The organism is Prosthecobacter algae (assembly GCF_039542385.1).
GTDB classification, from domain to species: Bacteria; Verrucomicrobiota; Verrucomicrobiia; order Verrucomicrobiales; family Verrucomicrobiaceae; genus Prosthecobacter; species Prosthecobacter algae.
Genome location: NZ_BAABIA010000006.1, coordinates 115,344 through 171,168, shown reverse-complemented (window position 1 = coordinate 171,168; position 55,825 = coordinate 115,344). Strand labels below are relative to the sequence as shown.

General features: G+C 59.2%; 52 protein-coding genes (1 of these 52 running past the window's edge). 33 read left to right on the top strand and 19 right to left on the bottom strand.

What is annotated here, in order from left to right; genetic code table 11:
- Positions 1 to 294: 294 nt before the first annotated feature.
- From ilvN to ilvB, 3 genes are all read right to left on the bottom strand, one after another.
- Positions 295 to 840, bottom strand: coding sequence for an acetolactate synthase small subunit (gene ilvN, locus ABEB25_RS15380; RefSeq protein WP_345737306.1), 546 nt, complete (start codon positions 838 to 840; stop codon positions 295 to 297).
- Positions 841 to 882: 42 nt separating this feature from the next.
- Positions 883 to 1,668 (bottom strand): DNA-methyltransferase, encoded by a 786-nt coding sequence (locus tag ABEB25_RS15375; protein ID WP_345737305.1) that lies wholly within the window; start codon positions 1,666 to 1,668, stop codon positions 883 to 885.
- Positions 1,669 to 1,732: 64 nt separating this feature from the next.
- Entirely contained in the window at positions 1,733 to 3,460 is a 1,728-nt protein-coding gene (gene ilvB, locus ABEB25_RS15370; RefSeq protein WP_345737304.1) for a biosynthetic-type acetolactate synthase large subunit, read from the bottom strand.
- Positions 3,461 to 3,783: 323 nt separating this feature from the next.
- On the opposite strand from ilvB, the gene ABEB25_RS15365 reads away from it, so the two are divergent.
- The 8 genes from ABEB25_RS15365 (at position 3,784) to ABEB25_RS15330 (ending at position 10,984) form a co-directional block, all read left to right on the top strand.
- Positions 3,784 to 4,239, top strand: a complete 456-nt coding sequence (locus ABEB25_RS15365; protein ID WP_345737303.1) for a hypothetical protein — start codon at positions 3,784 to 3,786, stop codon at positions 4,237 to 4,239.
- Positions 4,240 to 4,370: 131 nt separating this feature from the next.
- A complete protein-coding gene (locus ABEB25_RS15360) occupies positions 4,371 to 4,532 on the top strand; it encodes a hypothetical protein (protein ID WP_345737302.1) in 162 nt (53 codons plus the stop codon).
- 458 nt (positions 4,533 to 4,990) lie between these two features.
- A complete protein-coding gene (locus ABEB25_RS15355) occupies positions 4,991 to 5,221 on the top strand; it encodes a hypothetical protein (protein ID WP_345737301.1) in 231 nt (76 codons plus the stop codon).
- A 14-nt stretch (positions 5,222 to 5,235) separates the two neighbouring features.
- A complete protein-coding gene (locus ABEB25_RS15350) occupies positions 5,236 to 6,144 on the top strand; it encodes a hypothetical protein (protein ID WP_345737300.1) in 909 nt (302 codons plus the stop codon).
- Positions 6,145 to 6,146: 2 nt separating this feature from the next.
- Complete coding sequence (locus ABEB25_RS15345; RefSeq protein WP_345737299.1) at positions 6,147 to 7,151, top strand: hypothetical protein; 1,005 nt, start codon at positions 6,147 to 6,149, stop codon at positions 7,149 to 7,151.
- A gap of 106 nt (positions 7,152 to 7,257) precedes the next feature.
- On the top strand, positions 7,258 to 10,350 hold the full coding sequence (locus tag ABEB25_RS15340) for a c-type cytochrome (protein WP_345737298.1): 3,093 nt from the start codon (positions 7,258 to 7,260) through the stop codon (positions 10,348 to 10,350).
- A gap of 47 nt (positions 10,351 to 10,397) precedes the next feature.
- Positions 10,398 to 10,667 carry an addiction module protein gene (locus tag ABEB25_RS15335; protein WP_345737297.1) on the top strand — a complete coding sequence of 90 codons (270 nt, stop codon included), beginning with the start codon at positions 10,398 to 10,400 and terminating at the stop codon, positions 10,665 to 10,667.
- Positions 10,664 to 10,984 carry a type II toxin-antitoxin system RelE/ParE family toxin gene (locus ABEB25_RS15330; protein WP_345737296.1) on the top strand — a complete coding sequence of 107 codons (321 nt, stop codon included), beginning with the start codon at positions 10,664 to 10,666 and terminating at the stop codon, positions 10,982 to 10,984. Before ABEB25_RS15335 ends, ABEB25_RS15330 begins: the two co-directional genes overlap by 4 nt.
- A 168-nt stretch (positions 10,985 to 11,152) precedes the next feature.
- Here the strand turns inward: ABEB25_RS15330 and ABEB25_RS15325 are convergent, their stop codons facing one another.
- The 4 genes from ABEB25_RS15325 to ABEB25_RS15310 all read right to left on the bottom strand — a co-directional run bounded on the left by ABEB25_RS15325 (position 11,153) and on the right by ABEB25_RS15310 (position 16,056).
- Positions 11,153 to 12,037: a prenyltransferase/squalene oxidase repeat-containing protein gene (locus ABEB25_RS15325; protein ID WP_345737295.1), complete on the bottom strand. Its 885-nt coding sequence runs from the start codon at positions 12,035 to 12,037 to the stop codon at positions 11,153 to 11,155.
- A 10-nt stretch (positions 12,038 to 12,047) separates the two neighbouring features.
- Positions 12,048 to 12,899: an SMP-30/gluconolactonase/LRE family protein gene (locus ABEB25_RS15320; RefSeq protein ID WP_345737294.1), complete on the bottom strand. Its 852-nt coding sequence runs from the start codon at positions 12,897 to 12,899 to the stop codon at positions 12,048 to 12,050.
- A gap of 184 nt (positions 12,900 to 13,083) precedes the next feature.
- Entirely contained in the window at positions 13,084 to 15,483 is a 2,400-nt protein-coding gene (locus tag ABEB25_RS15315) for a PSD1 and planctomycete cytochrome C domain-containing protein (RefSeq protein ID WP_345737293.1), read from the bottom strand.
- Between the two features lie 54 nt (positions 15,484 to 15,537).
- Complete coding sequence (locus ABEB25_RS15310; RefSeq protein WP_345737292.1) at positions 15,538 to 16,056, bottom strand: hypothetical protein; 519 nt, start codon at positions 16,054 to 16,056, stop codon at positions 15,538 to 15,540.
- 255 nt (positions 16,057 to 16,311) lie between these two features.
- Between ABEB25_RS15310 and ABEB25_RS15305 the strand changes: the two genes are divergently transcribed.
- Complete coding sequence (locus tag ABEB25_RS15305) at positions 16,312 to 16,614, top strand: glycine zipper domain-containing protein (RefSeq protein ID WP_345737291.1); 303 nt, start codon at positions 16,312 to 16,314, stop codon at positions 16,612 to 16,614.
- A 10-nt stretch (positions 16,615 to 16,624) separates the two neighbouring features.
- On the opposite strand, the gene ABEB25_RS15300 is transcribed toward ABEB25_RS15305, so the two are convergent.
- From ABEB25_RS15300 to ABEB25_RS15290, 3 genes are all read right to left on the bottom strand, one after another.
- Positions 16,625 to 18,316: a cation:proton antiporter domain-containing protein gene (locus ABEB25_RS15300; RefSeq protein WP_345737290.1), complete on the bottom strand. Its 1,692-nt coding sequence runs from the start codon at positions 18,314 to 18,316 to the stop codon at positions 16,625 to 16,627.
- Between the two features lie 81 nt (positions 18,317 to 18,397).
- Positions 18,398 to 19,195 carry an ABC transporter permease gene (locus ABEB25_RS15295; RefSeq protein WP_345737289.1) on the bottom strand — a complete coding sequence of 266 codons (798 nt, stop codon included), beginning with the start codon at positions 19,193 to 19,195 and terminating at the stop codon, positions 18,398 to 18,400.
- 61 nt (positions 19,196 to 19,256) lie between these two features.
- Positions 19,257 to 20,012 carry an ABC transporter ATP-binding protein gene (locus ABEB25_RS15290; protein ID WP_345737288.1) on the bottom strand — a complete coding sequence of 252 codons (756 nt, stop codon included), beginning with the start codon at positions 20,010 to 20,012 and terminating at the stop codon, positions 19,257 to 19,259.
- A gap of 165 nt (positions 20,013 to 20,177) precedes the next feature.
- Between ABEB25_RS15290 and ABEB25_RS15285 the strand changes: the two genes are divergently transcribed.
- Complete coding sequence (locus ABEB25_RS15285) at positions 20,178 to 22,220, top strand: FAD-dependent oxidoreductase (protein ID WP_345737287.1); 2,043 nt, start codon at positions 20,178 to 20,180, stop codon at positions 22,218 to 22,220.
- A gap of 99 nt (positions 22,221 to 22,319) precedes the next feature.
- Here ABEB25_RS15285 and ABEB25_RS15280 read toward each other — a convergent pair whose 3' ends face one another.
- Positions 22,320 to 22,661: an RNA recognition motif domain-containing protein gene (locus ABEB25_RS15280; RefSeq protein WP_345737286.1), complete on the bottom strand. Its 342-nt coding sequence runs from the start codon at positions 22,659 to 22,661 to the stop codon at positions 22,320 to 22,322.
- Between the two features lie 229 nt (positions 22,662 to 22,890).
- Here ABEB25_RS15280 and ABEB25_RS15275 point away from each other — a divergent pair, with 229 nt between their 5' ends.
- The 5 genes from ABEB25_RS15275 (at position 22,891) to ABEB25_RS15255 (ending at position 26,633) form a co-directional block, all read left to right on the top strand.
- Positions 22,891 to 23,919, top strand: a complete 1,029-nt coding sequence (locus tag ABEB25_RS15275) for a tRNA dihydrouridine synthase (RefSeq protein ID WP_345737285.1) — start codon at positions 22,891 to 22,893, stop codon at positions 23,917 to 23,919.
- An 85-nt stretch (positions 23,920 to 24,004) separates the two neighbouring features.
- On the top strand, positions 24,005 to 24,610 hold the full coding sequence (recR, locus tag ABEB25_RS15270; protein ID WP_345737284.1) for a recombination mediator RecR: 606 nt from the start codon (positions 24,005 to 24,007) through the stop codon (positions 24,608 to 24,610).
- Positions 24,611 to 24,700: 90 nt separating this feature from the next.
- Positions 24,701 to 25,312 carry a hypothetical protein gene (locus ABEB25_RS15265; RefSeq protein ID WP_345737283.1) on the top strand — a complete coding sequence of 204 codons (612 nt, stop codon included), beginning with the start codon at positions 24,701 to 24,703 and terminating at the stop codon, positions 25,310 to 25,312.
- A gap of 21 nt (positions 25,313 to 25,333) precedes the next feature.
- Complete coding sequence (locus ABEB25_RS15260; protein ID WP_345737282.1) at positions 25,334 to 25,831, top strand: hypothetical protein; 498 nt, start codon at positions 25,334 to 25,336, stop codon at positions 25,829 to 25,831.
- Between the two features lie 70 nt (positions 25,832 to 25,901).
- Positions 25,902 to 26,633, top strand: coding sequence for a hypothetical protein (locus tag ABEB25_RS15255; protein WP_345737281.1), 732 nt, complete (start codon positions 25,902 to 25,904; stop codon positions 26,631 to 26,633).
- Positions 26,634 to 26,645: 12 nt separating this feature from the next.
- Here ABEB25_RS15255 and ABEB25_RS15250 read toward each other — a convergent pair whose 3' ends face one another.
- From ABEB25_RS15250 to ABEB25_RS15225, 6 genes are all read right to left on the bottom strand, one after another.
- A complete protein-coding gene (locus ABEB25_RS15250) occupies positions 26,646 to 28,790 on the bottom strand; it encodes a hypothetical protein (protein WP_345737280.1) in 2,145 nt (714 codons plus the stop codon).
- 172 nt (positions 28,791 to 28,962) lie between these two features.
- On the bottom strand, positions 28,963 to 29,535 hold the full coding sequence (locus tag ABEB25_RS15245) for an NUDIX domain-containing protein (RefSeq protein WP_345737279.1): 573 nt from the start codon (positions 29,533 to 29,535) through the stop codon (positions 28,963 to 28,965).
- A gap of 74 nt (positions 29,536 to 29,609) precedes the next feature.
- Positions 29,610 to 30,995 (bottom strand): ATP-dependent Clp protease proteolytic subunit, encoded by a 1,386-nt coding sequence (locus tag ABEB25_RS15240; RefSeq protein ID WP_345737278.1) that lies wholly within the window; start codon positions 30,993 to 30,995, stop codon positions 29,610 to 29,612.
- A 109-nt stretch (positions 30,996 to 31,104) separates the two neighbouring features.
- Positions 31,105 to 31,785 carry an SGNH/GDSL hydrolase family protein gene (locus ABEB25_RS15235; RefSeq protein WP_345737277.1) on the bottom strand — a complete coding sequence of 227 codons (681 nt, stop codon included), beginning with the start codon at positions 31,783 to 31,785 and terminating at the stop codon, positions 31,105 to 31,107.
- Between the two features lie 34 nt (positions 31,786 to 31,819).
- Positions 31,820 to 32,512 carry a hypothetical protein gene (locus ABEB25_RS15230; RefSeq protein ID WP_345737276.1) on the bottom strand — a complete coding sequence of 231 codons (693 nt, stop codon included), beginning with the start codon at positions 32,510 to 32,512 and terminating at the stop codon, positions 31,820 to 31,822.
- A 52-nt stretch (positions 32,513 to 32,564) separates the two neighbouring features.
- Positions 32,565 to 32,783, bottom strand: coding sequence for a hypothetical protein (locus ABEB25_RS15225; RefSeq protein WP_345737275.1), 219 nt, complete (start codon positions 32,781 to 32,783; stop codon positions 32,565 to 32,567).
- 165 nt (positions 32,784 to 32,948) lie between these two features.
- On the opposite strand from ABEB25_RS15225, the gene ABEB25_RS15220 reads away from it, so the two are divergent.
- From ABEB25_RS15220 to ABEB25_RS15190, 7 genes are all read left to right on the top strand, one after another.
- Positions 32,949 to 34,388, top strand: a complete 1,440-nt coding sequence (locus tag ABEB25_RS15220; protein WP_345737274.1) for an arylsulfatase — start codon at positions 32,949 to 32,951, stop codon at positions 34,386 to 34,388.
- 25 nt (positions 34,389 to 34,413) lie between these two features.
- Positions 34,414 to 36,012, top strand: coding sequence for a sulfatase family protein (locus tag ABEB25_RS15215; protein WP_345737273.1), 1,599 nt, complete (start codon positions 34,414 to 34,416; stop codon positions 36,010 to 36,012).
- Positions 36,009 to 37,817 carry a sulfatase-like hydrolase/transferase gene (locus ABEB25_RS15210; protein ID WP_345737272.1) on the top strand — a complete coding sequence of 603 codons (1,809 nt, stop codon included), beginning with the start codon at positions 36,009 to 36,011 and terminating at the stop codon, positions 37,815 to 37,817. Before ABEB25_RS15215 ends, ABEB25_RS15210 begins: the two co-directional genes overlap by 4 nt.
- The gene (locus ABEB25_RS15205; protein ID WP_345737271.1) at positions 37,814 to 39,142 is read left to right on the top strand and encodes a sulfatase family protein; all 1,329 of its coding nucleotides are present in this window, start codon (positions 37,814 to 37,816) and stop codon (positions 39,140 to 39,142) included. Before ABEB25_RS15210 ends, ABEB25_RS15205 begins: the two co-directional genes overlap by 4 nt.
- A 71-nt stretch (positions 39,143 to 39,213) precedes the next feature.
- Positions 39,214 to 40,173 carry an inorganic phosphate transporter gene (locus ABEB25_RS15200; RefSeq protein ID WP_345737270.1) on the top strand — a complete coding sequence of 320 codons (960 nt, stop codon included), beginning with the start codon at positions 39,214 to 39,216 and terminating at the stop codon, positions 40,171 to 40,173.
- Positions 40,174 to 40,195: 22 nt separating this feature from the next.
- Complete coding sequence (locus ABEB25_RS15195; protein ID WP_345737269.1) at positions 40,196 to 40,870, top strand: hypothetical protein; 675 nt, start codon at positions 40,196 to 40,198, stop codon at positions 40,868 to 40,870.
- A 20-nt stretch (positions 40,871 to 40,890) separates the two neighbouring features.
- Positions 40,891 to 41,814, top strand: a complete 924-nt coding sequence (locus ABEB25_RS15190; protein ID WP_345737268.1) for a sulfurtransferase — start codon at positions 40,891 to 40,893, stop codon at positions 41,812 to 41,814.
- A gap of 69 nt (positions 41,815 to 41,883) precedes the next feature.
- Here ABEB25_RS15190 and ABEB25_RS15185 read toward each other — a convergent pair whose 3' ends face one another.
- A complete protein-coding gene (locus tag ABEB25_RS15185; RefSeq protein WP_345737267.1) occupies positions 41,884 to 42,477 on the bottom strand; it encodes a golvesin C-terminal-like domain-containing protein in 594 nt (197 codons plus the stop codon).
- A gap of 130 nt (positions 42,478 to 42,607) precedes the next feature.
- Between ABEB25_RS15185 and ABEB25_RS15180 the strand changes: the two genes are divergently transcribed.
- The 8 genes from ABEB25_RS15180 to ABEB25_RS15145 all read left to right on the top strand — a co-directional run bounded on the left by ABEB25_RS15180 (position 42,608) and on the right by ABEB25_RS15145 (position 52,580).
- The gene (locus ABEB25_RS15180) at positions 42,608 to 44,401 is read left to right on the top strand and encodes an arylsulfatase (RefSeq protein WP_345737266.1); all 1,794 of its coding nucleotides are present in this window, start codon (positions 42,608 to 42,610) and stop codon (positions 44,399 to 44,401) included.
- 18 nt (positions 44,402 to 44,419) lie between these two features.
- Complete coding sequence (locus ABEB25_RS15175) at positions 44,420 to 45,757, top strand: sulfatase family protein (protein WP_345737265.1); 1,338 nt, start codon at positions 44,420 to 44,422, stop codon at positions 45,755 to 45,757.
- Positions 45,758 to 45,803: 46 nt separating this feature from the next.
- A complete protein-coding gene (locus tag ABEB25_RS15170; protein WP_345737264.1) occupies positions 45,804 to 46,823 on the top strand; it encodes a tetratricopeptide repeat protein in 1,020 nt (339 codons plus the stop codon).
- Between the two features lie 94 nt (positions 46,824 to 46,917).
- Positions 46,918 to 48,651: an arylsulfatase gene (locus ABEB25_RS15165; protein ID WP_345737263.1), complete on the top strand. Its 1,734-nt coding sequence runs from the start codon at positions 46,918 to 46,920 to the stop codon at positions 48,649 to 48,651.
- A 2-nt stretch (positions 48,652 to 48,653) separates the two neighbouring features.
- Entirely contained in the window at positions 48,654 to 50,153 is a 1,500-nt protein-coding gene (locus ABEB25_RS15160) for a sulfatase (RefSeq protein WP_345737262.1), read from the top strand.
- A 15-nt stretch (positions 50,154 to 50,168) separates the two neighbouring features.
- Entirely contained in the window at positions 50,169 to 51,569 is a 1,401-nt protein-coding gene (locus ABEB25_RS15155; protein ID WP_345737519.1) for a sulfatase family protein, read from the top strand.
- A gap of 71 nt (positions 51,570 to 51,640) precedes the next feature.
- A complete protein-coding gene (locus ABEB25_RS15150; RefSeq protein WP_345737261.1) occupies positions 51,641 to 52,033 on the top strand; it encodes a hypothetical protein in 393 nt (130 codons plus the stop codon).
- 55 nt (positions 52,034 to 52,088) lie between these two features.
- Positions 52,089 to 52,580 (top strand): LysM peptidoglycan-binding domain-containing protein, encoded by a 492-nt coding sequence (locus ABEB25_RS15145; protein ID WP_345737260.1) that lies wholly within the window; start codon positions 52,089 to 52,091, stop codon positions 52,578 to 52,580.
- A gap of 67 nt (positions 52,581 to 52,647) precedes the next feature.
- Here ABEB25_RS15145 and ABEB25_RS15140 read toward each other — a convergent pair whose 3' ends face one another.
- Entirely contained in the window at positions 52,648 to 53,097 is a 450-nt protein-coding gene (locus ABEB25_RS15140) for a cupin domain-containing protein (RefSeq protein ID WP_345737259.1), read from the bottom strand.
- 160 nt (positions 53,098 to 53,257) lie between these two features.
- Between ABEB25_RS15140 and ABEB25_RS15135 the strand changes: the two genes are divergently transcribed.
- The 3 genes from ABEB25_RS15135 to cimA all read left to right on the top strand — a co-directional run.
- Positions 53,258 to 53,992 carry a Bax inhibitor-1/YccA family protein gene (locus tag ABEB25_RS15135; RefSeq protein WP_345737258.1) on the top strand — a complete coding sequence of 245 codons (735 nt, stop codon included), beginning with the start codon at positions 53,258 to 53,260 and terminating at the stop codon, positions 53,990 to 53,992.
- A gap of 81 nt (positions 53,993 to 54,073) precedes the next feature.
- A complete protein-coding gene (locus ABEB25_RS15130) occupies positions 54,074 to 54,424 on the top strand; it encodes a hypothetical protein (protein ID WP_345737257.1) in 351 nt (116 codons plus the stop codon).
- Positions 54,425 to 54,714: 290 nt separating this feature from the next.
- Positions 54,715 to 55,825, top strand: the 5' portion of a protein-coding gene (gene cimA, locus ABEB25_RS15125; RefSeq protein ID WP_345737256.1) for a citramalate synthase. It continues 452 nt past the right edge of the window; only the first 1,111 of its 1,563 coding nucleotides appear in the window; its start codon is at positions 54,715 to 54,717; the stop codon falls past the right edge of the window.

Sequence of the window (55,825 nt, the reverse complement as noted above, 5' to 3'; positions counted from 1 at the left end):
GGACAACGCGCCCCACCTGGGCTTTGATTCACACGCGCTGCTGCAGAAGTTTTGAGACACGGCGGCGCGTTGGGGACAACGCGCCCCACCTGGGCTTTGATTCACACGCGCTGCTGCAGAAGTTTTGAGACACGGCGGCGCGTTGGGGACAACGCGCCCCACCTGGGCTTTGATTCACACGCGCTGCTGCAGAAGTTTTGAGGTAGCTACCTCTTTGATAGGCATAAAAAAAGGAGCCGGGGAAACCGGCTCCTTCAAAGGACTGCGTTGGGTGAATGCGTCCCGGCTGGGCGACTAGGTCGTCTCCAGGCCGCGTGCCATCACCACCTTGCCGGTGCGCACGGTTTCCACGATGTCGAACTTGCTCAGCAGGCGCACGGCGGCGTCCACCTTGTCGGTGTTGCCGGTGATCATGGCGATGAGGCTGTCTTCCTGGAGGTCCACGGTCTTGCCGCCGTAGTGTTCCACGATTTGCAGGATCTCGGTGCGCTGATCTGGACCCGCGGAGATTTTCACCAGCACGAGTTCCTTGGCCACGGCGTCGCGGTCGGTGTGCTCCACGCAATGGATCACATCAATGAGCTTGTTCACCTGCATGATGATCTGGTGCAAGCCTTCGGGATGGCCGCTGATGCCGATGGTCATGCGGCTGAAGCGGGGATCCCGTGTCTGGGACACGACGAGGGACTCGATGTTGAACCCGCGGCGGCTGAAGACGGCGCAGATGCGGCCGAGGACGCCGGGCTGATTGTTCACGTGCACGCTCAGCGTGTGGATGTTGATGATGTCCGCCTGCGGGGCGGGCTTTTTGTCCGTGGTGGCGGGGATGCGGTCGCTCATGGTACTGATGTGTTTGAAAAAGGTTTGTTGAACTAAAAAAGGTTAGGCGGAGGCGCGGTGGGTCTTCAGGCGTTTGCGGGCCAGCTTGGCGTAGTCGGCGCTGCGCTCAATGCCGATCCACTGGCGACCCTGGCTTTCGGCGGCGATGGCGGTGGTGCCGCTGCCGAGAAAGGGGTCCACCACGAGGTCGCCCTCGTCCGAGGCACAGGCGACGAGCTTGTGAATCAGCGCGAGCGGCTTCTGGCTGGGGTGACCGCATTTCTCCTTGGTCAGCCCTTTCAGGCTGGGCACACGGAGGATGTTGGTGGCGAATTTTCCCTGGTCCAGGTGGCTCTTGCGGGCCTCCTTGTTTTTATAGCGCGGGTCCCGCAGGTAGGCGGTGATGGTGTCGGCATCGTAGGGGATGCGGACCGCGCCTTTGTTAAACTTCACCGCCTTGCTTTTCCGCAGCACGAGGATCATCTCATACTGTGGGGTGAAGCTGTCTCGCCGCTCATTGTAGCCCACTGCACGATCCCAGATGATGAGATCGTGAAACTGGTGCTGCTGGCAGAGCCTAGACATGAGGTGGAGGAAGGTGTGCTCGCGTTTGCCTAACTGGCCGAAGATGAAACCGAGGCCGTCGTCCTTGAGCACGCGCAGGCATTCCGCCACCCAGCTCTCGCACCAGGCGAGGTAGTCTTCAGGCGTTTTCCATTGCGTGTCCCAGGCTTCATCTTCGAGGACGTTAAAATAGGGAGGGTCGGCGATCACCGTCTGGGCGATGGCATCAGGCAGCTTTTTCAGCTCTTTGAGGGCATCACCTTTGATGACGGTGTTGAGTTTCATGCAGGCAGGGAAGGGCGGCAGGGGGCCCTGCCGCAGAGGGCAGGGCACGGCTGGCCGCGCTTCATCACGTGGAACCGGTCGGCTTTTCCATCTTATGCTTCGGTGCCTCGATGATCATGTCTTCCAGGGCAGCGCCTGCAGGGATCATCGGGAACACGTTTTCATACTTGATGCACTCGGCCTCAATGATGCACGGGCCTTCATTGTAATCGAGGGCCTGCTGCAGGATGCGCTCCACATCGGCCGGACGGCGGATGTGGAATCCTTTGATGCCATAGGCTTCACCCAGCTTCACGAAGTCGGGGTTGCCCACCAGGTCCACGCCGCTTTCGCGGTTTTCGAAGAACAGTTCCTGCCACTGGCGCACCATGCCCAGGTAGCTGTTGTTCAGCACGATGATCTTGATCGGCAGCTTGTGAATCGCGGCCGTGGCCAGTTCAAACAGGGTCATCTGGAAACCGCCGTCACCGGAGATGGAAACCACCAGTTTGTCTGGGCAGGCGAGCTGTGCACCGATGGCGGCAGGGAAGCCGAAGCCCATGGTGCCGGCACCGCCGGAGCTGATCCAGTGATAGCTAGCGTCGTTCTTGTAGAACTGGGCCGCCCACATCTGGTGCTGGCCCACGTCGGTGGTGACGATGGCCTTGCCCTGGGTGAGGTTGTACAGTTCGTCGATCACCTGCTGCATTCGCAGGCCACCCTGCTTCTTGTAGCCGAGGGGGAATTTCTTCTTGAAGCCGTCCACGTGCTCCAGCCAATCTTCGGTGGGCAGTTTTTCCACCAGGGGCAGCAGGGCGCTGAGGGCGGCCTTCGCATCGCCTTTGATCGCCACGTCCACCTTGATCATCTTGTTAAACTCGGCGGCATCAATGTCGATGTGGATCAGCGTGGCATTGCGGCCAAACTTGTCCGGCTTGCCGATGATGCGGTCATCAAAGCGGGAACCCACGTTGAGGATGAGGTCGGCCTCGCAGATGGTCTTGTTCGCATAGGCGGTGCCGTGCATGCCCAGCATGCCGAGCGACAGCGGGTGGGTCTCTGGGAACACACCTTTGCCCAGCAGGGTGGTGGTCACCGGGCAGCCCAGCGTTTCTGCGAGTTGCAGCAGTTCCTTGTCGGCACGGGCGATCATGGCCCCCTGGCCAGCGAGGATGATCGGGCGCTTGGACTGGGCGATGAGGCGGGCGGCTTCCTTGATGCCTTTCGGATCAATGTTGAAGGCCTCTTCCGGGTGGTAACCAGGGAGGTCCATCGGCTCATCATAGTTGCCGGTGAAGGCACCCTGGCTCTTGTCCTTCGGGATATCAATCAGCACCGGGCCTGGACGACCGGTGGTGGCGATGTGGTAGGCCTCGCGGGCAATGCGGGGGATGGAGTTGGTCTCCTTCACCAGGTAGTTGTGCTTCACCACGGGGGCCGTGATGTTAAAGATGTCCGCTTCCTGGAAGGCATCCTTGCCCAGCATCCAGCTCACCGTCTGGCCGCAGAGCACGATCATCGGCACGCTGTCCATCTGGGCGGTCATCAGACCAGTGATGGTATTGCCAGCACCAGGGCCGGAGGTCACCAGCACCACGGCAGGCTTGCCTGTGGCGCGGGCGTAACCGTCGGCCATGTGGACGGCACCCTGCTCATGACGCACGAGGACGAATTTCATGTTCGTCTTCATGGTTTCCAATGCGTCGAAAATCGGGATCGCGGCGCCGCCGGAATAACCGAACACGTATTCGATGCCGAGATCGGCCAGGGTTTTGATCAGCGCTTGTGCGCCATCCAATTGGGGTGTGCTCATAGGGTTGTCAGATGAAAATTACTTTTTCGAAGGCTAGTTTGCGCGGGTTTTAGGAAATTACAATCTAAAAATGAGGTGTTTTTGGGGTAAATGGGGTCTTTTGCGCGTGATGACGGGCTGAAAATTGCCGATTTTTCATGAAGTGATGCATGATGGGTGATTCCAGTTTCATTAAAATGACCGTTTTTTGAACAAAGTGAGTCCAAATCGCATCGGCGCTGTTTAAAAGCCTCCTTGGAATTTCTCGGTCGTGAAAAAAAGTCAACTCGCGCCTTCAATCTCATCTTGAGAAGAATGCTGCCTCGACCTACAAAACGGCTTCCATGAGAAACCTCCTAGTCCTGCTCGCCACCAGCCTCCTGCTCTGCCAGTGCAACTCCCTCAAGTACACCGGCAGCGCCCCGAATCCGCCCTTGACCAAGCTGGCGATTGTCAAAAACACCAAACTCCACATGTCCGGCATGCAGCCAGAGGTGGTGAAGCAGGTGCAGGAGATGGGCATCGCCACCACCCTGGTGGATGCACCGCCTGCGACCAATGAACCCTACCTCACCTTCACCGCCAACTGGGCCTGGGATCTGGCCATGTACCTCCGTTACTTCAAGGCCGAGCTCCACCAGGGCGGCCAGGTGACGGGCAGCGTCGAGTACAAGACTAGTGGCTCGGACATGAGCAAATTCGGCCACACGGATGCGAAGATCCGACCCATGCTGAGAAAGCTCATCCTTGGCGAAAACCCACCGCCGAAGCCACGCGCCCCTGCCGCCTCCATGCGCTAATCGCGCAGTTCAAAAGCATCTTTCTCCTGACGGCGGTCCTTTTGTAGGACCGCCGTCTTCTTTGAGGAGAGTGGGCAGGCGCGAAATTTCATCTGGCTCGCAGGCCGCCCGCCGTCTTTATAGAGGCAGCCATGTCCACCACCCCCGCCTCCCAGCCCTGCGACTTCTGCGGCCGCCCCGAAGCCCATCCCGTGGCCGACATGCACATCTGCGACGAATGCTACATCGCCAAAGGCAGTTGCTGTGCCGGTGAGGAGGAATGCGAACCGGACATTCGGCGCGAGGCTGAATGACAGCCCCAGAGGGGAACGTGGACCTCCCAAAGTCGCGAAGCGTCTCGGAGTGCGGTGGCAGAGAAGCCGGAGCCGTCAGGCTTCGGCGACACCGCTTTCGTGCGGAGGCCAAAGGCAGACCTCACCTTCACCATCCGAGCGCAGAGGGGGCCGCGTGACGCGTCTTCAGATTTCAATCACATAGAGACCCGCAAATCCCCTGACTCTGGCATCCGGGCGTGATGAATCGCCTAACAAAAAGCAGGGTGGAATCATCACCCCTGCTGGCTCCGGCGAAAGCGGTGTCGCCGAGGCCAAGGGCTGGCCCCTTGTCTCTCTGCCACCGCACTCCGGGACGCTTCGCGTTTTCCGGCAGCCACTTGCTTATCCACACTCCCTGGCCCGCAAAAGGGGAAATCAATTCTGGCGTCTCTTCTTGCCATTCATCGCCCGCTCGTTTTTCATAGGTATCTCCCTGAATGCCTGAAGCCACACTCTCCCCCGAAGAATTTATTGATCATTGGTCCAAGGCGGAGGCCAATGAACGTGCCAATTCGCAGAGTTTCCTCATCGGTCTCACCCGGCTTCTGGGCCTGCCCCAGCCAGCGCACAATCATCACCAGGGATACAGTTTCGAATACCCCGTCAAAGTCCCCGGTGGGGATAGCACCAATTTCATCGACCTCTATCGTCCCACTGGCAAAATTTAAGTAAGCGTATTAATATGAATTTGATGCAGGAAGCGGAAGGTTTGGTTCGCGAAGAACTTGATGCTTATGGAGTTGATCATTCTAAAGCTCAAGATTTAGAGGCCGTTCTCCATCTTGTGCTTCACATGAAGCTCAAGACTATTACAATATCTCCGCGTCTGGTTCACCGCAGTTCGGAATTTAATGAAAAGCTCAAGCATATGGATGCAGAAAAGCAGAGCGCAGCCGATGCGATCTTCGAAAAGGTTGCGGCTGGTGAAGATATCTCAGGACACCTTGGAAGGAGCAATCATAAACCAGAAAAGTTGGATAGATTGCTGGCAGATTGGGGTATTCAGCATTTGCATATCAGTAATCGTAAAAATAAACCAACGGACAAACTTTTTGCTTCAACTGGACCAGTCATGTTTGTGTTATTTCATCTGAAGGATGCCTACTTTATAGACATTTACTCGCACGATACCCAAAAACATCCTGAAGTTTGGACTCGCCAAGAACTTATCGCTATTTTGAGAAATAATTGGCCTCAGGTACTTGAGCCGTTTAGAATGAAGGGTGTTGTGGGGCTTAGTCGCGATGTCAGTGATCCAATGGAACGTAAAAAGCTCAGGAATGCCAATGTGAATGCTCCAATCCAAATCGAAAAAGACGTATATTCTAACCCGGGTGGAGGTTTAATGGCTGATGGCACTCCCATGCGAGTTCTTAGAGCCGCTGACCGCATAATTGATTCTTTAGAACAACTCGATAGAGATATCATGGCCTTTAATCCCGATACGAGGCGACGTCTTGCACAAGCTGCGGGTATTACCGAAAGTTCTCTCGATTATGAGCTCGTTAAGGCGTCCGGGCAAGTCTGGTCACTTCGCGTAAAGGGTAGTGCAGTTGTAGTAGTCAATATCAATGAGCCCATTTTTATTTAAACATGCTCTGGACCCCACAAACCCACTACCAGCCCTGGCCCTTTGACAAAGAGGCCGAGTTGGAAACTGCCATCAAAGAAGTTCAGGCCACCCTTTTTGGGGACAGCCGGGTGTACCTGGAGGTGAAGAAGCTCATCGGCGAGCGTGGCAAGACGCAGAACATCCCGGATGGGTATCTGCTGGACTTTTCCAGCCCGCGCAGGCCGGTGCTTTATCTGGTGGAGGTGGAACTGGCCAAGCATGATCCCCTGCGGCACATCGCCCAGCAGTTGCTGAATTTTTCCCTCTCATTCAAGAGCACCCCGCAGAAGATGAAGGAGATCCTGCGCGACCACATTCTGAAAAGCCCTGAAACCGTGGCACGCTGTGAGGCCTATGCGCATGCCAACGGCTTCAGCAATCTGGACTACCTCCTGGAGCAGATGATCTATCCGGAAAATGCCTTCAACTGCCTTGTCATCATTGATGAACTGGATGAGGAGCTGGAAAGCATCGTCCGCAGTTCCCTGCGTTTCCCCGTGGAGACTCTGACTCTGGGCCGCTACCGGTCTGCGCAGGAACAGGTGGTCTATCAGTTCGAGCCCTTCTTTTACGACCTCAGCGCGCAGAGCGCCACCGTCGCACCGGATATCGGCAACACTCCGGCGATAGATCCGGCGGAAGTTGATACGGTGGTGGTTTCTGCCCGTGAAGAGGGTTTCAAAGAGACCTTTCTGGGCGAGAACCGCTGGTATGCCATCCGCATCCATTCCAGCATGCTGAACAGGATCAAATATTTGGCCACCTACCAGGTAGCCCCGGAATCCGCCATCACGCATGTGGCTGAGGTGGCCAGCATCGAACCCTGGAAGGACACGGGCAAATACGTGCTCAACTTCATGGAGCGCGCCAAGCCCATCCAAAGAATTCCTTTGATCCCAGGAGGACGCGTCATGGCTCCGCAGGCCCCCCGGTACACTTCCTTAGCCCGGCTGCAGAAGGCAAAGAATTTGGATGAGGTGTTTTAGGCTGGTTGTTTGGCAGTCGTTCAGACTAAAACTATCGAAGATCCCGACGAAGCTTCTCTTGCAAGGCTTGCCCTATTCGCTGCGTTTTCTACGCCCTATTTTCCTCATGACCACTCCGGCCCGTTTATTGACCCTGCTGTCTCTTTTATCCCTTCCAGCGCTCCAGGCGGAGCCGCAGTGGATCTGGTCTGCCAAAAAGGCGGAGGCGCAGGAGAAGGCGACTTTTAAACACAGCTTTGACCTGAAGCTGACTCCAAAGTCAGCCCTGCTGAGCGTGACCTGTGACAACGGGGCCACGGTTTTCATCAATGGCAAAAAGGCGGCGGTGAATGAGGACTGGCAGAAGCCGGTGAAGCTGGATGTTATCAAGCTGCTGGAGCTGGGCGCGACGAACACGATCGAAATTCAGGCCACGAACAAGGGCGGCAGTGCAGGGTTGATCGCCAAGCTGGAGCTGGCCAAGCAGCAGGGCGGCGTGGAGGTCATCGAAACGAATGCCCAGTGGCAGGCGACCGCGACCGGCAAGACCGAGTGGAAGCCCGTGGTGGTGCTGGGTGCCTATGGTGTGGGCCCCTGGGGGAAGGTGTTCGATGGCAAGATCGGCTCCGCCAAAGGTGACGGCACGGTGGTGGCTGCTGCGGATGTGACGGTGCCGAAAGGCTTTAAGGTGGAACTTCTCTACACGGTGCCGAAAGAAGAGCAGGGCTCCTGGGTGGCGCTGACCACGGATGACAAGGGCCGCCTGATCGCCTGTGACCAGTATGGCAGCCTTTACCGCATGGCCGTGCCTGCCATCGGCAAGACGGAGCTGCTGAAGCCGGAGAAGCTGAAGGTGGATTTCGGCAAGGCTCACGGCCTGCTTTACGCTTTTGGCAGCCTCTATGTGATGGTGAACGAGAACGGCAAGGACAATGGCCTTTACCGCCTGAAGGACAGCGATGGCGATGATCAGTATGACAAGATCGACAAGCTGGTGACCATGGCGGGCGGTGGTGAGCATGGCCTGCACAGCATGGTGGTGAGCCCGGATGGTAAGCGCATCTACTTCAACGGTGGCAACCACACCAAGCTGCCGGACGTGCTCGATAAAAGCCGCCCGGCCAAGCTATGGGACGAGGACCATATCCTGCCCCGCATGTGGGATGCCAATGGCCACGCACGCGGCATTATGGCCCCGGGTGGTTTCATCTGCAGCATGACGCCTGAGGGCAAGGACGTGGAGCTTTTCTGCTATGGCTTCCGCAACCAGTTCGACATCACTTTCGACCTCAGCGGCGAGCTCTTCACGTATGATGCGGACATGGAGTGGGACATCGGCTCCCCCTGGTATCGCCCGACCCGTGTGAACCATTGCGTGAGCGGGGCCGACTATGGCTGGCGCAGCGGCAGTGGCAAATGGCCGCAGTCTTACCCAGACAGCCTGCCCACCACACTGGATATCGGCCCTGGCAGCCCCACGGGCGTGGTCAGCGGCAAAGGGGCCAAATTCCCCGCCAAGTATCAGCGCGCTGTCTTCATCAATGACTGGACCTACGGTACCATGTGGGCCATCAACCTGGAGCCAAAAGGCGGCAGTTTCCTCGCGGAAAAAGAAGAGTTCGTTTTTGGCAAACCTCTGCCACTTACCGATGTCATCATTCACCCGCAGGATGGGGCCATGTACTTTGCCATTGGCGGTCGCCGCACCCAGTCGGGCGTGTATCGTGTGACCTATGTGGGCGAGGAATCCACCGCGCCTGTCCAGGCCCTGCCTTTGGATGAAGAATCCCGCATGCGCCAGACTCTGGAGGCCATGCACCAGGACGGTGGAGATCCGCAAAAGATCCTCGCCGCCGCCTGGCCCTACCTCAGCCACAGCGACCGCCATGTGCGCTATGCGGCCCGTGTGGCCATCGAGAGGCTGCCTCAGGATCTGTGGCAGGAAAAGGCGCTGAATGAAACCCAGCCGATGGCCATCATCGAAGGCCTCATCGCCCTGGCCCGTGTGAATGGCAGCAAGACCGAGGCCCCTGCGACCAAGCCCGCCGCCGGATCTTCATCGGCCCCGATTGGCGATGTCTCACCCGACAAGGTGGAATTGCAGCTCAAGATGCTTGAGACTTTGAGCCGCCTGGAAGGGGCCGAACTGAGCCTGAACCAGCACCTGGGTGCGTTGCGTGCTCTTCAGCTCATCCTCATCCGCCTGGGCAAACCCTCACCTGAAGTGTGCGAAGGCATCGTGGAAAAATTGGAGCCGCTTTTCCCAAGCGCAGATGACAGCATCAACCGCGAACTGGCCCAGATCCTCATTGTGCTGGATTCCACCCAGGCTCCGGCGAAGACGCTCGCCCTCATGGCGCAGGCCAAGGATGACTTCCAGGCTGTGGCCACAGATGCGGTGCTCAGTCGCAATGATGGTTATGCCAATGCTGCGCGTGCCGCTGCCGGCAGCCGCCCGAATGCCCAGCAGATCGCCTACATGTTCTCGCTGCGCAATGCCAAGGCCGGCTGGACGCCGGAGCTGCGCAAGACCTTCTTCTCCTGGTTCCCCCGCGCCCGTGCCTGGAAGGGGGGCAACAGCTTCAAGGGCTTCATTGAAAACATCCGCAAAGATTCCCTGGCCACCTTTGTGCCGGAATCCGAGCGTGCCGAAATGGATGCCATCAGCAGCAAGGTGGAAGGCGCGGACATCCCGAACTACGTGGCTCCCAAAGGCCCGGGCCGCGCCTGGAGCGTGGATGAAGTGGTGGCCCTCACCAGCGGTGGGCTCAAAGGCCGCGACTTCAAAAATGGCGAGGCCATGTACCGCAGCGTCATGTGCGCCACTTGTCACCGTTTCAATGGCGACGGCGGCAGCATCGGCCCGGACCTCACCGGCAGCGGCAACCGCTACACCATGCGCGACCTGATGGAAAACATCGTGGACCCGAGCAAGGTCATCTCCGACCAGTATGACAGCCACCAGATCACCAAAAAAGACGGTAGCACCATCCTGGGCCGCATCGTGGTGGAAGAGAACGGCAAGGTCTTTGTGATGGCCAATCCCTTTGCCCCTAATGACCAGACGGCCATCAATGAGAGCGAGATCGCCAGCAAGGAAACCCGCAAGGTGTCCATGATGCCTCCAGGCCTCATCAATGCCCTGAATCAGGACGAACTGCTGGACCTCATCGCCTACCTGATCAGCGGTGGGAACGAGAAGGACAAGGCTTTCAAATAGCCCCTTCCTGCGTGGACAAATTCGTCATGATGCCTTAAATTGGCTTCATGACGGCTGCCGTTGAGCACATCAAAAAGGAGATCCGCAGTCTCGGTCCTGATGAGATCGAGGCCCTCCTGCGCGATCTCCAAAACGAGTACGTCCTGCCTCCAGCCGATGATGAAGCCGCCTCCATCGAAGCCGAATGGGACGCCGAAATAGACCGTCGCATGCAGGATGTCATCGAAGGCCGCGTGGAACTGATCTCCGCAGAGGAATCAGACCGCCGCATGGATGCCCTCTTTGCCAAACACGGGCTTGAGCGTCACAGCGCATGAGCGCTTGGCGGATCCATCCGGCAGCCGAACAAGAGTTGGAGGATGCTGTTGATCACTACCTCGGCATTGATGCCAAGCTGGCCTATTCATTCGACGAACACTATCGTCATTATCGCGATCAAATTTGTCAGAATCCCTTCATGTTCAATGTCCGCAGGAAGGACGTCCGGCGCGTTAATTTGACGCCACGATTTGGGGAATACTACATCGCTTACATGGTCTGGAAGGAAAAGGTGGTTATTCTTGCTGTCGCCCACGCCAAACGCCGTCCCTACTATTGGCGAAATCGCATTCTTGAAGGAAAGGATTTGTTGTAATCCACGCTTCGAAACACTGTCAGTTCATGTTGAACAACCGACAACGCTTCGCAAGCTCTGCTGGTGTGTAGCCTTTAGGCGATTCAGGGAAGAACCGAAGCACCTGGGAGTCGGCTAAAGCCTAGACACCAGCAGAGTGAATGTAGCACTGCGGATTTCGGGGGGCTGCTACAACGCCAGATGCCCGAGGGCGAGCAGGCCGTAGTAGGTGTACTCCGGGTCCAGGGTGTCGTCGGTCCAGTTGCCGTGGAAGCCGCCTTCGGCGCTCCAGAGGCTATCCACAAAATCCAGGCAGGGTTCGCGCACGCGTTCGATGGCGGCGTCATTGCCGGACAGCGCATGCAGGGCCACAGCGGTGGAGAGGAGATCAGGGATCGGAGCCCCAGGGATGGCCAGGAAACCGCCGCCGGGGAGGCATTGCCGGACGAGCCACTCCACACTGGCCGGGGGCGCAGGCATTTGCAGATGACGGTAAAGGGAAAGCATGGCCGAGGTGGCCGTGGTGGAGCCGAGACGGATGCCGGGCTCGTTTGACCACGCGCCGTCGGGCGTCTCCAGGCTGTCCATGCACAGGGCGATGTTCATCGCATCTGGCGGCAGCAGGCCGAGATCCTGATAAGCTCCCCAGGCAATGAGACAGCCGTAGGCGCTGCCATTCTTGCGGTTAGGGGCCTGGTGATAGCCGCCATCAGGCGTGCGGTATTTTTCAATGCGGGCGGCCAGGGAAGTGCGCGAGGCTTCCGGCAGGCCGTCCATGCCAATCGTGGCCCAGCAGCGGGCCAGGCAGCAGAGATGAACGAAGTCATGCCCCTCGCCATCGCCATGCTTGCCTAACCAGGAGCGTGTCAATTCGCTGGGCGGCTTTTCCTGGAGAGCCAGCAGGCCTTCCAGGCCAAAGACCGTGTAATAGAGGTCCGGCTTGCCATCGCGGTCCATGACACCGCCTTTCGGGTGAAAGCGGGAGCGAAGGAACCGCGCGACGAGCTCCGTGGAATCCCCCAGGAGCTTTGGAGCCACGCGGGCCACCTGGAGCATTTCGAGCCGGAAAGACATGAGCGTGTGATTATCCGGCAAAGGCCACGCTCGGCACGCCCTGGGCACCTGGACGGCAGACGAAGAGACGGCCTGCCGCTTCTTCTTTGAGGTCTCCCTTCACCCCGGTCGTGACATAAAGATCCCGCAGTTCGGGTCCGCCAAAAGCACAGGCGGTGGTTTCCACGCAGGGGAAGTCCACCTGCTGAACGACGGCCTGGGTTTTAGGGTCAAAGCAAACGACTTTGCCACCGTGGCAGAAGGCGATCCACAGACGGTCCTCGCTGTCAATCGTCATGCCGTCCGGGCTGCTGGAATCAGCACTCGTATCCCAGATGACACGCTCGTTGCTGATGGCGGAGGTGCTGCCATCGAAATCAAAGGCGCGGATCTTTTTTCTTGGCGTATCAATGTAAAACATCGTCGCACCATCGCGGCTCCAGATGATGCCGTTGGAGTTCGTCACTGGGCCAAATTTCTTTTCCACCGTGAGGTCCGTGTGCAGGCAGTAAAGGGAGGCTTCCTGGCGCTTCTTCAGGTTGATCGTTCCCGCCCAGAGACGGCCCTGCGGATCGCATTTGCCATCGTTGAAACGGTTGTCGGCGAGTTCAGGCTCGGGGTCGGCAATCGGTGTGCTGATGCCCGTCTCTTCATCCAGGAAAAAGAAGCCCTGGTCGCCTGCCCACAAGAGACCGCCCTGCTCACGCGCCACTACGGTGCCGACACGCTGACCCACATCCCAGATCTTTTCTTCACCGGTCACCGGATTGAAAGAGATGATCTTGTGCGTCTCGATGTCCACATAGAGTAGACGGTTCTTGTCCCAAAGCGGGCCCTCGCCCCAGACGGATGTGTATGTGCCGACAATTTCAGGTGTGATCATGGAGCCGAGGAGATAGCGAGGGGGGAGGGGGAGGTCAAGGGGAGGGTCAACGGGTCAACGGGTCAACGGGTCAACGGGTCAACGGGTCAACGGGTCAAGGCGCGATGTGTGACCAGTGCCTCAGACTTCCGTTTTGACATTCTTGACCATTGACCCTCTTGACTGCTGACCTCCCCTCCCTCTCTCACCTCAGATAAATGAACTCATTCGCCATCATGAGCGACTGGCACAGCAGTTCCCACACGCGCATTTGCCGTTGATCATGATCGTTGATGCTGGAGGCCAGCATGGCATCGGCGGCGGTGAGGAAGTCCTGGGCCCGGGCGAGATCGGCGGAGTTCATCTCGCGGGCATAAGCCAGGCGGATGGCCTGGGCGAGGCGCTGTTCCACCGTAGGGCCTTCTTTGGCTACGCGATGGGCAAAGGCACGGGCACTTTGTTCCGCGATGGGGCTGTTCATCAGCAGGAGAGCCTGAGGCGAGACAATGGTGCTGTTGCGCTGGCCGGTGGAGACGGTGGGATCCGGATAGTCGAATTGCTGGAAGAGATCGTACAGGTTGTTGCGGATGATGGGCAGATAGAGGGCGCGGCGGGTGCTGTCGTACTTCGTCGCATCCTTGGAGGTGTGGTTGAAGACGAACTGGCGGTTGCGCAGCGGCACGGTCTTGCCGCCCATGCTGAGGTCCAGTTCACCGGCCACGCTCAGCAGGGCATCGCGGATGTCTTCGGCCTGGAGCCGACGGATGGGGAAGTGGTGCAGCAGACGGTTTTCAGGGTCCACTTCCAGGCTGGGGGCGCTGGCCTGTTGATAGGTGGCGCTGGTGAGGAGCAGGCGGTGAAGGTCCTTCAGGCTCCAGTCATTCTGAGGCAGCCAGGTGGCCAGCCAATCCAGCAGCTCAGGATGGGTGGGGGCATCGCCCAGGAGGCCAAAGTTGTCGGGCGTGCGGGCCAGGCCATGACCGAAGTGCCAGGTCCAAACACGGTTCACAATGACACGTGCGGTCAGAGGATGTTCCGGGCGGGCCAGCCACTGGGCCAGTTCCAGACGGCCGCTTTTTTCCTTGGGAAAGCGGGCCTGCGGTTCCAGGGCGGCCTGCATGACTTTGGGGAAGCCTCGTTCGATGGGCTTGCCCAGCGTGAGGTGGCTGCCACGGATGTGAATGGGCACGGTGGTCTTGATTTTGGAGTCGTCCTTGACCCCGACGACGGTGGGCAGATCGGGCAGGTTTTTCTCCACTTCCTCCACAGCGGTCATCACCGCCTCCACCTGCGCCTTGGCTTCTGGCGTGGGCGTTTTTTTGGCGGCTGCCACAGCGGTAGAAAGTTCCTTCTTTTTGTTAGCCAGCGCACGTTCGGCAGACTTCACAGCGGCAAATTCATCCAGCCCGCCGATGGGAGTTTCATGCCAGTAGGAGATGGCTCCGTTCATCTCTTCGGTGAAAGAACGGGTGCTTTTAAAAATGCCCGCGAGCGCATAGTAATCCTCGTGGGAGATGGGGTCGAACTTGTGATCGTGGCAGCGCACGCAGCCCAGGGTCATGCCCAGAAAGGCGCGCCCGGTGGTTTCGATCTGCTCATCCACCACGTCCATGATCAGCTTTTCCTTGTCAGCCTCGGCCAGCACTTTGGCCCCTAGGTTCAGGAAGGCGGTGGCGGTGGCTTGCTCATGACGATCTGCCAAAGTCTTGGCAGGCAGGAGGTCACCGGCGATCTGTTCGATCAGGAAACGATCAAAGGGCTTGTCCGCATTGAAGCTGCGCACCACATAGTCGCGGTAACGCCAGGCGGTGCCGAGGGCGATGTTTTCATCGAGGCCGTTGGAGTCGGCATAACGGGCCACATCCAGCCAGTGGCGGCCCCATTTTTCACCGTAGTGCGGACTGGCCAGCAGGCGGTCAATGAGGGCGCGGATGGCCTTCTCACGATTCAGTGCCACGGCCTTTTTAAACTCAGCCACCTCCGCAGGTGTGGGCGGCAGGCCAGTGAGGTCGTAGCTCATGCGGCGGATCAGCGTCACGGCATCCGCTGGCGGGGAGAGTTGCAGATTTTTCTCGGCGAGTTTCGTCGTGATGATGGAGTCCACCGGATGGTCCTTGGCAGAAGTCGGCGTCACCTTGGCGATGGGGCGGAAGGCCCAATGCTGGCGGCCTTTGTCCAGGTCAATCTTGCGGGGGCCCTGGGCCACCACCTGGGTGCGGGGATCTGGGGCACCGCGCTGCACCCACTCTTCCAGCACCTTGATTTCGGCTGGGGGCAGGGCACTTTTCGGTGGCATCTGCATGTCGCGGTTTTTGTAACGAATCGCCTCAATGATGAGGCTCTTGTCCGGCTCGCCCGCGATCAGCCCAGGGCCATTATCGCCGCCTTGCAGCAGAGCTGCCTTGGAGTCCATGGCCAGACTGCCCTTGGTTTTGCCACTTTCAGTGGAGTGGCACTCGTAGCAGCGCTCGATGAGAATGGGGCGGACCTTCTTTTCAAAGAAGTCCAGATCGGCGGAGGTCGGCTCATTGGCCAACAGCACTCCCAGAGGCAAACCAGCCAGGAGTGCCGCGAACAAGCGGGAAGCAAAGGCAATGTGATGCATGAGGTGTCGTGAAAAGCTACGCACCCTTGCCCCCGCTTCTTGCGTGCCAGGACTTTAGCGGTCTTTCAGCCGGGTGAAGACTTTGGCATCGCCAAAGAGCTTGTCCCATGCGGGAGATTTCTCCAAAAGCGCCTTTTGGGTCGCGGCTGCGCTGGCCGTGTGTTCGCCTTCCGTCTTCAGCGGGCGGATGGAAAGTTGGCCATCTCCGGCCTTTTCCACGAGCAAAAGCGTGTAGTTAGGCGAGTCGTTTTTCGGCAGGCCATCTTCGAAAGTGGCGGCCAGCCGCACCTGCCAAATATCCTTTCCGCCGACCTTCAAAGGACGCACCTCAAAGTAGCTACTTCCTTTAGCACCAACGGGATAGTTCAACATGAACGCATCTGTACCGACCGGTGCCAGCACGGCAAATTCGCGTGCGCGGGCATCACCTGTCTCATCCTCAGTCATCCACACCCCGGCCACTTCCGGGTCGGTGGCGACGAAACCTCCCGTGAAGACAGGTTCTTTAAAAAGACAGGAGGAGAGGCTGAGCACAAGGGCCACAGCGGCGAGGGCATGGAGGATGGGTTTCATGGGAGAGGGTACCCAAAAAGGGCGTATTTATGGAGACTTCGTTCGCCCACAGAGTATTCAAAAGTTTCAGTTTTGAGCACAATCGGGCACGTGCATTTGGCAAGGATATAGGGCCGATTTTTCATGCAGAATGCTTTGTTAGGGCAGTGCGTAGAGAGGTTCTTCCCAGGTGAGATGCATTTGGCACACTGTTTGCCCTTGGATGTGGCTCGTGGTGAACAGCCACACTCCCTCGAATCTAACCTGAACATCCTCATGAAACGCATCTTCTTCAGTCTCATCGCAGCCTCCTCGCTGGTGTCCTGCGCGACCGGTCCCAATGCCCAAACGGGTACTGTCGTGGGCGCCCTTGGTGGCGCAGCCGCAGGTGGCATCATCGGCAATCAGAGTGGCCGTGGCCTGGAAGGCGCTGCCATCGGTGCCGGCCTTGGCGCCCTGGCTGGCAATGCCATCGGCAATTCCCAGGACCAGCGCAACTATCAGCGAGGCCGCTACTACCACAACGGCCGTTACTATAACCAGCGCGGCTACCGCAACAGCCGCTACTATTATTATTGATCCTGGCTGGCTAGAGGATGCGGCCCTGCTCCACCACGGCGCGGGCCGCCTCGATCTCGTCATTGATCACGACGGTGGCTCCGAATCGCTTCAGCCTCTCCACGTCTGAGGCAAAACGTGCTCTCGCGAGCACTGGAATGTCCTTCCGGTGCTCGCGGATCAGGGACAGGGCCTCCAGGGTCAACGTGGCATCAGGGAACGTAAAGGCGACCATCCGGGCATGGGCCAGGCGGGTAAGTTCCCAGGTTTCCGCATGTGCAGCATCGGCAAAGAGCACCGCCTGACCCTGGCGTTTCAGTTGCCGCACGGTCTCGGCATTCAGCTCCACCACCAGGGTTTCCACACCCTCATCATGCAGGGATTTGTTGAGTTGCTGCCCCACGGGGCCAAACCCACAGATGATGGCGTGATTGTGCATAACGCTCATCTTTTGGCGCATGGGCGCAGAGTCTGGCAGGGTGGGTTTCTTTTTGCCCCAGCCCAGCTTTTCCAGCTTTGCACCCAGGGGGCCACCGGCACGCATCAGGGCAGGGAGCAGCCCCATGCTCAGGGCGGCACTGGCAATGAAGGTCTGCTGCATGCCCGCATCCCACAGCCCGGCACCGCCTGCCTTTTGCAAAAGCACCAGGGAAAACTCGCCCGCGCTGCACAGGCCGATGCCTGCCATCAGCGCCTGCCGATGCACCAGCCCCAGCTTGCGGGCGATGAGGGTAATGAGGCCGGCTTTGGCCACCATCATCATCACGGTCAGGGCTAGGATGGGCTTCCAGTAAACAGCCGCCACGTGCAGATCAATCATCAGCCCCACGGACACGAAAAACAGTGTCAGAAAGAGGTCCTTGATCGGCATGATGTCGGCCAGGATGCGGTGCTTGAAGATGGATTCACTGACGGCCAAACCGGCGACGAAAGCGCCCAGCGCCAAACCGAGTTGCAGGAGGCCGCCGATGAATGCCAGGCCGATGCAGGAGCCGATCACGCTCAGGGTGAATAGCTCGCGGTTGCGAGTACGCGTCACCGCATTGAGCAAGGCCGGGATGACCCACCGTGCCGCCACCCCAGCGAGAAGAACAAAGAGCCCACCGCGACCGAGCAGGGAAGCAATGCGCTGCCACAGGCTTTCATCCGCAGGCCCCTCATGCAGCAGCAGAGGCAGCACCAGGAAAAAGACAATGATGAAAAGGTCCTGGAAAATGGCCACGGCGAGGGCCATGCGCGCGCCGGTGCTGGACTCCAGCCCCAAGTCCTGAAAGCTCTTGAGGCTCACGGCGGTGGAGCTCATAGCCAGGGCGACCGCCAGTAAAATGGAGCCTGTGATTGAGATGCCGCCCAGCCATGCTGCCATCCCGCCCAGGGCCCCGCAAAGCGCCATCTGCCAGCCGCCGCCGACGAAGGCCAGCCGCCGGACATATCGCAGGTCGCTGAGGGAAAATTCCATGCCGAGTGTAAACATCAGCAGCATCACGCCGAACTCGGACATCTGGGCAATGCGCGCCTCAGATTCACCACCGCCCAGCAGATCCAGCACCCCGCTGTTCGCCACGATAACTCCGCAGATAAAGTAGCCGGCCAGCAGGGACTGCTGCAGCCTCAGCAGCAGCAGCGACACCACCACCACCGTCGTTAACATCACCGCCAGCAGCGTGAACAGTGGCGGCAAGCCCTCGGCAGCAGCGAGAATGGGAGACAGGCGGGGGAGCATGCCCCTGTCATGGACAGGGCGGAGGCCGGGCTCAAGCGGGAATCTTGGCCCTGCGAATTTTCCTGGCGAAAAAGCCGCCGTTTACTGGGTGGCGAACTTCGTCAGCAGACCGCGTTTGCGGGTGAGCCGGAGGATCCATAGAAAAAGTCCGCCTGCGGCTGAAAGGTAGATAATGTTCAGCACGAAAGCCTGGGTGAGCAGGGTGAGATTCATCGTGCCGGTGCGCATAACCTCGCGCATGCCTTCAAAGATGTAAGTCGCCGGGAAGGCCCAGGCGATGGGCTGGGACCAGGAAGGCATGTCGGCCACGGGATAAAAGACGGCCACGGCTGGCTGGATGAAAAACGGTACCGCCCAGGCCAGCGATTCCGCCGCCTGTCCCCAGCGCAGGATCAGCGCGGTGGAGATCATGCCCAGGGACCAGCCAAAGAGCATCAGGTTCAGGAAAAACGGCACCAGCCACCATTCCAGGACGAAGATATTAAAGGAATAGCCAAACCAGGCGATCAAGCCCAGGACGACCCCCGTGACCATGATGCGCAGCACGCCCACGGCAAAGGTGGCACCCAGGTATTCGCTGGTGCGGACCGGGGCGACAAAGATGTTCAGCAGGTTGCGCGTCCACACATCTTCCAGGAAGGAAATGGCCACGCCTTGCTGGGCGCGAAACATGATGTCCCAGAGGATCATCGCCCCCAGAAGGAAGAGGATGTAGTTGCCGAATTCGTGGGTCGTGTTGCGCTGCAAAAACAGCGTCAGGTTGCCCCACACCAGCAGGTCCACCACGGGCCAAAACACCATTTCTACCAGGCGGACTGGGTTTCTCGTGTAGAGAAAGATGTAGCGGAGCACCAAGGCCCAAATGACACGCAAATTCATAATCCTGTTAATCTCGAAATCTTGTTAATCCTTGTCGTTAAATGGCCTGGCTGACTCAGCTTCAGGCCTCCAGATCTCCACTGCGGGCGATCTTGATGAACACGTCTTCCAATGAGTTTTCGGAGAACTTCTTCACGATCTGGTCAGGCGTCCCTTCGGCCACGATCTTGCCTTTGTGCAGGAAGATCACCCGGTCGCAGACTTCCTCGATGTCCTTCATGTTATGGCTAGTGTAGAGGATGCCGATGTTGCGCTCGCTCTGCACCCGACGCACGACCTTGCGCACCTTGTCGGCGATGTCGGGATCCAGGCTGGCGGTGGGTTCGTCCAGCATCAGCAGTTCCGGGTCATTGAGGAAGGCCTTGCAAAGGTTCACACGGGTGGATTCCCCGGCGGAGAGTTGGCCCGTCACCCGATCCCGCAGGTGGGCCACTTCCAGCAGTTCCAGCAGTTCGGCGATCCTTTTCTTCGGCTTGGGCACGCCGTAGATCTGGGCAAAGACGGTCAAATTTTGCCATACCTTCAGATTCCCCGGCAGGCTGACATAGGCGGAGGAAAAGTTGGTCTTCTTCAGGATCTCGATGCGGTGGGCCTCCAGCGTTTTGCCAAAGGCAAAAAGGTCGCCAGAAGTGGGCAGGGTGAGTCCCAGCATGCAGTTCATGGCAGTGGTCTTGCCCGCGCCATTGGCCCCCAGCAGCCCCAGGATTTCCCCGCGGTGCAGTTTGAAGGAAAAACGGTCCAGCGCCTTCACTCCTTCGAATTCTCGGGTGAGTTCACGGGCTTCCAAAATGACTTCGCGCGAGTCGGTGTCTGACATGGGCGGGCAGATTCGCTGGGATGTGTGGAAATGCAAGAGCCAGCCCGAACGGCTTCGAGGTCTGCTTGCCGGGACTGCAAGCCAACGATTCCGGTGCCAATTTTGCAGAAAAAGATGAAACGAGTGTCCAAACCATGGGCCTGCCTGCCTTTTGAAAGCTCAACCATGAAGAAACTGCTCTGTCTCGCCCTCTTCCTCACTGTCAGGCTCTACGCCGCCACCGAATCTCAGGTGCTGGTCTATGGGGCCACCCCCGGTGGATTCTGTGCAGCCATCGCCGCTGCCCGCGAAGGGGCCACCGTGATCCTGCTGGAGCCGACGGACCATGTGGGGGGCGTGAATACCGGGGGACTGAGTTTCAGCGACTCCAACCAGACCGTGCGCAGCACCGTCATGGGCCTCTTTGATGAATGGCACAGCCGCATTGAAAAAGACTATCAGCAGCGTGGCGTCACGCTGCCCTATAAGGTGAGCGAAAAGGACAACAAAGTGTGGACCTATGAGCCCAGCGTGGCCATGCGCATCACCCGGCAGATGCTGGATGAGGCCAAGGTGCAGGTGCTGACCCAACAGGTCCTCAAAAGTGTGACCAAGAATGGCCCACGCATCACTGCCCTGCAAACTACCGGCGGCGAATACAAAGCCCGCGTTTTCATTGATGCCACCTATGAAGGGGATCTGCTGGCCGCAGCCGGGGTTAGCTGGACCATTGGCCGCGAAGGCCGCAAGGAATACGGGGAATCCCTGGCCGGGAAGCAGTACCCGAAGACCAACATGCCCATCTCCGGCTTTGACGCCGCAGGCAAGCCGCTGCCGCTCATCACCACCACCGACGCCGGGCCTGAGGAAGAAGGCGACAAGAATGTCATGGTGTACAGCTTCCGCCTTTGCCTGACCAAAGACCCCGCCAACCGCGTGCCTTTCCCGAAACCGGCCAGCTATGATCCGGCCCGCTTTGAGGCCGTGCGCCGCTATTACGCTGCTGAAAAGCGCCCGCATCTGTTGTGGGACCTTTACCCCCTGCCTAACCAAAAGTTCGATGCGAACAACGGCATCGGCAAGCAGTTCTCCATGGGCCTCGTGGGCGCCTGCAATGGCTGGAGTGAGGCCGACCAGGCCGGACGCGAACAGAGCTGGGAAGCCCACAAGCAGTACACGCTGGAGCTTTATCAGTTCCTCACCACCGATCCCGCCGTGCCGGAGCACCTGCGTACGCAGCTCAGCGAATATGGCCTGTGCAAGGATGAGTTCGAGGCGTACGGCCACTGGTCGCCCCAGCTCTATGTGCGGGAAGGCCGGCGCATGAAGGGGCTGTATGTCGTCAGCCAGAAGGACATCCTGGACCAGCCGGAAAAGGAAGATCCTGTGGTCGTCTCCTCCTTTCCCATTGATTCCCATGACTGCCAGCGTGTGGCCCTGAAGGATGGCGGTGTGGTCAATGAAGGCACCATCTACCCGGTGCGCATCACCGGGCGCAAACATGGCTTTGCTTACCACATTCCTTACCGCAGCCTGCTGCCGAAAGGTGAGGAGTGCGACAACCTGCTGGTGCCGGTGGCCCTTTCCTGCACCCATGTGGGCATCTCCTCCATCCGGGTGGAGCCCACCTGGATGATCCTGGGCCAGAGTGCAGGTGTGGCGGCAGCGCTTTCTGCCAAACAGGACGTGGCCGTGCAGGCCCTGTCGTACCCGGTTCTCAAGGAACGCCTGCTGGCGCAGAAACAGGTGCTGGATCTGCCCGTGCTCGCCCCATTGCCCCCGGCACCTGTCACCCCGATGAATGTGGACCCGGCGACGCTGAAAGGCATTATCCTGGACGATGCGGATGCCGAACTGAAAGGTGCGTGGAGCCACTCCACAGGCTTCAAGCCCCATGTGGGCCGCGGCTACCGGCATGATGAGCAGCGGGGCGACGGCCAGGTCTCCGCCCTCTTTCGTTTTGATGTGCCCGAGGCGGGCAAATACGATCTGCGCATGGCCTACTCGGCCCATGAAACGCGTGCTAAGAAAGTGCCGGTGGAAGTCGTGAATGGAGGCCGCAGCGTGAAGCTGACGGCGGATCAGACCTTGCCGCTGCCTCAGGGAGAGGTTTTCCGCAGTCTGGGAACGGTGGAGCTTTCCAAAGGAGAAACCACCCTCCAGATCCGCAACCAGGGGACGGAAGGTTTTGTCATCCTGGATGCCCTGCAACTGCTGAAGGCGGACTAACCAAAAAGGTGGGCATGAAAAACCCGCATTGTGGCCACCCGGGTTAGGGCGGAACAATGCGGGTTCAAAAACAGTCTTTTAAAGGCTGTCGGTCAGGTACTAGTAACGGCCACCGCCGCCGCCACCACCGTAACCACCTTTGCCGCCACGGCTGCCGCCGCCACCACCACCACCGGAATAGGCAGGGCGATCTTCTTTCGGACGGGCTTCATTGATGGTCAGGGCGCGACCACCGAAATCTTTGCCGTTGAGGGCCGTGATGGCCTCGTTCATGGCCATTGCGGAGTCCATGGTCACAAAAGCGAAACCACGCGGGCGACCGGTGGCATGATCCATCGGCAGGTGCATATCGGTCACGGTGCCGTAGTCATTGAAGAGAGCACGGAGTTCGGACTCCATAGCTGTGAAGGGCAGGTTGCCCACATACATTTTGGTATTCATAACGTTAACTTGGATGCCGTTTCCCCTCGTGACACCAATCAAGCTCCGTTATCGGATTTCAGAACATCACTGAATCCAAAGAATCACCTGATGAACAACTTAGCTTAGCCTTCACCAGGGTAACTTGCAGTGCTCTCTATCGTCCCTCGTGGGGCAATAGCAAACGATAGTTCGGATTGTTTCACGGCTCCGGCTTGACGAGGAGGCACTCACAGCGCAGGCGTGACGGGTGCGTTCCTTGCTTCCTCCAGACCGTCCTGCCCTCGTCCTCGCCCCCATGCAGGACGTGACGGATCTGCCGTTCATGCGGCTGATCGCGCGTTATGGTGGGCCGGACATCTATGTGACGGAATACTTCCGCGTCACGCCAGATTCCAAGCTGGATGCCACCATCCTGAAGTCCATCACGCAGAATGACACGGGCATTCCCGTGATCGCGCAGATGATCGGCCAAGACATTCCGGCGCTCATCCGCACGGCGAAGGCACTGGAAAAGTATCCCGTGGCCGGCATTGACCTCAATCTGGGCTGTCCGGCCCCGGTGGTGTGCCGAAAGGATGCCGGCGGCGGCCTTTTGCGCCAGCCCGAGCGTGTGAATGAGATTCTCCGCGCTCTGCGCGACACGGTGCAGGGCCGCTTCACGGTGAAATGCCGGGTGGGTTTTACCGACAAGGCGGAGTTCCCACGCCTGCTGGAGGTGTTCCAAAGCCACGCCATTGACGGCCTCACCGTCCATGGCCGCACCGTGCGGGATGCGTACAAAACGGCGGTGCATCCGGAGTGCGTGGCCCTGGCCGTCCAGTCCATGCCGTGCCCGGTCATCGCCAATGGCAATGTGGTGGATGTGCCCACGGGTGTGGCCTACCTGCGCCATACCCAGGCGGCCGGCCTCATGCTGGGCCGTGGGGCCATCCGGCATCCGTGGCTTTTTGATCATCTGCGCGCCCACTGGGAGGGCAGGGAAGTCGCCCCGCGCACCGGGCGGGACATGATGGATTACATCCAGAATCTCTATGACATGACGGCGGCCTTTCATCCGCACTATGAGACGAACTCGCACGTGCAGAAGATGAAACGCTACATGGTGTACATCACCACGGGCATTGCCGAAGGGCAGTTTGAATACCGCATCCGCCGCGTGAGCACGGAGCCGGAATTCTTTGCCGCCTGCCATGAGTATCTGGACAATGACCTGCCGCTGCCTGTGCGGCCACCGGAGACCTCCAGCGTGTTCTGTGGTTTTGCGGAGCTGAAGTAAGCTGCGGTATCCCTGGCACGGGATGCAGATTCGCCTTTGCGCCGGGGCATCTTTGCGTGACTCATAAGCGTTCCCCCGTTCCACCATGCCTGCCCTTGATTATCCGCCACCCCTTCAGCGCCTGATCGCGCAGATCCGCACGCTCCCCGGCCTGGGGCCGCGCAGTGCGGAGCGCCTGGTGCTGTGGCTCATGCAGGATGGCGGTCGCATCGAGCCGCTGGTGGACAGCCTGCGCGATGTGGGGGACCGCGTGCAGGCCTGCGACCAGTGCGGCTTTTTCATTGAGAGCGACCACGAGTGCGTGCTCTGCCACAGCCCGAAGCGCAATCCCCACCTCATCTGCGTGGTGGAACAGGCGGCCGATGTACTGCGGCTGGAGCGCTCCGGCGCCTTCTCAGGCCTTTATCACGTGCTGGGTGGCAAACTTTCCCCGCTGGACAATGTGACGCCGGAGGATCTGCGCATCGAGCCGCTGCTGCACCGGGTAAAAAACCAGTCGGTGGAGGAAGTGATCCTCGCCGTGGGCAGCGATGTGGAGGGCGAGGCCACCGCCAGCTACCTGAATGATCTTTTGCGCACGGAAGGGCTTACCGTCTCCCGTTTGGCCCAAGGCATGCCCGCCGGTGGCGGTCTGGACCATGTGGATGAGCTGACTCTATACCAGGCTCTGCAAGGACGCCGCAGGGTCTGAAGTCAGGCCTAACGGCCCCCTGGAATTTTTTTTTGTGAGGAATGATCCGCTGAATTGCTTTTTCACGCAGGTATTGTCACCTACCTCACAATGAAACTCACTCCCTATCTCCTCGCCCTCGTTTCTCTTACCCTGGTCAATTGTGCCACCCAAGACGGCACCCTGGTGGTGGATTCACACAATGGCCAGACCGGCCAAAGCGTTCGCAAAGTTTACAGCAAATACTACGACGATGGTGCCTGGCTGACGCCGGGACATCTGGGCCTGAGCGTGGTGGTGGACCATGAAAAGGCCTCCCTCCCGCTCGTCTCCGGCGCACAGCAGTCCATGGGTGCGCTGACACCCAGCGACAGCCTGGCCAGGGGCAAGGTGACGATCTACCTGTGGAACTATGACAAGACCGCCCACCCGGTGCGCATCCTGCGGGTCAGCTCGGGCCGTTCCTCCTTCACGCTCGATAACAAGGTGCTCATCGCTGCTCCGCAAGACCGCTCCGGCGAAGCCGTGGGCAACCTCGAAATATTCAACTACGCCACGGAACTCCCGGTCAAAGTGGAGTATGAACTGAATGGCCGCCGTGGCAGCCTTTCCCTGAAAGTCATGCGCCGCACCCAGGCGGAGCTGAACCGCCATTACGATGACCCCTCCACCATTCCTTATCCCTGGTATCAGGCCAAGATGACCTCTCCCTGGCTGCTGTAACTTCTGCACTTCGTCTGCTTTATGAAACTCGCCCGCCTCCTCATCCCGCTGCTCTCCCTTGCCGTGTCTGCCTTCGCCGAAACCCAAAGCTTCACCATTCTGGATGGTCAGAAAATCACGGCTGAAATGAGCGGCGGCCTGCCGCTGCCCGCCGAAAAGGAAGGCATCAAGATCGAAGTCGCCGCCTTCATGATCCAAGAGGGAAAGCTCATTTACTCCTTCGGTTTCAGCACGCAGAAAGAGGTGAAAAAAGTCGTTGTAGAAGAAGTCTCCGGCAGCAGCGCCCTGCCGATGGTGACGGACAGTGCGCCTGCCCTCACCAAGGCCTACTGGAAAGGCGATGCCCAACCTCTGCCGCTGACCCAGGCCGGTGTGCCGTGGGTGTTTGAGGAAGGCGACACCCTCAAAGTCTTCCGTTTCACCATCACCACCGGCAGCGATGCCGCGCCTGTGATCCTGCATCAGCCTGCCATTTACGGCGGCGGGGTGAAGGTGCAACTGCGTCAACTGGCGCAGTAAGAAAAGCCGTGGCGCGGGAGGGCGGAATGGGGCACAATGTCACTGCTTCATTCATTCCCCCCAAACGCTCATGAAGACCGTCCACACACCCCAGGGAGAGGTCTGGCTGCATGAGCCGCCGGTGGAGATGCTGAGGGCCATCCGCGCCTTCTTGCCTTTTGGTGCGGTGCGTTATGCCAACCCCCAGAATGGCGCAGATTATGGCCTCGTCATGCAGTGCGGTGAGCGCGAAGTTTACGGGGTGAAGCAGCAGCCGGTGGACTGCGATGAAGTGCAGAGCCGGGTATCCTTCAAGGCGCACTCCCTGCTCATCGCCCACAGTCTGGCGGGCTATCGCACGTTCGGTTTCTCCGGCCTCTTCTTGCCGTGTCCGTATCTGCGCAGCAAAGAGGGCGGTCGCCATGAATCTGGCATCGCGTACTTTGGCTACCCCTCGTCACGCGGTCATGAGTCGCAGGAGTATCCGTATGAGTCCTCCTTTGATGGCGGTTTCGGCCACGGCTTCACCACGCTGATGAAGTCCTTCATTCGGACCTTGCAGCAGAGCTCCCATGACATGGGCATCACCCTGGGCCGTCCGATCGGGCTGGATATCCGCTCCCGTTTGCAGATGGGCTCGGTGGGTTTCGGCTTCATGGTTCTGGGGCAAAACATCATCTGCCTGAAAACGGCGATCTCCGAGCAGGACCCCACCTGGACCGTGCTGCGCAGCACCGGGATCAGCGATGTGTATCACCTGCCCAGCCAGCCCATCGCCATTCGGGAAGAGGACCTCCATCTGGCCAAGCCCGAAGCGACTTAGTCAAAGCGGGGTTCAGGGGGCTTTGGCCGGCACGGCAAACCGGGCGTCGTCCCATTTGAAGGGCTTTCTCTGGCCTAACAAAAGATCATACAGGCTGTGGTTGGTCTTCATCATTTCCTCCAGCATGTCCTTCCACGGGCGGTCTGCCACACTGATGAGGCCAGTGTTGTAGCTTTCGCCATTGTATTTGCTGAACCAGCGGCCCGTGGTGGCCTGATCCACCAGGGTGAACCATTCAATGCCGACGACAAAACCCAGCGCCGCGCTTTGCTCGACGTAGTTCCTGTAGGCAAGGCCGCGCTCACGCTGGCTGCTGACTTCACGGCCGCCGATGAGGCCGCTGTCCTTGGGCGATGACCAGAAGAACTCGCTCAGCATCATCGGTTTGCCTCCAGTCCATTCGTGGATGCGGCTGAGTTCCGCCGTATCCACGCCATAGGTGTAGTAGTTGTAGGAGACGACATCCACGTGCCGTCCCATGATGCGGCAGAGGGTCTCATCCTGAATGGTGATGGGCTGCAGGCGGCTGCCGAGAAGCAGATGGTTGCGGTCATGCAGGCGGTAAAGCCGCTCGATCTGGGCGAAGTACGTCTCCAGGAATTCGGCCACAAACGCGCGCACATCCGCCTTTGCCTGATCCGTGCTGACGGCGAGCCCTGTATCCAGCAACGACTCAAAGCTGGCTGCCTGCGATTGCCAGGCCTGGTTGTAGGCATCAAGGGTGGCATGCTTCTTTTTCAGAAAGGCCACCAGCTCCCGTTTGCAGGCATGTTTGCCCGTCAGGGAAGGGATGACGCGGGGCAGTTCATCATAGCGCGGTTCATTGACGATGAAGTAGCCGATGAGTAGAGGATCCTGCGCCTGGGCGGGCAGTTCGCGGGCCAGGTTTTCGGCGATCTTGGACTCGGTGGCGGGTTCATACGGATCCCAGACTTCATGTGCACCCGGGATGCGGGGCAGACCTTCCCATTCATTGATGGGCAAATGAGCCACGTAGGGAAAGCTGGCCTTCTCACAGGCGGTGGGCGGTTTGGGACTGAAGGCACCGATGGAGTTGAATCCCCATTGCCGCACGCGGGGGATCATGCGGGCGGCGTGTGCATCCAGGCTGTAAGGGGCGCCGAATTTCTTGATCGTGTTCGCCAGGTAAAAGGAAAAATGCGCATGGTCATCGCCTGGCCTGAAGGCGGAGGCAAACTCGCCCTGGGGAGACGGCAGCCACTCATAGATGCTCTCGCGACCCTTGATGTAAGTGTAGTCGTCATTCGGGGCGAAACCGCAGATGCCGAGATGGAAAAAGGCCTGGCCCTCCGGATCCACCAGCCAGGTCTTGCTGCCTTTCACCTCCACATGGAAGAAGCCCGTGGCCTTCAGGCCCAGCTTTTCACCGCTTCCTGGCAGGCCGCCGAATTTGCCCGTCGCCGGTGGTTTCAGGCTGGCGTAGTAGGCTTCATCAGCGGCCACATCCGCCTTCAGGTCGGCTTCATTCAATAGTTTGTTAGAAAAGGCATCTTTGATGGACTGGCCAAAGGCATCCACCAGCTTGGCCGAAGCGGCGAGCTCCGTGCTGACCTTGAATGTGGCTGTGGCTTTATCTGCCGAATAGGGCACCAGGCACATCCAATGATAGACGGCCCAGTTCCACTCGCGGTTGTCCGTGAGCTGCTGGAAGGCAAAGTCCGGTGTTACGATGTCCAGGCTCTGGCCCTGGGCATTTTTGACCTGGAAAGCGGTGCTACCCAGGCTGGCAATCTGCGGGGTTTTGGGTTTTTCAGCGGGGAAGGGGCCTGCCGTTTCGCCCACCTTCCAGGTGCCGCCTTTGCCGAAACCAATGTCGATCAGGGTGGTGACCTTCCACGAAGCCACGCCCGCAGGTATCTGGCTGAAGGTGAGGGTGATCTCGTCCTTCGCCACCGTCACCGCGCATTGCGCGCCTCCTTCATACTGAACGGTGGCTGTGCCGCCGCTGGCGCTGGCTTGCGTTTGTTTATGCACAGGCTGGCTGCTGGCATTCACGAATTCTGGATACGTCAGGACGAAGTTGCCCAGGCTGCCCGCCACCACTTCAATGCCGGCGGGTGTGGTCTTCAGCTCGGCGGCTAGGCTGGGCAGCGCGGTGGAAATCAGGAGCAGTGTAAACAGGTGACGAAACAGCATGATGAGCAGTCATTGATGCGGGAGGCTGCTTTGCCAAGCATTCTCGATGGGGAAGGGCATCATTCTTTTGTGAAGGGGACTTGGCCCGATAGAAAAGGCTTTCCTGGTGAAGGCAAAAAGGCCTTGGGTGCATTCAAGGCGGCGGCGGTGAAGGCTTTGGCGAAGCCTTGAATCAGCCGCGAAGCTGAGTCGCAAGCCGCAGCAAAGCCAGCACACTGACGCTGTCGCGAATGCGGCCATCCACGGCCATCTGGATGGCTTCCGTCAAAGGCAGGCGCTTCACGGCGAGCTGCTCAGTTTCTTCCGGCTCCGCCTCGCCAAAGCTGAGATCACGCGCGACGAAGATGTCGCAGACCTCATTGGTCGTGGAGTTCGAAAGCTGAAGGTTCATCAGCAGCGGTTCGATGGTGGCGGCACGGATGCCTGTTTCCTCCAAGAGCTCGCGCCGGGCGCATTCGGCGGGTTCTTCCCCGGGCGGGCAGCCGCCTTCCGGGATCTCCCACTCATAACGTGCATGGCTGTAGCGCCACTGGCCCACCAGCCAGGTGTTTCCCTCGGCATCCACCGGCACCACGCCGATGGCGCGATTTTTATACTCCACCACGCCATAGATGCCGCGACCACCGCTGGGGTTGATCACCTGGTCTTCGCGCACACGAATCCAGGGATTCGCGTATCCCTCACGGCTGCTGAGCGTGGTCCAGGGATTGGTAGTTTCGAGGGAGTCGGAGGTGGGCTGGTCCATGGCAGAAAAAAGGGCCTGGTGTCAATCCAGGCCCCATTCACTGCTTAGCCAGCATTCAGCGGTGGCTCAACCTTTTACTGAAGGCGGAAATAACCATCCGGATTATACATCCAATAAGCATCGAGCGGATTCAGGCGGGGCAGGACAGCAACAGGCTTGCCACGTTCGTCGGCGCTTTCCACCACGCCATTGTCCAGATGACCGGGCGGCAGGATGCGAATGGGCATGCCTGTCTGCGGCTGGGCTGGCTGAGTGCTGTCCGGGTGACGGATCAGGGCGGTTTCTTCGATCTCTTCGACGATGGTGTCCACCCACTTGAGTTTCTGGGCATTGTCGGCGAATTCATTCCAATCGCCGGTGGATGATTTTTTGTACATCTCTGTGATGAATTCGTCCCGCGTGAGGCCCATTTTTTGCGCCACGGGATCGGCCAGGCGCTTCCACCATTCTTCCAGTTCCTTCACGCTTTCGCGGTGCTGGGTCAGGTTCCCCATGATGCCGGCGGAGAGCTGATGGTGGAGAATGATCGCATTCGGATAGGCGAAGGATTTTTTCGACAGGGTGGTGATGCAGGCGGCCATGCTAGCGGCGAAGGATTTCACCACCGTGTAAACCGGGGCCTTGGAACCGTGCATGGCCTTGATGATTTTGTAGCCAGCCATCACACTGCCGCCTGGGCAGTCATCAATGACGATGAAGATGGGGGCCTCCTCGTCACGATTGTTAAAGTAGGCGATGCGGTCCGCCAGACTGTCGGCGGTCTTGGAGGTGATGACGCCGTTCAGAGCGATGGTGCGGTCGGAAAGGATGAGCTTGTTGCCCTGCACTGGCTCTTTCAGGTAAGCCGGGGCCTTGCCTGCGTAGGTGCGGGATTCAGTCTCTTTTTGCTGAAGCTCCATGGCGAGAGTGAGTGCGGAGGTCTTGCGCCGGATGGCGTTTTCTTCGCGGCGCATGGCATAGCCTTCGGTGTCCACCTCGTTCTTGGCGATGGAGGCCTCCATGCTGCTGCGCTCGCCTTTGCGGCGCAGTTCCATGATGTCGGCGTAGTCCTTGCTACGCTGCTCGGCCTCGGCGAGGTCCGACTTCGCCTTCATCTCCTCCAGCTTGATTTGGATCTCGGCCAGGGCGCGTTTCCTAACCGCAAGTTTTTCATCCAGCTTGGTTTGCTCCAGGGCCATCTGGGCGGCGATTCTTTCGCGCTCTGCCACCAGCTTGGCAGTTTCCGCCTTGATGGATTCCAGCGGGTCGGGTTTGGCGGGTTCCGGTGTTTTTTCCGCGACCGAAATTTCGATTTTCTGGCCCGAGATGACAGCAGGCTTGCCGTCCTTCGTGGCCGGTTTTTCGTCTTTCGGTGCGGCGGGCTTTTCCTCCTTGGCCGCAGGCGGTTTCGGGGGCAGGGGTTCACCCAGGGCGAGGCCCGTCAGCAACAACGAAAAAAGGGCGGGGGTCGTGCATTTCATCACGGATGACTATACACCGCCCACGCCCGGATTGTTCAAGAATGTTTATTCGCTCCCCGCGATTGGACCGGGCCGGGGCAGCCGTCAGGAGCCCCGTCCCCTTCCAGGTTTACTTCACCTGGGCTCGGATGGCCTTCACCACTTCGGCTCCCAGGGCCTCCGATCCAGCAGGGGTAAAATGGACGTTGGCTGGTTGGATTTGCAGTTCCTTCATCCGGGGCTGGGTAAAGGCGTACAGATCGTTCACCGGGATGCCGTTTTCCTTCATTACCCGCACAGCGGCTTCGTTGTAGCGGATGACGTCGGCATTGTTGCGATAGACCTTCATGGGTTCAGCAGGTGCAGGCGTGGTGGTGGCAAAGACGAGCTTGGCCCCGGTGGCCTTCAGTTTGCCGACGATTTCGCGGAGCTGCTTTTCATACACTTCCACAGTGGCCTGGGGGGGATCGGTGGCCAGGTCGGAGGTGGCTTTGCCATCGGCCTTCACATGCTTCAGGTCATGCAGGCCCCAGTTGAAATGGATCACGTTCCATTTGCCACCGTCAATCTGCAGCCAGCGGTCAATGTTGGCCACGCCCGAATTGGTGCCGCCGCAGTTTTCCGCCTTGCCATTTTTGGCCATGGGCCGCAGGACGGTCATTTCATCCGCCAGCAATTTTTGCACCACTGGGGTGTAGCCCATGGAGATGGAATCGCCGAGGAGGAGCACACGGGGCTTTTCAGCCGCGTGGGCAGAGGTGAAAGTGAAGGCCGCCGTGGCCAGTAGAAAGAGAAAGCTGGAGCGTTTCATGGACTCGTCAAAACGACGGGCCGCCAGAAACATTTCAGCCCTTCTTCGCCGGATCGGGGGCCACGGTGCTCAGCCACATTCCCTCAGGGGTCACCTTCACCTGACGGATAGCTTTCAGCACAGTTCCGATGGGCTCCACCTTGCGATAAGGGGCCACCCACTGCCAGATCTCCATGCCGGTGATGAAGCCATCGGGCACTTCTTTGCCGGGCACTTTCACGTCCACGACTTTGGCATCCACGCCTTCCTCATGCACATGCACGTAGTAGGTGAGCTGGCCGATGAGGTAGCGCTTTTTGTCTTCCCAGAATTTGATGTTGTTCAGCGGCAGGCAGACCTGGCTGGTGATGGCATCCTTGTCCGGCATGGTGCCTTCGATGCGGATGAGGTCTGCGTAGCTGCCGTAGCCCGTGTCCGGAGCGATGCTGATGATGCCGTTGAGGTCTGCGACCGTCAGGTTCAGTTCCGCTGGCTGACCTTTTTTCGCCGCTTCGGCAAAGTCACTCAAACGCTTTTCCAGGGCCGTACGGGCTTCTGGAGTCAGCTCCACGGGGGGCAGCTTGATGGGGGCATCCACCGTGATTTTTGCGATTTCCTTGTCCTGGGTGAAAAGCGAGTACGCGCTCCAGGCGATGATGCCGCCAAAGACCAGGGCGGCCATGATCATGATGGCGCAGCCGTAAAAGGGGTTGAAGGGGGCCGTGGGAACTTTTTGAATGCGGGACATGGTCGGGGGAGGGGAAACATTGGCTCAGCCTGAGGGCGTCGCCAAGCAGGAATCAGGGCTCTTTGCCTGCCTCTCCGCGTGCTTCTTCAGGGGTCAGCAGGACTGCACCCTTGATCAGGCGGCAGAATTCCTTTTTGCTCACCTGCTGCTCCGCGCCTTGCCTGGTTTTCAGGTCTTTCATCCCTTTGTAAACGATGAACTGGCGGTCCCAGTGCACGATGCGCAGGTAGAGGTCGCCTTGTTTCCAGATCTGATTCTGTTCCAGTTTCATGCGTTTCCTTACATGGGGCTCGCGTCGCAGGCCAGAGGATTTGTCTGGCCTGTTTCGGGGCGGTCTGTTTCAGTGGAGCGGCCCCGGGCCTCGGCGAATTCGAATGCCTTGAAATGACCTGCCTGCGCCGACGTTCAATGGATTGCCCATTCCCCTCCAACCGACATGTCCAAACCTGCCGCCACTTTTTTGACGCTGATCACCCTCGGCCTTGCCTTGGCCACCAACAGCCTTTCCGCCGCCGAACGGCCCAACATCATCTGGATCATGGCGGATGACCTGGGCTATGGCGATCTGGGATGCTTTGGCCAAAAGGTCATCACCACTCCGAACCTGGATCGCATGGCGAAGGAGGGCATGAAGTTCACCCACTTTTACGCCGGGGCCACGGTTTGTGCGCCTTCCCGCAGCGTGCTGATGACCGGCCTGCATCACGGGCACACCCGGGTGCGCGGCAATTCCGGCAAGACCAATCCTGGGGCCCAGGCCCTCAAAGAAGGCGATGTCACCGTGGCGAAGGTGCTTCAGGAAGCTGGCTACAAGACCGCCCTCATCGGCAAATGGGGCCTGGGTGATGAAGGGGCTGCTGCGACGGGACTGCCGCGCAAGCAAGGCTTTGATTACTTCTACGGCTACCTAAACCAGACCCATGCCCACAATCATTACCCGGACTATCTCTGGCGCAATGAGACCAAGGAACCGCTTTCGAACATCGTCACACCTCTGGGCGAAAACGGCGGCGGTTATGCCACCCAGCCAGTTCATTTTTCCGATGATCTTTTTGCCGATGAGGCGCTGAAGTATGTGGAAGAAAACAAGGCCGCTCCTTTTTTCCTCTACTGGAGCATGGTCGTGCCTCACGCGAACAACGAGCGGACTCGCGAACTCAAGGATGGCGCCGAAGTGCCTGACTACGGCCCCTATGAAAGCAAGGACTGGCCGAAGCCCGACAAAGGTCAGGCGGCGATGATCACCCGCCTGGATGGTTATGTGGGGCGCATGCTGGACCTGCTGAAGGCGCAGGGGCTGGCTGAAAAAACACTGGTCATTTTCACCAGCGATAACGGACCGCATGATGAGAGCAACCACGACCTCTCCCGCTTCAATCCCTCCGGCCCCTACACCGGCATCAAGCGCAGTCTCACCGATGGTGGCATCCGTGTCCCGCTCATCGCCTGGTGGCCGGGCAAGGTGAAGGCGGATGTGGAGACGGGCCATGTCGCCTCCTTTGCCGACTGGCTGGGCACGGCCGCCGATCTGGCTGGAGCCAAGGCTCCAGAGAAGATTGATTCCATCAGCTTTAAGCCCACTTTGTTAGGCCAAGAAGGGCAGGGGAAGCATGAGTTCCTCTACTGGGAGTTTCATGAGGGCGGATTTAAGCTGGCGGCTCTTTATCAGGGGCGCTGGAAAGGTATCCGCCAGGGCGGGCCAGAGGCCCCCGTGCTCCTTTACGATCAGCAAAACGATGTCGCGGAAAAAACCAATGTGGCCAAGGAGCATCCCGAGATCGCGGAGAAGATTGGCGCCTATCTGAAGACCGCCCGCACGGAACTGCCGGAGTGGGAACCTCACTGGAAGGCTGATGGGAAGAAGAAAAAGAAGTGATCGTCTGCCATCAGTATTACTCCTCATGAAAGCTCTCTTGTCCCTGTTCTCTGCGGCTTTGTTGCTGCCTTCGGTTCTGCCTGCCGCCGAGACGAAGCCGCCTAACATCATCTTCATTCTCGCCGATGACCTGGGCTATGGCGACATCGGCGCTTACAAAAAGCAGCCTTCCAAAATCCCCACTCCCAATGTGGACCGCATCGCCAAGGAGGGCATTCGTTTCACCGATGCGCATTCTCCGGCCTCGGTCTGCTCACCCACCCGTTATGCCCTGATGACGGGGCGTTACGCTTGGCGGTCAAAGTTGCAGCAGGGCGTGGTGGCCCCCTGGGGCGCTCCTTTGCTCCAAGACGCGCAATACACCGTGGCCGAACTGCTGCATGATCATGGTTATACCACTGGGCTGATTGGCAAATGGCACCTGGGCATCCAGTGGCCCACGAAGGACGGCCAGCCAGCCTCCGCTGGTGAGGACAGGCTGAGCAATGTGGACTTCACCCAGCCGTTCAAAGGGGGTCCGCTGGATCACGGTTTTGATCATTACTTCGGCGTGGATGTGCCCAACTATCCTCCTTACTGCTTTTTGAAAAACGATCGCACGGTGGGGATTCCCACGTTGCCCGATACCGGACGCGCGGATGGCTTTAATCGCCCCGGTCCCATGATGCCGGGCTGGAAGCTGGTGGACATCCTGCCTGAGTTGAATCGTCAGGCCGTGAGCTTTGTGGAGACCTCGGCCAAAAGCGGCAAGCCCTTCTTTCTCTACTACGCGCTCACCTCACCCCATTACCCCGTCGTACCTGCGAAGGAGTTTCAGGGCAAGACGACCGTGGGTGATTATGGCGACTTCGTTTTTCAGACCGACTGGTGCGTCGGCCAGATTCTTGAAGCTTTGGAGCGCGAAGGAATTGCCGACAACACCCTCGTCATCTTCACCAGTGACAATGGGCCGGAAGTCACCGGAGAGGTGAAGCCCGGCGTCTATGATCGCGTGCAACAATACAAGCACCACAGCCTGGACGGTCTCCGCGGGGCCAAACGTGACCTTTGGGAAGCCGGGCACAGGGTGCCTTTTGTCGCCCGCTGGCCCAGAAAGATCGCCGCTGGCAGCGTGAATGATGAAACCATCTGCCATGTGGATTTCATGAGCACCGCCGCTGCCATCGTCGGGGCTGAGTATCCTGCCGAGGCCGCAGTGGACAGCCACAACTTGTTGTCCATTTTGTGGAACGATAAGCTCGGGCGGCCCGTGCGCGAAGGCACTGTCCATCACAGCGGATCCGGCCGTTTTGCCATTCGTAAAGGCGACTGGGTGCTCATCGCCCACGTCACCGGAGATGACAACCGCCGTGCAGGGGAACCGGAGTGGATGAAAAAGCAGCGCGGCTACACGGCCCATGATCAGCCTGGAGAACTCTACAATCTAAAGGAAGACCTCATCGAGAAGAACAACCTCTATGCCGCCAAACCGGAGCTCGTGGCCGAGCTCCGTGCCCTGCTGGAAAAATACGTGGCCGAAGGCCGCTCCACACCCGGACCCACCCAGGCCAATGACGTGCCGGTGGTCATCAGCAAACCCTTCCAAAACCAGCCTGGCAAAAAAGCCAAAGCCGTTCGCCCATGAAGCTGCTCACCCTCTGCCTTTTCTTGTTCGCAAGCCTGCTGCATGCAGCGGATCGGCCTAACATCTTATGGATCACGAGTGAGGACAACAGCCCTTACCTCGGTTGTTATGGCGACAAGCTGGCTGTGACGCCGCACCTGGACAAACTGGCTTCTCAGGGGCTGCGGTATCGTCATGCCTATGCCAATGCGCCCGTCTGTTCAGCCGCGCGAACCACGCTGATCACTGGCATGTATGCCAGTAGCCTGGGGGTGCACAATCACCGCAGCGCTGTGGCCATCCCGGCAGCGTTCAAGCTTTACCCGGAGCACCTGCGGGCCGCCGGATACTACTGCACAAACAACAGTAAGACAGACTACAATGTGGCTGGGGCAGGGAAGAAGCTGTGGGACGAAGGCAGCAACAAGGCGCACTATAAAAATCGCGCCAAAGGCCAGCCCTTCTTCGCCATCTTTAACTTCACCACCAGCCATGAAAGTCAGGTAGCTCCGAAGCCCGGCAAGACCACGTTTCGCATCGCCCCCGTGGCCATGCCGCTGCCTCCTTACCACCCGGACACGCCAGAGATCCGGCGTGACTGGGCCAACTACTATGACCAGATGACCCTGATGGATGCGCAGGTGGGGCAAGTGCTGGCGGAACTGGACAAGGCGGGCCTCGCTGATGACACCATTGTTTTCTATTATGGCGACCACGGCGGTGCCCTGCCTCGCGGGAAACGCAACATCCACGATTCCGGCACCCGTGTGCCTTTGATCGTTCGCATCCCTCAAAAATGGCAGCATCTGGCTCCTGCCAAACCGGGTGAATGGGTGGAGGATCTGGTGAGCTTTGTAGACTTCCCAGCCACCGTTTTCAGTCTCTGCCAGGTGCCCGTGCCCGCGCATTACCAGGGCCGCCCCTTCCTGGGTGAAAAGAAGGCCCCGCCCCGCGACCACGTCTTCCTTTACCGGGGGCGCATGGATGAGCGATACGACACCGTCCGCGCCGTTCGCGATGCGGACTTTCGCTACGTGCGCAATTACTCCCCGCATCGTCCCTGGGGGCAGCATTACAGCTATCCATTCCAGGTGCAGCCCAGCATGCGTTCCTGGTATGCCGAATTTGCCGCAGGCCGTTGCAATGAGATTCAGTCGGCCTATTGGAAGCCCAAGCCCGGTGAGGAGCTGTATCAGCCTGGGGAAGATCCCTTTGAGCTGACCAATCTAGCCCAACAAACGATGCATCAAGATCGCCTCGCCAGGATGCGCCAGACGCTGCGTGAAGAGATGCTGCGCACCCGCGATACGGTCTTCATTCCTGAAGGCATGTACAGGCAGCTCGCAGGCGACAAGACAATCTACGACTACGCCCAGAGCGATGCCTATCCTCTGGAGCGGCTCATGGATGTGGCCGATGCAGCCACGGCCCGCGATGCCGCCCATATCCCCGCCTTCATCGGCGCTCTAGGCGATCCGAATCCGCTCATCCGCTACTGGGCGGCCACCGGTTGCCTGATCCTTCAGGACAAAGCCGCGCCAGCCAAGGACGCCCTCGTCAAACTCCTCCAGGACGACAGCAAGGATGTGCGCGTGGTCGCGGCCGAAGCTCTGGGATATCTGGGGCAAAAGGGCGATGCTCTCGCTACGATCCAAGAGGTCATTCAAAAAGGCGAGCTGTATGAATCGCTCGCCGCATTGAATGCCCTCGATTTCATGTGGAAGGCAGGTCACGTCACCTTGGCCGAAGCCAAAGCGACCGTGAAGAACCTGAACATGAAGGAACCCAACGACCGCATTCCCAAATACCTGCTTTCCGAACCATGAGGACGCCACTGCTTTGGTTGAGCCTGTTGCTGGTCTTCGGCTTTGCGGCGCGGGCGGAGAAGCCGAACATCATCCTCATCATGGCGGATGATTTTGGTTATGAATGCCTCACCGCCAATGGTGGCCAGTCTTACCAGACACCGCATCTGGACCGGCTCGCCGCCGAGGGGCTGCGTTTTGAGCACTGCCACTCCCAGCCGCTCTGCACACCCACCCGAGTGCAGCTCATGACAGGGCGCTACAACGTGCGCAATTACTTCAACTTCGGAACCCTACCGACCACCGAAACGACGTTTGGCCAGCTTTTGAAAAAAGCCGGTTATGCCACAGGCATCTGTGGCAAATGGCAGCTCGGCCAGGACAAGGGGCTGCCTCAGCACTTCGGGTTTGAGGAATCCTACCTCTGGCAGCACACGCGTCGCCCTCCTCGTTATGCCAATCCAGGCCTGGAGCACAATGGCGAGCCTGTGGATTTCACCCATGGCGAATACGGACCCAAACTCGTGAATGACTTCGCCCTCGATTTCATCACCCGTCATCGGCAGCAGCCGTTCTTCCTTTATTACCCGATGATCCTCACCCACGATCCTTTCCAGCCCACGCCGGACAGCGCAGAATGGGATCCCAAGACCACGGGTGAAAATGCGAAGCGGGATAACAAACACTTTGCCGACATGACCGCCTACATGGACAAGCTCATCGGCGAACTCGTCGCTCGCTTGGATGAACTCGCCCTGCGGGAGAACACCGTCCTTCTTTTCCTCGGAGACAATGGCACCTCTAGCAAGATCACCAGCCAGTTCCAAGGACGGCCCTATGCAGGCGGCAAAGGCAAGACGAACAGGCAGGGTACGCATGTGCCCATGATCGCCAACTGGCCAGCCCAAATGAGCGCAGGACGTGTCAGCAAAGACCTCATCAGCACCACGGACTTTCTCCCGACACTCTGCGAAATGGCCGGGATTCCTGTTCCTGCCCAGGTGGATGGCGTGAGCTTCTTGCCTCAGTTAAAAGGGCAGCCCGGCACACCGCGTGAATGGCTGTATGGCTGGTATTCACCCCGCCAAAAACCCGATCTCAGCGTCCAGGAATTTGCCTTTGACCACCGCTTTAAACTTTATCGGGATGGTCGGTTCTTTAATCTCGTCGCAGATCCTTTGGAGAAAGAAGCCCTGGCGGTGGAATCCCTGAATAGAGAGGCTGCTGAAGCTGCAACGCGCCTGGCCAGGGTGCTTGATCAGTTCAAAGATGCACGTCCGGTTGAGTTGGATGAGGCCTTTCTTAAGGCATCTGGCGGGGTGAAGAAAAAGAAGCGCCAAAAGTGACGGCTTCGATACTTGTGGGGCCGTCTTTGTAATTGCTTGACTGCGCAAATAAGCATTGCTTTGTCAGGCCCGTGCTGCCCATCCTCATCGTTCTTGTTGCTGCCATTGTGGCTTATGCCAATGGAGCCAACGCCAATTTCAAAGGCGTGGCTTCACTCTTTGGCAGTGGCACCACATCGTATCGTGTGGCGCTCAACTGGGGGAATTTCACCACGGGGGCAGGCGCTGTCTGCGCGGTGTTTTTGGCGCAGCATTTGATCAAGGCTTTTTCAGGGAAGGGACTGGTTCCAGATGCCCTGATTGCCGATCCTGCTTTCCTTCTTGCCGTTGCAGCCGGTGCTGCAGTCACAGGCAGTTTGGCCACTTGGCTGGGCTTTCCGGTTTCCACCACACATGCTCTCACGGGAGGCTTGGTGGGCGCAGGTCTGGTGGCGAGTCCCACGGGGGTGAATTTTGGCCATCTTTGGAGCACGTTTGCGGTGCCTTTGTTGTTTGGACCTGTCGTGGCCATCTTCCTGGGCACATTGCTCTACGTGCTGCTTCGAGGGCTAAGGCTGGCCCCTGATCATCGCACCCGCACCCTGGACGCTCTGCATTTTCTCAGCGCAGGGGCCGTTGGTTTTGCCCGTGGTCTGAATGATACGCCCAAGATTGCCGCTCTTCTGGGAGGTGTGTCTTTTTGCACTGGGGAAAAGGGCATCTTTCTTGTCGCGGTCGCCATGACTTTGGGTGGCCTCATCAGTGCCCGCCGGGTGGCCGAAACACTCTCACACAAGATCACCGACATGAATCCAGGCCAGGGTTTCACGGCCAATCTCACCACCTCCATGCTGGTCATCGCGGGTTCCGTCTATGGCCTGCCACTGTCCACCACGCATGTCTCCGTGGGCTCCCTCCTCGGCATTGGCATCATCACCCGCCAGGCACGCTGGCACACGGCCATTCCCGTGCTTCTCGCCTGGGTCATCACGCTGCCTTGTGCGGCGGTCCTGGCCGCGATCGCCTACTTCATTTGCCGGGCCATTTTTTGAAAAATTGTTTCCTAAACCCACGATGAAAAAAACCATCTGCCTTCTGGCACTTGCCTCAGCGACCGCCCTCCACGCCACACCGACAGGCCTCAACAACATCCCCACGGCCGATACCGTGCCGCACCGCACCGTGGCCATTCAGGCCTTCAGCAGCTTCGGCGGGGCCAACCAATTTGCCGCCAATGGCGAAGGCCAGCACTCCTTTTGGATGGGCTTTAAAACGGGTTGGGAATTGGGTCCGGCTCACTTGGAATGGGGCCTGGACAGCCCTCTGGGACCCGATCTCAGTGGCCCTCTCTTTTTCCAGACCAAGGTCGGTTTTCAGCCCTGGGAAGACGGTGCTTTCGCTCTGGGCGTGGCAGGTGTGGCCCTGAGCGACATTGACCGCGCGGGCGATCCTTTCACCTACGCCATGCTGGCCCATGACTTCGGCCTGGCTCGTTTTCATCTCGGCTACGGCGTGCAGACGAACGGCAACAGCCTTCTCGTGGGTGTGGACCGCACCTGGAAGCTGCTGAATCGCGACTTCAACCTCAATGCCGATCTGGTACAGACACGCGACCAGGAGGCTTGGCTGCCATCGCTCGGGGCCAAGTACGGCCTAACTAAAAACATCGTTTTGGAAACCTGGGCCAACTTCCCGGACCAGGGCTCCGTGAGCGTCATCGCCAAGATCAACTTCGTCTTCACTTTCTAATTAGCCACACCATCCCTTCCATGAAACCTCTCTGCACATTCCTGGCCCTGCTGGCCCTCCTGGTTCCTGTATCGCACGCCGACATCGGCCTCATCACCCCTGCGGAAGCCAAAGCCCTGATCGAAAACCCGGACGCTGCCAAGCGCCCCGTCGTGCTCGACACTCGCGGCGGTTACAAAGACTACTTCCGTGGCCACCTGCCCACGGCCCATCACCTGAATTTCGATACCCTGCGCGGCACCGATGCCGCCGTGCCCGTGCAGTATCTCCCGGAGGATCTCACTCAGGCTCTGCTCATCCGTGCCGGGGCCAACAAAGACCGCACTCATCTCGTCTATGCCACGGGGGCAGTGCTGCCGAATGACGAAATCCTCAGCGCCACCATGGTGGCCCACGTCTTGGAAAAAGCCGGCATCAAGGACATCCGCATCCTCGATGGCGGACTGCCTGGATGGAAGGCTGAAGGCAATCCCACCACCCAGCATTACTATGGCAATCCTGCCGGAGTGCTCCCTGAAAAAGGCACTCCCGAAATCGCTGCCGACATCACGGCTGTGAAGGCGGAAAAAGACCAGGCCGATGTCATCCTGGTGGATGCCCGTCCTCTCAATGAATTCATCGGTGAAGACGATGTCTGGCTGCGCAAAGGCCACATCCCAGGGGCTGTCAGCTTTCATTGGGCCCGCCTCATGGAAAAGGATAACACCCATAAGTTCAAACCCTTCACCGAAGTGAAGGCCGAACTCGAAAAAGCCGGCATCACCCCGGACAAAAAGATCATCTGCTACTGCGGCACCTCGCGTGAAGGCAGCCTCGTGCGCTTTTACCTGAAGCATGTCGCCGGTTACCCGAACGTGCGTCTCTATGAAGGCGCCTGGAAGGAGTATGTGTGGGTCGAAAATCAGTCCCTGCCTGCCGAGACGACGCCACGCATGGCGAAGTAGAATTCACGTCGAAGTCCCGTTCTCAGAGGCCTGCCTCTGGGGCGGGATTTTTTTTGGCCGTCCTTTCCTTCACTCCGCTGCCACGGCCAAAAACTGCACGGCATCGGCGATCACCACCTTGTTCTCCTCCGTCCCTTCATTGGAGATGCGCACCCAGCCAGCACGGCCGGCTTTAAAACGAAACTTGCCCAGGGAGCGAAACAGCCGCCCATGCTTCGGTTCCTCCTGCTGATTGATGCGTATGGAAGTCTCACCCTCTGCATGATGAATCGTGACCGGAGTCCGCGTGCTCCGGCGCACATTGTAACAATGCGCTAGCCGCACCTCATACCAGCCGTCCTGGGGCAGGTCGGGTGTGAAGGTCACGGATTTATGGCCCTTGCTACTCTTCATGTCATGCAGGTAGCCCAGGCCTATATAAGGCGGCGTATGGGTGGAATACTGCCATTCGCCCACCAGGGCCGCCTCCATTTCATCCACCACGATTCCTGGCAATGTGCCGCTGTCTCGTATGATGAAGGGAAGCATCTCCGGCCGGTCCACTTCGCCAGGGGCGTGACTGTTTTTGACCGCCTGCGGGTGAGGTTTCAGCTTGGGGGCCACCTCCTGGCCCGGGGCTAGGCAGGTCAGTAGCAGGGCAGGGAGGAGGTGCCAGGGTTTCATGCCACCTTCATCTCTTGAAGGCTGGGAAAAGGCAAGTCCGGCTCGTTGCAGGTGAATTCCTTTTTTCGCTGAAGGAATGCCCACGCCTCTGCGTTTTTCGTGCTCCTGCTCCACCTGCCGTCCCGCCACCATGAAACCTTTCCTGCTCATTCTGTTCAGCCTCTGTTCGCTGGCCGCCGCCCAGTCGCCCAAACCGAATGTGGTCGTCTTCCTGGCGGATGATGCGGGCTGGGGCGATTACAGCCAGAACGGCAACAAGATGGTGTCCACGCCGAACATTGATTCCATCGCCAAATCCGGTGTCACGCTGGACCGCTTTTATGTCTGCCCCGTCTGTGCGCCCACCCGGGGTGAATTTTTGACCGGGCGCTATCATCCTCGTGGGGGTGTGCGCGGAGTTTCCACCGGGCAGGAGCGGCTGGACCTCGGCGAAAAAACCGTGGCCGATGCTTTCAAAGCTTCTGGTTATGCCACCGGGGCCTTTGGCAAATGGCACAATGGCAGCCAGTGGCCCTACCATCCCATGGCACGCGGCTTTGATGAATACTACGGCCACACCTCCGGCCATTGGGGAGAGTATTTTGACCCGCCGCTCGAACAGAACGGCAAGATGGTGCGCGAGAAAGGTTACATCGTGGACATCTGCACGGACAAGGCGCTGAACTTCATTGATCGGAACAAGGACCGCCCCTTCTTTTGTTACGTGCCCTTCACCACCCCCCACTCTCCCTGGGCTGCACCGGAGAAGGATTGGCAGCGTTTCAAAGACAAGCCCCTCACCCAGACCGCGACTGAGGCCGCCAATGAAATCGCCGATGAAACCCGCTGCGCCCTGGCCATGATCGAAAACCAGGACGGCAATGTCGGCAGGGTTCTTGAGCGGCTGAAAGAGCATGGCCTAACAAAAAACACAATTGTCATTTATTTCTCTGACAATGGCCCGAACAGCAACCGCTGGACCGGCGGCATGAAAGGCAAAAAAGGCACGACAGACGAAGGCGGCGTGCGTTCCACCTTTTACATTTCCTGGCCCTCCACCCTGCCGCAGGGCCACACTGTCACGCAGATCACCGGGGCTATCGACCTCCTGCCCACCCTCGTTTCTCTGGCCCAGATTCCCCGCGTCGGTGACAGGCCGCTTGATGGCCGCGACCTCACCCCGCTGCTGAAAAAACAGGCCCCCGAATGGCCCGACCGCATGATCTTCTCCACCTGGGCCTCCAATGTCAGCGTGCGCACCCAGCAGCATCGCCTGGACAACGCGGGCCAGCTTTATGACATGGTCGCCGATCCTGGCCAGACCACCGCCATCAATGACAAGGAGCCCGCCCTCGCGGCCAAACTCAGCGAAGCGGTCGCCACCTGGCGCAAAGAAGTGTTGGGTGTGACCGTGAAGGAGGCTAAGGCCAAGGGCAAAAAGAAAGGCGGCGGCAATGCCGTGGATCCTCGTCCCATTCCTGTGGGCTACCGTGAATTTCCCATCACCATGCTGCCTGCCCGCGATGGCGAACCGCGCGGCGGAGTGCAGCGCAGCAGCAACGCCCCCAACTGCTCCTACTTTGTCAACTGGACCGCCAAGGACGATCACATGGTCTGGTTGCTGGATGTCCACACCGCAGGCCGTTATGAAGTCACCGTGGACTACACCTGTCCCATCGCCGATGCGGGTTCCACCTTGGAGCTGGCTTTCAAGGACAGCCGTCTCAGTGGCAAGGTGGCCCCGGGCTGGGATCCGCCGCTTTACACGAATCAGGACACCCTGCCACGGCCGCATGGCGAATCTCAGATGAAGGAGTTTCGCACTCTGAATCTTGGCGAGATGAAACTGGAGGCAGGGCAGGGGGCATTAACCTTGCGTGCGCTCGAGATCCCCGGAAAATCCGTCATGGATGTGCGCCGTGTCACCCTCACGCTGCTGGATTGAGCCTCCTTCTCATCTCTCATGAAGCTCCTTTCATTACTGGCCCTCGCCTTCCTCTGCACCTTCAGTCAGGGCCTGGGCGCGCGGCCCAATTTCCTCATCATCTTCACGGATGACCACGGTTATGGCGATGTCTCCGCCTACCACGATTCCGACGTGCAAACGCCGAACATCGATGGCCTGGCGAAGGAAGGCATGCTCTTCACCCGCATGCGGGCAAACTGCACCGTCTGCTCCCCCTCGCGGGCGGCCTTGCTCACTGGCGTCTATCCGGACCGCGCCGGGGTGCCTGGCGTTATCCGCACCCAGCCCGAGAACTCCTGGGGCTACTTCAATCAGAAGCTGCCCACCCTGGCCGATGAACTGAAAAAGAGCGGCTACCACACAGCCGCCATTGGCAAATGGCACCTGGGACTGGAGTCCCCCAACACCCCCAATGAGCGCGGGTTTGATCTCTTCCACGGTTTTCTGGGCGACATGATGGACAGTTACAGCACCCATCTGCGTCACGGGAATAACTACATGCGTCGCAATGCGGAAGTCGTTGATCCTACCGGTCATGCCACCGATCTCTTCTCCACCTGGGCCAGTGATTACCTGAAGGAACGTGCGGGCAAAAAGGACCAGCCCTTCTTCCTTTACCTCGCCTACAACGCTCCGCATTTCCCCATCGAGCCCCCCGCCGAATGGCTGGACAAGGTGAAAAAACGCGCGCCGCAGCTCGATGAAAAACGCGCCATGAACGTCGCCTTTGTCGAGCACCTGGATGACCGCATCGGTCAGGTCCTCGCCACCCTGAAGGAAACGGGTTTGGAGGAAAACACCGTGGTCGTTTTCTCTGCGGACAACGGTGGTTCCCTGCCTCACGGTCAGAACAACGACCCTTGGCGTGATGGCAAACAAAGCCACTACGATGGCGCTCTGCGGGTGCCCTTCATGGTGCGCTGGCCCGGCCACATCCAGGCCGGATCTCGCAGCGATTATGCAGGCCTGAATTTCGATGTCTTTCCCACCTTTCTCGAACTCGCTGGAGCCACGCCTCGCTCAGGACTCGATGCCGTCAGCCTCGTTCCCGTGCTCATGGGGAAAGATGTCGTCACTGAACGCAGCCTTTACTTCGTGCGTCGCGAAGGCGGTGCCGCCTACGGTGGCAAAAGCTACGAGGCCCTCATTCGCGGAGATTGGAAGCTGATGCAGAACGATCCCTTCAGCCCCTTGGAACTTTACAATTTGAAGAACGATCCTCAGGAGAAAACCAATCTCCGCATGAAGGCCCCGAAGATCTTCAATGAACTTTCCGCCGAGCTTCGCCAGCACATCCAGCGTGGCGGCACCGTGCCCTGGCAGCAGCCAGAGTGATTCGGAGCAATAAAGTTCTTTTCGGCGGCACCCCACGCATGGCATCATGTCATTCATGAATCTGCCGGGCATCAAGGTCATCCTCTTCGCTGCGCTGCTGTCACAGGCAGCCTATGGTTGCATCTGGGACAGTGACACCTTGAATTCCGAACGCGCCCGCTTTCCCGGCATCGGGGTGCTCATCAGCGGCAGTTTTGCCCGCCATTCCAAGGAGTTCCACCAGTGGCGCATCCAGCAGCGGGAGAAAGACATCGCCTCTGACAAATCTCTTCCCTGGCACTTCGATGACCTGGCGGTTTCCCAGCATAAGCTTGGCGACCATCGGGCGGCCATCCAGACGATGCTGCGCAAAGACAAGCTGGTCCCAGGCCTGTATGAAACCTGTTCAAATCTTGGCACCTTTTACATCTACACAGGCGATCTTCAGGAAGCCCTGCGCTGGATTGAAAAAGCCCTCGCCATCAATGCCTATGCCCACTTCGGACGTGAAAAATATCAAAAGTGGCTGGTGGAATGGGTCCTCGAAAAACAGACCTTGCCCGCAGCCTTGCCGGGGGATTCGCGCGAAATCAATTGGATGACCCCGGGCTTCGCCAGGTATGTCGCGCGCCAGGAAGCAGGCGGCCTGCCGGCCAGCGCCACTCAGCAGCTCACACTCACCACCAAACAGCGGGCCGATGCCATCCGTGGCGTGACAGGCATGATCTTCTTTGCAGACTTTGACAACCCGCTGCTGCAGGAGGCTTTGGGTGACCTTCTGATGGCGGGCGACCTCCGGGACAATGCCGCAAACCTTGCTGGTATATGCTACATGCACGCCGCCTTGAAGGCCCCCAATGAAAAGGAGAAAAATCGCCTCACCGAGAAGTGCAAAGAGAGCGGCCGCACCTCCATGGGTTTTGATATGACCAAGGTGGAGGCCAGCCTCAAGACCGCCTTGCTGAAAGGGGCCGCCTACCACGAATCCGTCCGCCAGGATGAAATGAAATGGATCGCTGCTGGCCTGGACGCAGCGGCAGAGTTTCAAAAGAAGTACCTCGTGCAGTCATCTCCAGCGGCACCATAGGTCGCCCCTCCGTTTCTCCCACCACTTGCATTCCAGATAGGCAGCGGTGGCTTTTTCACTGGCAAGATGGCAAGGGTTACTACGTGATAGGGGAATGCGTTCGTTCTTGCTCATCGGCTTCCTTTTGACCCTCCTCTCCGCCCACGCGGCGGATCGGCCTAACATCATCCTCATCATGGCGGATGACATGGGCTATTCGGACCTCGGCTGCTTTGGCAGTGAGATCAGCACGCCGAACCTGGATGCCCTGGCCAAGGGCGGCGTGCGCTTCACCCAGTTTTACAATACCGCCCGCTGCTGCCCCACCCGCGCAGCCTTGCTTACAGGGCTTTATCCGCATCAGGCAGGCATCGGTCACATGATGGATGACAAAGGCCTGCCTGGTTACCGGGGCGAGCTCAGCCGCGACTCCGTGACCATTGCCGAGGTGCTCAAGCCTGCGGGTTACCGTACCTACATGGCCGGAAAATGGCACGTCACCAAAAAGGTCAATCCCCAGGATGCCGATGCCAAGGCCAACTGGCCGCTCCAGCGTGGGTTCGATCGCTTTTATGGCACCATCCATGGCGCGGGCAGCTACTTTGATCCGAACACCCTCACTCGCGACAACGAGTTCATCTCCCCCTTTGCCGATGCGCAGTATCAGCCCAAATCCTTCTACTACACCGATGCCATTGCAGACCACGCCACCCGCTTTGTAGCGGACCATGCACGCGATCATCAGGCGCAACCTTTCTTCATGTATGTGGCCATGACGGCCCCGCACTGGCCCATGCATGCGAAGCCGGAGGACATCGCCAAATACAAGGGTAAGTATGATGCCGGTTACGATGCCATCCGCGCCGCCCGTGTGGAGAAGATGAAAAAGCTCGGCCTTTTGCCGCCTAGCTGGCAGGTCGCCCCGCAGGCCGGTGGTGCCTGGAGCGAGGTGAAGAATCGCGAGTTCGAAACCCGCTGCATGGAGGTTTTTGCGGCCATGATTGACAGCATGGACCAGAGCATTGGCCGTCTCGTCGCCGAGCTGAAAAAACAGGGGCAATACGACAACACCCTCATCCTTTTCTTCCAGGACAATGGCGGCTGCGCCGAAGGTATGGGGCGCAACGGTCCCTTCAAACCCAGGGCGGAAAAACCCACGCTGCCAGCCATGGCGGCTACCGATTTGCAACCGGACATGATTCCCAAACAGACCCGCGATGGCCACCCCATGCGCCAGGGGTACGGCATTCTTCCGGGCGGTGCAGACACTTATCATGGTTACGGCGAGGCCTGGGCCAATGTCAGCAACACCCCCTTCCGCGAGTACAAACACTGGGTGCATGAAGGTGGCATCAGCACCCCGTTGGTGGCCCATTGGCCCAAAGGAATCCCCGCTGCTCGTCATGATTCCTTGGAGCCCCAGCCCGCCCATCTCATTGATCTTATGGCCACCTGCCTGGATGTCGCCGGGGCTAGCTATCCGGCCGAACATGCGGGGCTGAAGATCAAGCCTGTCGAAGGCGTCAGCCTGCGGCCTGCCCTCAAAGGCGAATCCATCGGCCGCCAGGAACCCATCTTCTTTGAGCATGAAGGCAACCGCGCCGTCCGCGATGGCATCTGGAAACTCGTTGCCAAAGGCCCGCAGGGAGCCTGGGAACTTTACAACATGGAGGCCGACCGCACCGAACAGCACAATCTCGCCGCCAACGAACCAGAGCGTTTGAAAGCCATGGCCGCCCAGTGGGAGATCTGGGCCAAACGCGCCCAGGTCATTCCCTGGATCTGGGGGCTGCCGCATGGCGATCCTCTGCCTAACAAAAAGGGCAAGAAGGGTAAAAAGAAAGCCTGATCATGCGCGCCTTCCTCAGCTTCCTCTTTCTCGCCGTCACACTGCCGCTGGCTGCAGCCGCACCTTCCCGCCCGCATGTGCTGATGATTTGTGTGGACGATCTCAAGCCCGCCATCGGCTGTTATGGCGATCCTCTGGCCAGGACACCCAATCTCGACCGCCTCGCCGCACGCGGCATGCGCTTTGACCTCGCTTATTGCAATCAGGCGGTCTGCGCCCCCTCCAGAAACAATCTGTTGTTAGGCTCACGCTCCACCTCCCTGGGCATTTACAACCTCACAGACAACTTCCGCCTAGCCGTGCCCGATGCAGTCACCCTGCCTCAGTATTTCAAATCCCACGGCTGGCGCACCGAAGCCATCGGCAAGATCCTCCACACAGGCCATGGCAATCACGACGACGAGGCCTCCTGGAGCCTTCCGCCGATCAAAGAAAAGGTGATCGAATACCTGAACCCCGCCAATTCGGCGGATGGCAAGCTGACCCGCGAAGAAGCCTACTTCACCAATCAGCAGCTCGGCAAAATTCGCGATCTTCCTCGCGGAGCCGCCTGGGAAAACAGCAACGTGCCGGACAATGCCTATGCCGATGGTCGCATCGCCGATGCTGCCATCGGGCGTCTGCGTGCTGCGAAGGAGAAGCCGGATCAGCCCCTATTTCTAGCCCTGGGTTTTGTGAAACCTCACCTGCCATTCACCGCACCCAAAAAATACTGGGACATGCATGACCGCGCCGCTTTCCCTCTGCCCACACGTGTCACGCCCCCTGACGGCGCACCCTCCTATGCGGGCAAGACCCTGGGGGAACTGAACAACTACACCCCCATCCCCGAAAGCCCTCCGCTGACCCCGGAAATGAAGCGCACTCTCATTCATGGTTACTATGCCGCTGTGAGCTTCATGGATGCCCAGCTGGGTCGGGTGCTGGATGAACTGGATGCCCAGGGCCTTGCGGATCAAACCATCATCGTGCTCTGGGGCGACCACGGCTGGCATCTGGGCGACCATGGCATGTGGACAAAACACACCAACTACGAGCAGGCCAACCGCATCCCCCTCATTGTCGTCGCTCCGGGCATCGCTGCTCCAGGCTCCTCCACTCGTCAACCCGCCGAGACGGTGGACGTGCTGCCTACCTTGGTGGAGCTCGCCGGGCTGCCTGCCCACCCCGGTCCTCAGCCTCTGGATGGCACCAGCCTCGTCCCCGTGCTGCGCGATCCGGCCCGCCGTATCCGCAGCCATGCCACCCACGCCTTTCCCCGCCAGCGTGAGGGAAAGCCCGTCATCGGCCGTGCCATCCGCACCGAGCGCTATCGCCTCGTCGAATGGAAAAAACCAGATGCCGCATCGGACACCGCCGATCTGGAGCTCTACGACTACCAGGAAGATCCACTGGAAACCCGCAACCTCGCCGCATCGCAGCCGCAGGTGGTGGCCGAACTGCGCGCCCTGCTGGATCGCCAGCCGGAAGCCCTCGCCAAGCCTAACCAAAAGAAGAAATAGAGACCTGTGAAATTCATCGCCCTTTTCCTCCTGCTTCTCGCCACGGGCATTGTCTCGGCCCAGGCCAGACCAAATGTCCTCATCATCCTGGCGGATGACTGCACCTACAATGACCTGCCTGTGTATGGCGGTGTGAATGCAAAGACACCCCACATTGATACCCTGGCCGCCCAGGGCCTCACCTTCAATCGCGCCTACGTCAGCGAGGCCATCTGCCAGCCCTGCCGGGCAGAGCTGTACACCGGCCAGTATCCCATGCGCAATGGCTGCGCCTGGAACCACAGCGCCAGCCGCCCTGGCACCCGCAGCCTGCCACATCACCTTGCTCCTTTGGGCTACCGTGTCGGTTTGGCCGGCAAGTCCCATGTGCTGCCGGAGGCCTCCTTTCCTTTTGAATCCGTGCCGGGTTTTGATCCTAACTGCGTGCGCAATCCCACCCAGGGACATGATCTCGCCGGGGCCCGCGAATTCATCGGGCGCAAGCCGGACGAGCCTTTCTGCCTCGTCATCGCCCTGGTGGATCCGCATGTGCCCTGGGTCATGGGAGATGCCACGAAGTATCCGCCCAAAAAAATCCAGCTCCCGCCCAACATCGCCGATACCCCCAAAACCCGCGAGGACTTCGGGCGCTACCTCGCCGAGATCACCTACATGGATGGCCAGGTGGGCGAGATCCTCGCGTTGCTCAAAGAATCTGGCCAGGATGAAAACACACTCGTGCTTTTCTCCTCGGAGCAAGGCTCCCAGTTCCCCGGCAACAAATGGACCAATTGGGATACCGGCCTGCACACGGCCCTTATCGCCCGCTGGCCTGGCAAGATCACCGCAGGCAAACGTACCGATGCCCTCGTCCAGTATGCAGATGTGGCTCCCACTCTCATGGAGGTGGCAGGCGGGAAGGGGACGGCTGCCGCCTTCGATGGCCGCAGCTTTGCCACCGTTCTTCGGGGTGAAGTGACCGACCACCGCCAGTTCGCCTATGGCCTGCATAACAACATCCCCGAAGGCCCGGCCTACCCCATCCGCACCCTCACGGATGGCCAGTACCGCTACATCCGGAACCTGACCCCCGATGAGATCTACATCGAAAAACATGTCATGGGTATCCAGGGCAATGGCGCGCTGAACAACCCCTACTGGCCCACCTGGGTCAACTTTGCCGCGGACCATCCCGATACCTACGCTTTGGTGAAACGCTACATCACCCGCCCGGCGGAGCAACTTTACCACACAGCCAGCGATCCGTATGAAATGACCAATCTCGCGGCTGATCCTCAGCACGCCGCCACACGCGCCCGCCTCTCGGGCGAGCTGGACCGCTGGCTGGCAGAACAGGGCGATCCGGGCATCCCGCAAGATACGAAGGAAGCTCATCAGGCCGCCAAGCGTGGCGAGCATCTTTTTCCCGCCCGTTGATCCATCTCTCGCTTTTGTCTTGCCGTCCGTGGCCCTTTGCTCCAGCATCGCCGCCTTTCCCCACCCCTCGCATGTTCAAGAAAAACTGGTACTTCTTCACCCCTCTCCTCCTGCTCGCCATCCCTGCGGCCATTTACCTCTATTATGCCTCCAGCATGGGCTACAGCAGCACGGACTCGATGAATGCCACCAAGTACTTTCTTGTCTCCGGCACCCGTTATGCCATGGAATACAATGAGGTGAACTTCAACCGCCTGCAGCCCGGCATGGATGGCCGCCAGGTTTATCAGATCATGGGCAAGCAGCCCTCCGAGCGGCTCGATAACGACACCCGCTGGGTATATTCCCTGGCCAAGCCCGGCTCCAAGGCCTACCACGAACGTGTCGTCATCATGGAGCGCGATAAACAAAACGTCCCTCGGGTGAAGGAACTGGTACGTCGTTTTCATACCCCGGGTGAGTAAACTCCCGACGGCTCCCAGTTGCGGGGCCGCCCCATTGCGTCCACTCTGCATCACGATGTCTCCCCTCCGTGTTTTTTCCATACTTGGTGCCGTGGTGCTGCCTCTGCTCATGGCCTCCTGCGGAAGCTCTGCGCCCCGCGGTCTTCCGCGCAAGCTTCCCGTCATCAATCTGACCGGCTCCCCGCAGACTCCGCCGCACGCCATGGAAAAGAAGGACTACCCCTTCGACCCGAACGGCAACTACGTCACCGCCTGGGCTGCCGAAGGCGAACGGGCCGCCTCTGACGACGATGTCGCTCGCTGGCAGGCCTCTCATGGTGGCAGCGTCTCCCGCCGCCAGCCTTCCCCTGTGGTAAAGGTGTCTTCGAAAAAGAAAACCACCGCCAGCAAGTCCAAAGGCGGAAGCTCCAGCTACACCATCAAGGCGGGTGACAACCTGGGCGCCATCGCCCGGAAGAACAACACCACCGTCGCCAAGATCAAAGCCGCCAACGGCCTGAAATCGGACATGATCCGCGCTGGCAAGACATTGAAGATCCCCCGCTGATCCTCACAGGTTTCTGCGGCCGGGCTGGTCTTGAAAAAGGCAGCCCGGCTTTTTTCTGTCATCGTCCTCAGGCCAGCGTCTGGCACTCAGGCCGTCCCTGGCGCAGTGTGGCCCAGGGGGCTTGATCGGAGACATCTTGCGGATCTTGCACCGCCGCCAGTTCATCCGGCAGTTTCGCTGGAGACAGGATCGCCAGAAACACCAGCGGCTCCTGATGCGGATTGTAGGTCGCATGCACCACCCCTGGCGGGATGTGTGCCATTTCACCTGCGCTCAGGATGCGGCATTCATCTCCCACCCACTGCTCCGCACGCCCATGCACCACATAGATGATTTCTTCGCGGTGCGGGTGGCAGTGAAACGGGTGGCAGTGCATCGGTGCCATGTTCGCCCTCACCAGCAGCAGTTTCTCCGCCTCCACCAGATCAGGTCGGCACAGCCATTCATTGTTCGTCCAGGGATTGGTCTCGCGGGCAGCATCATTGATCTGGATGAAACGGGCAGGGGAGTCAGGCATGCAGTCACCCTAGCCAGCCCCGCTTTTTAAATCAATCCTCCTCCTCCGCCCGCCGCCCACCTCCGCCTATCCGATACCAACCTTTTTTCCTGGCAAGTCGTGCCAAACCCGCAGCAAAAAAAGGCTAGTCAAAGGAAACCCTAGACGTTATCTCCCTGCCATGCGCACGTCGAACCCACTGCTCAACGAATCCACCTTCCAGTCACCCGCCCACGCCGGTCACGGCCAGATGACCCTCCAGGGCACGGTGAACAAGACGGCTTTCCTCCTCTTCCTCACCTTCGCCACGGCCATTTATACCTGGAACATGGCCATGACCGATCCCGCCGCCGCCATGACCTGGGTCATTGGTGGGGCTATCGCCGGTTTTATCCTGGCCCTCATCACCAGCTTCAAGCCCGTCTGGTCCCCCGTCACCGGCAGCCTTTACGCCCTTGCCGAAGGCCTCTTCCTCGGCGGTCTCTCCGCCCGTTATGAGATGCAGTTCCACGGCATCGCCCTTCAGGCCATCCTGCTCACCGGCGGCGTCCTCCTCGCCCTGCTGGCCGCCTATTCCATGCGTCTCATCCGTGCCACGGAAAACTTCAAGCTCGGCATCTTCGCTGCCACCGGCGGCATCGCCCTCGTTTACCTCGTCACCATCGTGCTGGGCATGTTCGGCATCCAGATCCCCTACATTCATGGCAGCGGCATGATCGGCATCGGCTTCAGCATCGCTGTGGTTATCATCGCCGCGCTGAACCTCGTCCTGGACTTCGACTTCATCGAAAACGGCTGCGCCCACGGTGCCCCGAAATACATGGAGTGGTATGCCGCCTTCGGCCTCCTGGTCACCCTCGTCTGGCTCTACGTGGAAATCCTCCGCCTGCTGTCCAAACTGGCCCGCCGGGATTGATCTGACCGCCCCTTTGCAGAACCGCCATCGTCCTTTAGGACATGGCGGTTTTCTTTTACCCTCTCTTATTCTGGAACAAAGATGATGCTAGCCACAGCCAGTCCATTGGACGAAATGCCTGAAGGGCTTTTTACCCTTTATTTCATCTGTTTTGGTTTCGCTTCAGGCTCGGCATTGCTGGCTGTCTTGATCCGTTTGTTCTTGAAGTCTCAAAGGTGGATTTCCACTTGGCTGGGCTTGGCAGCTTTTGTTTCGGGGTGGTATCCGGTCCTCTTTATCGCGCATATTTACCATCTTGATTTTGCGGCTGCTAACGATCCCACCCCTCAGGGGCCGCTTTGGGAAGCCCTGTGGATACCGTGTCTGCCACTGGTCTTGGGCCTGCTTGTCATGCTGTTTCATAAACGGGCCCCTCGGCAAAAGGCTGCCTAACCACCCATTTCCTCAAACCTCTGCTTGCCTACCCGGCACGCCGCGTTAATTTGCCGACCCTCATGGCCACCCAACCAGCCATCTTTGCGATTCGAATTATCAGCGGGCTCCTCTGCGCGTAACGCAGCCGCAGGAGTCCGTCACGGCCTGTTGTCGCCGCACCCAAGGGGTGCCTCCAGCGGCAAAAGTGTCCCCCGCGTTCATCGGGATTGTGCCCTCCGCTTCACTCCCATGTCCTGCCATCGCTTCCCATTGTTTAGACCCTCTTTTTGACCTCCCTCTCTCCTTCCATGTCAGTTCCAGTGACCATTTACGATACCACCCTGCGCGACGGCACCCAGGGCACCGGCATTTCCTTCAGCACCCTCGATAAAATCCGCGTCGCTGAAAAGCTCGATGACTTCGGCGTCCACTACATTGAGGGCGGCTGGCCCGGCTCCAATCCCAAGGACGCCGCCTTCTTCCAGGAGGCCGCCAAGCGCACCTGGAAAAACGCCAAGATCACTGCCTTTGGAATGACCCGCCGAGGCAAGGTGAAGGTCGAGGACGACGCCCAGGTCCAGATGCTGCTCGATGCCCAGACCCCTGCCGTCACCATCGTCGGCAAGACCTGGCCCCTCCACGTCACCGAAGTCTTCCAGGTCAGCCTGGAAGAAAACCTCGCCATGATCGCAGACACCGTCGCCTACTTGAAAAAGCATGGCCGTGAGGTGCTCTACGATGCCGAACACTTCTTCGACAGCTTCCGTGAAGATCCCGAATACTCCTTGAAGACCGTCAAGGCCGCCAAGGATGCCGGCGCAGACCTCGTTGTGCTTTGTGAGACCAATGGCGGCGCCCTGCCGGAGTGGGTGGAGGAAGTCACACGCAAGGTCATCGCCCATCTCGGCGGTCCCGTGGGCATCCATACGCACAATGACGGCGGCGTCGGTGTCGCCAATGCGCTCGCCGCAGTCCGTGCCGGGGCCAATCAGGTCCAGGGCACCATCAATGGTTACGGCGAACGTGTGGGGAACTGCAACCTCATCACCGTCATGCCTAACCTTCAGTTGAAAATGGGCTTTGACCTCGGGCTGGACCTCACCCGCCTCCGCGACCTCGCCTTCTTTGTGGATGAGCTGGCCAACGTCCCCCACGACATCCGCGCCCCATACGTCGGCCTCGCCGCCTTCACGCACAAAGGCGGCCTTCATGTCCATGCCGTGCAAAAGCTGGCCCGCACCTACGAGCACGTGGATCCCTCCCTCGTCGGCAATGAGCGCGTCATCACCATCTCCGACATGTCCGGCCAGTCGAACGTCCTCATGAAGGCCGAGGCCATGGGCGTCGCCCTCACCAAAGGCAGCCCCGAGGTTCAGAAGATCCTCGCCACAGTCAAGCACATGGAGAGCGAAGGTTTCG

Excerpts from the sequence above, each read along its gene's own strand:
- ABEB25_RS15375 (WP_345737305.1), bottom strand. The coding sequence starts at position 1,668 with ATGAAACTCAACACCGTCATCAAAGGTGATGCCCTCAAAGAGCTGAAA.
- ABEB25_RS15220 (WP_345737274.1), top strand. The coding sequence starts at position 32,949 with ATGTCCAAACCTGCCGCCACTTTTTTGACGCTGATCACCCTCGGCCTT.
- ABEB25_RS15295 (WP_345737289.1), bottom strand. The coding sequence starts at position 19,195 with ATGAATTTGCGTGTCATTTGGGCCTTGGTGCTCCGCTACATCTTTCTC.
- ABEB25_RS15250 (WP_345737280.1), bottom strand. The coding sequence starts at position 28,790 with ATGCTGTTTCGTCACCTGTTTACACTGCTCCTGATTTCCACCGCGCTG.
- ABEB25_RS15330 (WP_345737296.1), top strand. The coding sequence starts at position 10,664 with ATGAGCGCTTGGCGGATCCATCCGGCAGCCGAACAAGAGTTGGAGGAT.
- ABEB25_RS15245 (WP_345737279.1), bottom strand. The coding sequence starts at position 29,535 with ATGGACCAGCCCACCTCCGACTCCCTCGAAACTACCAATCCCTGGACC.
- ABEB25_RS15195 (WP_345737269.1), top strand. The coding sequence starts at position 40,196 with ATGAAAAAAACCATCTGCCTTCTGGCACTTGCCTCAGCGACCGCCCTC.
- ABEB25_RS15235 (WP_345737277.1), bottom strand. The coding sequence starts at position 31,785 with ATGAAACGCTCCAGCTTTCTCTTTCTACTGGCCACGGCGGCCTTCACT.
- ABEB25_RS15255 (WP_345737281.1), top strand. The coding sequence starts at position 25,902 with ATGAAGACCGTCCACACACCCCAGGGAGAGGTCTGGCTGCATGAGCCG.
- ABEB25_RS15280 (WP_345737286.1), bottom strand. The coding sequence starts at position 22,661 with ATGAATACCAAAATGTATGTGGGCAACCTGCCCTTCACAGCTATGGAG.
- ABEB25_RS15240 (WP_345737278.1), bottom strand. The coding sequence starts at position 30,995 with ATGAAATGCACGACCCCCGCCCTTTTTTCGTTGTTGCTGACGGGCCTC.
- recR (WP_345737284.1), top strand. The coding sequence starts at position 24,005 with ATGCCTGCCCTTGATTATCCGCCACCCCTTCAGCGCCTGATCGCGCAG.
- ABEB25_RS15130 (WP_345737257.1), top strand. The coding sequence starts at position 54,074 with ATGATGCTAGCCACAGCCAGTCCATTGGACGAAATGCCTGAAGGGCTT.
- ABEB25_RS15160 (WP_345737262.1), top strand. The coding sequence starts at position 48,654 with ATGCGCGCCTTCCTCAGCTTCCTCTTTCTCGCCGTCACACTGCCGCTG.
- ABEB25_RS15335 (WP_345737297.1), top strand. The coding sequence starts at position 10,398 with ATGACGGCTGCCGTTGAGCACATCAAAAAGGAGATCCGCAGTCTCGGT.
- ABEB25_RS15185 (WP_345737267.1), bottom strand. The coding sequence starts at position 42,477 with ATGAAACCCTGGCACCTCCTCCCTGCCCTGCTACTGACCTGCCTAGCC.
- ABEB25_RS15175 (WP_345737265.1), top strand. The coding sequence starts at position 44,420 with ATGAAGCTCCTTTCATTACTGGCCCTCGCCTTCCTCTGCACCTTCAGT.
- ilvB (WP_345737304.1), bottom strand. The coding sequence starts at position 3,460 with ATGAGCACACCCCAATTGGATGGCGCACAAGCGCTGATCAAAACCCTG.
- ABEB25_RS15265 (WP_345737283.1), top strand. The coding sequence starts at position 24,701 with ATGAAACTCACTCCCTATCTCCTCGCCCTCGTTTCTCTTACCCTGGTC.
- ABEB25_RS15345 (WP_345737299.1), top strand. The coding sequence starts at position 6,147 with ATGCTCTGGACCCCACAAACCCACTACCAGCCCTGGCCCTTTGACAAA.
- ABEB25_RS15165 (WP_345737263.1), top strand. The coding sequence starts at position 46,918 with ATGCGTTCGTTCTTGCTCATCGGCTTCCTTTTGACCCTCCTCTCCGCC.
- ABEB25_RS15320 (WP_345737294.1), bottom strand. The coding sequence starts at position 12,899 with ATGATCACACCTGAAATTGTCGGCACATACACATCCGTCTGGGGCGAG.
- ABEB25_RS15365 (WP_345737303.1), top strand. The coding sequence starts at position 3,784 with ATGAGAAACCTCCTAGTCCTGCTCGCCACCAGCCTCCTGCTCTGCCAG.
- ABEB25_RS15135 (WP_345737258.1), top strand. The coding sequence starts at position 53,258 with ATGCGCACGTCGAACCCACTGCTCAACGAATCCACCTTCCAGTCACCC.
- ABEB25_RS15325 (WP_345737295.1), bottom strand. The coding sequence starts at position 12,037 with ATGTCTTTCCGGCTCGAAATGCTCCAGGTGGCCCGCGTGGCTCCAAAG.
- ABEB25_RS15210 (WP_345737272.1), top strand. The coding sequence starts at position 36,009 with ATGAAGCTGCTCACCCTCTGCCTTTTCTTGTTCGCAAGCCTGCTGCAT.
- ABEB25_RS15355 (WP_345737301.1), top strand. The coding sequence starts at position 4,991 with ATGCCTGAAGCCACACTCTCCCCCGAAGAATTTATTGATCATTGGTCC.
- ABEB25_RS15300 (WP_345737290.1), bottom strand. The coding sequence starts at position 18,316 with ATGCTCCCCCGCCTGTCTCCCATTCTCGCTGCTGCCGAGGGCTTGCCG.
- ABEB25_RS15150 (WP_345737261.1), top strand. The coding sequence starts at position 51,641 with ATGTTCAAGAAAAACTGGTACTTCTTCACCCCTCTCCTCCTGCTCGCC.
- ABEB25_RS15215 (WP_345737273.1), top strand. The coding sequence starts at position 34,414 with ATGAAAGCTCTCTTGTCCCTGTTCTCTGCGGCTTTGTTGCTGCCTTCG.
- ABEB25_RS15310 (WP_345737292.1), bottom strand. The coding sequence starts at position 16,056 with ATGAAACCCATCCTCCATGCCCTCGCCGCTGTGGCCCTTGTGCTCAGC.
- ABEB25_RS15145 (WP_345737260.1), top strand. The coding sequence starts at position 52,089 with ATGTCTCCCCTCCGTGTTTTTTCCATACTTGGTGCCGTGGTGCTGCCT.
- ilvN (WP_345737306.1), bottom strand. The coding sequence starts at position 840 with ATGAGCGACCGCATCCCCGCCACCACGGACAAAAAGCCCGCCCCGCAG.
- ABEB25_RS15170 (WP_345737264.1), top strand. The coding sequence starts at position 45,804 with ATGTCATTCATGAATCTGCCGGGCATCAAGGTCATCCTCTTCGCTGCG.
- ABEB25_RS15205 (WP_345737271.1), top strand. The coding sequence starts at position 37,814 with ATGAGGACGCCACTGCTTTGGTTGAGCCTGTTGCTGGTCTTCGGCTTT.
- ABEB25_RS15315 (WP_345737293.1), bottom strand. The coding sequence starts at position 15,483 with ATGCATCACATTGCCTTTGCTTCCCGCTTGTTCGCGGCACTCCTGGCT.
- ABEB25_RS15230 (WP_345737276.1), bottom strand. The coding sequence starts at position 32,512 with ATGTCCCGCATTCAAAAAGTTCCCACGGCCCCCTTCAACCCCTTTTAC.
- ABEB25_RS15350 (WP_345737300.1), top strand. The coding sequence starts at position 5,236 with ATGAATTTGATGCAGGAAGCGGAAGGTTTGGTTCGCGAAGAACTTGAT.
- ABEB25_RS15140 (WP_345737259.1), bottom strand. The coding sequence starts at position 53,097 with ATGCCTGACTCCCCTGCCCGTTTCATCCAGATCAATGATGCTGCCCGC.
- ABEB25_RS15225 (WP_345737275.1), bottom strand. The coding sequence starts at position 32,783 with ATGAAACTGGAACAGAATCAGATCTGGAAACAAGGCGACCTCTACCTG.
- ABEB25_RS15190 (WP_345737268.1), top strand. The coding sequence starts at position 40,891 with ATGAAACCTCTCTGCACATTCCTGGCCCTGCTGGCCCTCCTGGTTCCT.
- ABEB25_RS15360 (WP_345737302.1), top strand. The coding sequence starts at position 4,371 with ATGTCCACCACCCCCGCCTCCCAGCCCTGCGACTTCTGCGGCCGCCCC.
- ABEB25_RS15285 (WP_345737287.1), top strand. The coding sequence starts at position 20,178 with ATGAAGAAACTGCTCTGTCTCGCCCTCTTCCTCACTGTCAGGCTCTAC.
- ABEB25_RS15305 (WP_345737291.1), top strand. The coding sequence starts at position 16,312 with ATGAAACGCATCTTCTTCAGTCTCATCGCAGCCTCCTCGCTGGTGTCC.
- ABEB25_RS15340 (WP_345737298.1), top strand. The coding sequence starts at position 7,258 with ATGACCACTCCGGCCCGTTTATTGACCCTGCTGTCTCTTTTATCCCTT.
- ABEB25_RS15290 (WP_345737288.1), bottom strand. The coding sequence starts at position 20,012 with ATGTCAGACACCGACTCGCGCGAAGTCATTTTGGAAGCCCGTGAACTC.
- ABEB25_RS15260 (WP_345737282.1), top strand. The coding sequence starts at position 25,334 with ATGAAACTCGCCCGCCTCCTCATCCCGCTGCTCTCCCTTGCCGTGTCT.
- ABEB25_RS15180 (WP_345737266.1), top strand. The coding sequence starts at position 42,608 with ATGAAACCTTTCCTGCTCATTCTGTTCAGCCTCTGTTCGCTGGCCGCC.